We start from the raw sequence: 53,174 nt of genomic DNA, 5'->3' as shown, positions 1-53,174 counted from the left end.
GCCGTGGCGCGCAGGCGAGAGCGGGGGGAGGTGCTCATGGGGTACTCTTGAAAAACGAACGTTCGTTCATGTAGCTTCGGACCTGCGGTTCGACACGCTTCCTACCTGAATCTGGGGTCCGAACATGCCGTTGCTCCAACTCGAGGAGCTCTCCCTCTACTTCGAGGAATCGGGTGAGGGCACCCCCGTGCTGCTACTTCACGGGCTTGGCTCCTCTGGCCGGGACTGGGAGTCCGTGGCACCCAGACTGACGGGCCGCCATCGCGTCATCGTTCCCGATGCGCGGGGGCATGGCCGCAGCGGAAAGCCGCCGGGCGCCTATGGCGTGCCGCGCTTCGCCCGGGACATCGCCGGGCTGTGTGACGCGCTGGGGCTCACCGGCGTCCACGTGGTGGGCCTGTCCATGGGTGGGATGATGGGGTTCCAGCTCGCGGTGGACCGGCCGGAACTGGTGCGCAGCCTGGTCATCGTCAACAGCGGGCCGGAGCTGGTGGCGCGCACGCTGCGCCGCAAGTTCGAGTTCGGCCTGCGCCTGACGTTGCTGAAGCTGCTGGGGCCCTCGGTGCTGGCGAAGGTCCTGGCGCCCAAGCTCTTTCCCAAGCCCGAGCAGGAGGCGCTTCGTCAGCGCGCGCTGGAGATATTCAGCGCCAACGACCCGGACGCGTACCTGCGCGCGACGAAGGGGTTGGTAGGGTGGAGCGTCATGCGGCACCTGGGCGGCATCACCTGCCCGGTGCTGGTGCTCGCGTCCGACAGGGATTACACGCCCGTGTCCACGAAGCAGGCCTATGTGGACCTGCTGCCGAACGCGCGGCTCCAGGTGTTGAGTGATTCCGGCCATGCGTCACCGCATGACCAGCCCGACAAGGTCGCCGAAGCCGTGGAGGCCTTCCTGGCCGGAGTCGAGGACGCCGCGGCGGATGCGCGGCAGCCGGGCTGAGCGCGGTTCCCCCACCCCGAAGGAGTCAGCCAATGAAGCGGAACGCTGTCACGTGCTCGCGCACGGGGTTGTTGCTGCTCGCCGTCCTCACGCTCACCGCCGCGGCCCCCGCGCGCGCCGGCACCTGGGTCCATGGCATCGAAGGGACCCGGGGCTTCCAGCTCTGGGTGCCCACGGGTTACCAGGCGGACACGCCGCTGCCCCTGGTGGTGGCGCTGCACGGCTGCTTCCAGAACCCGAGCCAGTTCGCCGGCCTCTCGCGCCTCAATGAGAAGGCGGACGCCGAGATGTTCCTGGTGCTGTACCCGAACCAGGCGACGTTCGCGAACCCCACGCAGTGCTGGAACTTCATGCTGGTGCTCAACCAGACGCGGGGCCACGGTGAGCCCGCGCTCGTTGTGGGCATGGTGGAGCAGGTGAAGCGGCACTACGCGGTGGATGCGCGCCGCATCTACGTGGGCGGCGTCAGCTCCGGCGCGGTGCTCACGGGCACGCTGCTGGCCTGCTACTCGGACGTGTTCGCCGCGGGGATGATTGGCGCGGGCGCCATGTACAAGGCGGCCACCACGATTTCGGGCACGGGCTTCGCGATGCTCTTCGGCAGCATCTACCACCCGGATGACCGGGGCCGGGATGCGTGGGTGTGCTCGGGCCGTCCGCGTCACACGGTGCCGGTGCTCGTCGTGCACGGGACGAAGGACAGCGTCGTCGACATCATCAACGGCCGGCAGGCGACGCGGCAGTTCCTCCAGACCAGCGACTACGGCGATGACGGCGTGGCCAACGACAGCATCCGTCCGGTGGCCACGCAGGTGTCGCGGGCCAGTGTGCCCGGCGGGCGCGCATACACCGTGGAGGACTACGTCTACGGCGGCTCGCTGGTGGCGCGGCACATCGAAATCCAGGGGATGGACCACGCCTGGCCCGGTGGGGATTCGCGCTATCCCTTCGCCGACCCGTCCGGGCCGGACGGCACTTCCATCATGTGGGACTTCTTCCGGCAGCACACCCGGAACTGAGGCCTCCGCGCGTCAGTGTTGGTGGCCCATGCGCACCTCGACCTCGGGGTGCGCATGGGCGAACGCGCGCAGCTTCTTGAAGCTCACCGTGGCCCGGTCCGCGTCGTTGTTGAACGAGCCGGGCTCCACGTCGTGCTCCCAGCCCCAGCGGGTGTGGCTGATGTCCCCCGCGAGCAGCACCGGGCCCTTCGTGGAGCGCACCAGGTACGCGGTGGTGCCGGGCGTGTGGCCGGGCAGCCAGAGCGCCCACACGGAGCCGTCCCCGAAGATGTCCACCGCGCCGTCGAACAGGCCGGCGTCCTCCTGCGCGTAGGTCCACTCCGACAGCGGCGGCTTGCCTGCCAGGGCCCGGTCGCTGTTGCCCTGGACGAAGAGGTTCACGAAGGCGCGGTCGGAGGCCTCACCCGGTCCGGTGTAGACGGGTGTCCCGGCGGGCACGTCCGCCATGCCGGTGATGTGGTCCGGATGCAGGTGCGTGAGGAACACGCCCGCCAGCGGCTGTTGCTGCTTCGCCAGCCACTCCCCCAGCGGTGCGTGCACCGTCATCTTCTCCATGTTCATGGCGCTGGCGACGAGCCCGCGCATGGCGGCCTTCTCCGGCGCGTCCCGCAGCGCCGTCTCCACGCCTGTGTCGATGATGAAGAGCCCTTTCTCCGGGTGGCGGAGGGCGTGGAAGAAGAGCTGGACCGGCTCATCCCCGTCCTCCAGGCCCGCGCGCTTCGCGGTGGGGTGGTCCAGGTTGATGAGGCCGCCGCGCTCCACGGCCCAGTCGCAGGAGACGACCGTCTCCAGCTCCACGGGCCCGGGCTGCGCGAGCATCGGCAACAGCTCCGATGAGGCGCGCGCCTTGCCGAGCGCGGAGGGTTGCACGCCGTGTGAGGTGACGGCGCAGCCCGTGAGGGCGGCGGTGGCGAGCACGGTGGCGAACGAGAGGGCGAGGGAACGGTTCCGCATGGTGGGGCTCCTGCACGTCGAGACAGGCGCAAGGTAGCGATGCGAGAATGGATGGAAAATGGCGATTCAGGCATGAGGTCATGCATTCATGGATATCTCCTGGGATGACGCACGGCTGTTCCTCGCGATCGCGGAGACGGGCAGCTTCAGTGGTGCGGCGCGGCGGCTCCGCATCGGTCAGCCCACAGTGAGCCGGCGGTTGGCGGCGCTGGAGTACGCGGTGGGCGCCTCCTTGTTCCGCCGAGGCGTGGACGGGGCGGTGCTGACGGCCGCGGGGGAGCGGCTGGTGCCTCCGGCCAAGAAGATGGCGGAGTGGGCCGGAGAGCTGCACCGCGCGGCGGAGTCGTCGGACACGTCGCCTCGGGGGCTGGTGCGGGTGACGGCGGCGCCGTACATGTGCTTCGACTTCCTCGCGCCCTTCTCGGGGGCGGTGGCGAAGAAGCACCCGGGGCTGCGGTTGGAGGTGCTCTCCGGGATTCAGTACCTGGACCTGGGGCGCGGCGAGGCGGACCTCGCGCTGCGGGCCCGGTGCCCGCCGAATGCGGACTTGAAGCGCGTGTATGGGGTGCAGATTCGCAACGCAGTCTTCGTGGCGAAGTCGCTCAAGGCGAAGCTGCCCAAGCGGCCCACGCTCCAGCAGATTCCGTGGGTGGCCTGGGCGCCGCCGTTCGATGCGACCCCGCCCAATCCCCAACTCGAGTCCATCATCCCCGGCTTCTCGCCCGTGTTCACCGCCGACAACTACCTGGTGATGCTGGCTGCGGCCGAGGCGGGCGTCGGGGCCATGGTGCTGGGCGACCTGCGGCACCGCTTCGTGCGGGAGCGGAGCCTCGTGCCGCTCGAGCTGGACCTGGGGCCCTATGCCACCAGCGAGCTCCACCTGGTCTGCGCGAAGTCCGCGCTCGACATACCGCGTGTGCGGAAGGTTTCGGAGCTGCTGGTCGAGGAGCTGGAGCAGGCGAAGAAGCGGTGACACGCCGCATTCGCCCCTCGGGTTGCGATGGCCTGCCGCGCGTGTTCACGGTAATCCAGGGGGCACCGGGCATCGTCCCCAGGAGGACCTTCACCATGACTGAACGCAACGCCATTGCCGCCGGTTTCCTCACGCACGAAGTCACGAACCAGCCTCCGCCGCTCGTGTACGACGCGTGGACGACGGACACCGTGCTCCGCGAGGTGGTTGCCCGCGAGGGCGGCGGCTGGGCGGAGGCCGACCTGGCGAAGTATGGCCCCGTGGTGGGTGGGGAGATGCAGCAGCTGGCGTTCCTCGCCAACGAGAACAAGCCCAAGTTCCGGCCCTTCGACCGCTATGGCAACCGCCGCGACGAGGTGGAGTTCCATCCCGCGTACCACCGGCTGATGGAGCTGGGCATGGCCCACGGCGTGTCGGGTTTCGCCTGGCGCAACGAGGACAAGCCCGGCGCCCACGTGGCGCGCATGGCCCTCTTCTATCTGCACAACCAGGCGGACCAGGGGACGAGCTGTCCGCTCACGATGACGTATGCGTCGGTGCCCGCGCTACGCCACCAGCCGGAGGTGGCGATGGAGTGGCTGCCGCGCGTGAGCTCGGCGTCCTACGACAGCCGCTTCATCCCCGCCGCGCAGAAGTCAGGCGCCACCATTGGCATGGGCATGACGGAGAAGCAGGGTGGCTCCGACGTGCGCACCAACAGCACCAAGGCGCACCGCTTGGGTGAAGGCCGCGGGCCCGGTCAGCCCTACGCGCTGGTGGGCCACAAGTGGTTCTTCTCCGCGCCCATGAGCGACGCCTTCCTGGTGCTGGCGCACGCGGAGGGTGGCCTGTCGTGCTTCCTGATGCCGCGCTTCACGCCGGACGGCGCGCTCAATGCCATCCGCGTCCAGCGGCTGAAGGACAAGCTGGGCGACTGGAGCAACGCCAGCTCGGAGGTGGAGCTGCACGGTGCCTACGCGGTGATGGTGGGCGCGGAGGGCCGAGGTGTCCCCACCATCCTGGAGATGGTCGCGCTGACGCGGCAGGACTGCATGATTGGCTCCAGCGGGCAGATGCGTCAGGCGCTGGTGCAGGCCATCCACCACACGCGCCACCGCGTGGCGTTCGGCAAGCGGCTCATCGACCAGCCGCTGATGCGCAACGTGCTGGCGGACCTGGCGCTGGAGTTGGAGGCCCATGTCGCGCTCACCGGGCGCGTCTCCCGCGCGGTGGACGCCACGCCTCGGGATGAGAAGGAGGCCGCGTTCTGCCGCATCGCCACGGCGGTGGGGAAGTACTGGGTGTGCAAGCGCACGCCATCCTTCGTCAACGAGGCGCAGGAGTGTCTGGGCGGCGCGGGCTACGTGGAGGAGACGAACCTGCCGCGCCTGTACCGGCAGGCCCCGCTCAACTCCATCTGGGAGGGCAGCGGCAACATCCAGTGCCTGGACGTGCTGCGCGCGGCGTCGCGCGAGCCGGCCAGCCGGGAAGCCCTCTTCGCCGAGCTCCTGGCCGCGCAGGGCGGGCACCCCGCCTACGACGATGCCACCGCGCGGCTGGGCAAGGAGCTGGCCAACACGGACTCGCTGGAGGCGCGCTCGCGCACCATCGTGGAGGGGCTGGCGCTGGCGCTCCAGGCGTCGCTGCTGATTCGCGCGGGCAACACCGCCGTGTCGGATGCCTTCTGCGAGTCCCGCCTGGGCGGAGCGCATGGACAGACGTTCGGCACGCTTCCGGCCCACGCGCCCATGCAGATGCTCATCGAGCGCGCCTTCTCGGAGGGCGCGAAGTGATGGAGCCCCTCGCCAAGGTGGCGCCGCGGAAGCCCTCCGCCCGTTCGTGATAGGAGAACACCCCATGTCCAATCTCCAGGGAAAGACGCTGTTCATCTCCGGTGCCAGCCGTGGCATCGGCAAGGCCATTGCCCTCCGCGCTGCCCGGGATGGCGCCAACATCATCATCGCCGCCAAGACGACGGAGCCGCACCCCAAGCTCCCCGGCACCATCTACACGGCGGCGGAGGAAATCGAGAAGGCGGGTGGCAAGGCGCTGCCCTGTGTCGTGGACATCCGCGACGAGCAGCAGATTGCCGCCGCCGTGGCCAAGGCGGTGGAGACCTTCGGCGGCATCGACATCCTGGTGAACAACGCCAGCGCCATCAGCCTCACGGGCACGCTCGAGACGCCGATGAAGCGCTTTGACCTGATGCACGGCATCAACACGCGTGGCACGTATGCGTGTTCGCAGGCGTGTATTCCGTACCTGAAGAAGGCCAGCAACCCGCACATCCTCAACAACTCGCCGCCGCTCAACATGGAGGCGCGCTGGTTCGCGCCCCACGTCGCGTACACCATGGCGAAGTTCGGCATGAGCATGTGCGTGCTGGGCATGGCGGAGGAGCTGCGCTCGGACGGCATCGCGGTGAACGCCATCTGGCCGCGCACCGTCATCGCCACCGCGGCGGTGCAGAACCTGCTGGGCGGGGATGAGACCATCCGCGGCTGCCGGACGCCGGAAATCATGGCGGACGCGGCCTACGCCATCCTCACCAAGCCGAGCCGCGAGTTCACCGGCAACTTCTGCATCGACGAGGAGGTCCTCCGCAGCGTGGGCGTGACGGACTTCGACAAGTATCAGTTGGTGCCCGGGGCGGAGCTGCTCCCCGACTACTTCATCTGAGTCTGCATCGCCCCAGCCCGTTCCCGCGCGCGCGGAGTCACTGGAGCCCGCGCGGGGGCGTGGCATGCTCACGGCCCTTGTCAGGGGCGCCGCGTGCGCCGAGGGGGCTGTCTTTCATGAACAGGAAGTGGTTGGGATTGGGTGGCCTGGTGCTGGGCTGCTGGGCGGGGTGTGCCACGCCTTCGGGCACGTCGTCCGCACGGGGCTCGCAGTCGGGACCCATTGAACTGGACCTGTCCGGTGAGCGCTCCGCGGCGGCCATCGTGGCGCCTTCGGGAAAGGCGTGTCCGGATGACATCGCGGACGAGCCCGCGCTGGAGGACAAGGCCTACGAGGGGCGCGAGGCGCGCACCTGGCATGCGAATGTGGACTTGCTGAGTCCGCGGTCCGAAAAGGACCCCATTCCACGGGACTTCCACAAGCAGTTCTCGCTCGCCAGTGGTCCCCTGGACCTGATGGTTCATCGACACACGACCGACGAGGGCAAGCCGAGTCCCTGGGTTCTGGTCACGCTGGCCCGCCCTTTCGAGGGTGGCCACTGCATCGTGAACTCCTGGTCCCTGGGCGGTCTGGAAGGGATGGCGTCGCTCGTGGACACGTGGGCGGCGCAGGACGGCAAGCACGCCATCTTCCTGATGAAGCTGGCGCCGACCGAGGACTCCCTGGCGAACAACGCTCGCTGGGTGGTGGTGGGCACGGATGGCCGGCGCGCGTGGGCGGCCCTGGGCACGCCTCCGCAGCACCACCTGATGGTGCCGTCGGTGAAGCTCTTCCCGAATGGGAAGGACCTCTACCTGGACATCCAGCAGCGCTACCTCACGCGGCTGCGCCTGGGCACGGACGGGCGCTTCGTCGTGCCCGCCCCGCCGAACTGAGCGGCGACGTCAGAGCGCTCCGAAGAGGGAGACCTCTCGGAGCGTGCTGATGCTCTGCTTGAAGGGAGGCGGCGTACCGTTCGCAAGCGGCTTCCCGAACCACACGCGCACCTCGCGGACCTCGGGCACGTCCACCGGCAGCTCCAGTCGTACATAGAGCTCCTGGCTGCCCGAGTCTGAGTTCGTCTCGTCCAGGTAGGGGCCGGAGGTCGGGTCGGGAAGCACGGGGCTCGTCCTCAGGAGCTGCCAGTCATTCCCGTCCACCGAGCCCTCCACGTGCAGCACCTGCCCAGGAGGGCCCACCACTCGTGCGCCCCGGATGACGACCTGCCGGGGCCGCATGGGCTGGGGCAGGATGAGCGTGAGCTCTGTGGCCAGTGCTTGAGGAGGCCCCGGGACGTTGACGGCTTCGAGCCGGCCATCCGTGAACGGGCATGGGCTCACGACGTTCCGGCCTCCGCGACAGTCCGCGCCACGGCTAATGGGCGCGTGTCCTTCGAAGGGCAGCCGGAAGGGCGGCGCGTCGTGAACGGCGAAGTAGTAGAGCGACGTGTGGACCCAGACGCGCGCGCCCGAGGAGAAGGCCTGGACGTGGGCGTGTCCATCCGTGAAGTCCTCGAGGATTTCCGGGCCCAGCCAGGGCGCTTCCTGCTCGCCGGTCCGGATGAGCCACGCGCGGCCCGTGGGGCCTCGCGCCTCCACGAAGTAGTGGGGCTCGGGGATGTCTGCCACCTGCGGCATGTCATCCCACGCCAGCATGACGCCGCCCGGGGCCTCGATCGCTCGCACGTTGCTGTTCCAGAGGCGCAGGGGCGGCGCGTCCGAGTCCCGGTTGAGTTCCATGGCAATCAGGTCCCTGCCACCGTCCGCGCGCGGTGGCAGCAGGAGCTGGAAGGCATTGGGGGCAGCCCAGGGGATGGGGCGCACAATCTCGTCCGCGCCGGTCTCCCTCGCGGTGAGGCGGTGGAGGAAGAGGCCGTCCGCGTCGGGTGTCACCTCGGCCCAGGGTTCGAAGCGCACGCGGGGCGGTGTGTTCGTCGGGACGGGAACGGGCCGCGGGCGGGTGAGGAGGAGCGGCCCTCCTCGCCAGGGCGAGCCATCCGCTTCCAGCGCGGTGCCGGAGAGGAACACGGGGTCATCCGGCTCCATCGCGCACGCCAGGAGCGACAGGCACAGGGGGAGCAGGGGCGCGAGGCGAAGCATGGTCAGAAGGTCCCCTTCGCGCCCAGGGTGGGCAGGATGACGGGCGCGCCGATGGTGCTGACGCGCAGCTTGTCGATGGCCCCCGTGGAGGACTCCTCGAAGCCGTATTGGCGGCTGATGACCTCACTGCGCGCGGTGACGTTGAAGACGTCCAGGTAGACGTCGAGCACGAAGTTGTTGAAGGCCCAGCTGTGGGAGGCGCGCACGTCCAGCCGGAAGAAGGGCGGCAGGCGCCCCACGGCGTCGCGGCTCACGGGCCGCCACTCCGGCGTGCCGTCCTCCGTGGTCCCCGGCTGCATGGTGCGGTAGCCGAACTGGCCGCTCTCCGGACGGCCGGTGTTGAAGTGCGCCACCGCGCCCACGGTGACGAAGGGGAAGCGATAGCTGAGCGCGGCCTTGAGCGTGTGGGCCTGCTCGAAGGCGTAGGGCAGGAAGCCTTCGGCCTGGCCCACTTCCTCGCCGTTGGGGCCCACGCGCGCGTAGCGTTCGAAGCGCTGGCTCTGGTTGAAGCCGTAGGTTGCCCAGCCGAACCAGTTGCGTCCCAGGGGCCGGCGCACCATCAGCTCCACGCCGTAGGTGCGGCCGCGGCCCTGGATGTCGTCCGCCTCCAGGCCCCGGCGACGCAGGTTGCTCAGGACGTCCTCGAAGTTGAATTCGAGCGTGCGCAGCAGCGGGTTGAAGTAGGCCTCCGCGAGGATTTCCAGCTCCGGGCTCGGGCGCCACTCCGCGCCCGCGGAGAACTGCATCGCGCGTTGCAGCCCTCGGTCCAGCGCGAGCATCTCTCCGGCGGGGACTGGCAGCAGCACGGTGGCGGGCTGGTGGTAGAGGCCCGCGCCCGTCTTGACGGTGATGGTGTCCGTGAGCGCATGGCGCACCGCGAGCCGGGGCTCCACCGCGAGCATCGTGGGGCTTCCGAAGCCGTGGTAGCTGTCCACCCGCACGCCGGGCACCAGCGTCCAGCGCGCGGACGGTTTCAGCGTGAGCTGCGCGCCCACGCCCGCGAAGGTGGCGAGGATGTCGGGCCGGTCATATGCGTCCGGGCCCTCCACGGGGCCGACGGGCCGGAAGATGCCGACGGCCACCACGTCCGCGCTGCGCCGTTCGAGCTGCCCGAAGACCTCCAGGCGCACGGCGTCCGACAGCTCGCGCGTGAAGCCCGCGCGCAGCGCCACGTTGCCCTGCCGCAGGATGTATTCGCCGTCGTACTTGCCGTCGTCGGCGAAGTCGATGCCCAGCTTGTCGTAGCCGAACGTCAGGCCCAGCTCGGCCTCGCCGCCCGCGAAGGGGTGACGGCCGCGCACGTCCAACCGGTGGAACAGTAGGCCCACGCCGCCAGAGTCCTGATTGGGCGCGCGCGCCGACAGGCCCACCGCGTCCGAGCTTCCCATCGCGAGCATCCGGAGCTGGCCCTGCCCCACGCGCTGGTCCACGCGGGCCTGGTAGTCCCAGTAGTCCGCGTACATCTTCGGGTCGCCGCCGCTGGTGTATTGCCCGCCGTCGGATGACGTGTACGAGGACGGCGCGGTGAGCGCGTTGGCCACGCGCGTGACGATGAGGCCCGTGTAGCTGATGCGCGCGGCGGCGGCGACCACCGTTCCCGTGTCCTTGAGCGGCACCTCGAGGAAGACGCCGCTGTGGATGAGATCCAGGTAGGCGCTGCCGTGGATGCCGTCCTCGCGAGGCCGGCTGATGTGCGCGTCCACCGCCCCGCCCAACAGGCTGCCGTAGCGCGCGGAGGGCACGCCGACCTGGAAGTCGAGCGTCTCGATGAGGTCCGGGTGCACCACCGCCCCGCCCACCATGAGGTGGTAGAGGAAGGGCACGCGCACGCCGTCCACGTAGAAGGCGCTGGCGGAGGGCTGCACGCCGCGCACCACGGGGTAGGAGAGGCCGGAGGCCAGCGTCGTCACGCCGGGCATCAACATCACCACGCGGAAGGGGTCGCCCATGGTGCCGGGGACCTCGCGCAGCTCCTGGTCATGCAGGGTGATGCGGGAGACCTCGGTGCGGGGCCGGTCGCCACGCACCACCGTCTCGTAGGGATTCAGCGCGAGCGGCTCCAGGGCGTAGACGACCTCCAGGCGCTGGTCGGCTTCCAGGGTCTCCTTCAAATAGAGCAGCCGGTGTCCGGGCGAGGTGATGTGCAGCGTGTGCTCGCCGGGAGGGAGGGACAGCTCGAAGTGGCCCTGCGGGTCGGCCTCCGTGACGTGTCCACCACTGCGCACGACGGCTCCGGCGAGCGGCTTGCGTGAGCCCTTCGCCCGGATGCGGCCGGTGAGCACGGCGGCGCGGATGGCGGGCTCGAAGTGGTAGGTGAAGGGCAGGCGCACCGCGACCGGGGTGTCCCCGGACATGGCCGGGTGAAAGCGCAGGCCCGTGGCCGCATGCCGCGCGGCGCGGACGAGCTCGGGCGGTGCGCCGTCTCGCGCGACGCGCACGTCCGTGACCTCGCCCGCTTCGTCGAGCGTGAGCTCCAGCTCTACGTCCACGGGGTGGGTGAGCGGGAAGCCTTCGGGCAGTTTCGCCGGAGAGTTCTCCATCAGCCTGGGCGGAACGGGTGGGGCGCTCGTGGCCGGCACTTCGCCGGAGGCAGCGGCAGGGGGCGTCTCGTCCGTGAGCGGGGACGCCTGGGATTGTGCTACCGGCGACAGCGCGAGCAATGCGGATGCTGCAAGGCCAATGCCTTGCAAGCGGCGGACGGGCCGTGGCCAGCCCATCCATGAGCGACGCGAAGACCGGGCTCCCACATGCGAGGCGTGCGCCGGCATTCCTCGACTGGGTGACCCACCCATCTGGCCTGCTCCCACTCACCGTGGCCGGGGTCGCGCTCCATGCGCGCCGCGGGTCTGTCTACACCCTGGGACACCGTGTCATACGCGCCGAGCTCCGCATCCGGGTTGTCCCGGGCCGCAAAGACGCTCGGTCGCGCGATTTTGATCAACATTTTGAGAGGGATATGGCCGTTTGTCAGGCTTGGGCGTGAAGGGTAGCCCCCCGCGGCCATGCCTGAAATTCGCCTCGCCGAGCTGCGCGCCGAGCTGTCTGGTACCTACCATGATGCTCGCGTCCGCCGGATGGTGGAGCTGGGGCGCCTGGCACTGAAGGACGCCGGTGTCCGCGAGATTTTGGGGGTGTTGTCCCGAGGTGATGCGTATGAGCGGCGCCTCGCCCTGTTCGCCCAGTTCACCTGGCGCGATGGGCGGCAGGTGCTGGCCGCGACGACCGATGCATCCGCCCGTGTCCGCTTCCTGTCCTTTCAATTGGTGGCCCTGGTCTGTGACGACTTGCAGGCGCTGGAGGCCCTGAAGATGGCGTATGCGATTCGCCGCGATGGGAACATTCTTCGGGCGCTCGCATGTCACGGGCGCCGGGCCGTCATTGATGTCTATCTCGATTGGCTCTCCACGCGCGAGAGCGTGCCTGAGTTCGCGGACATCGTTCCGTTGGCGACTCCTGCAGGTCTTCGCCGGCACCTCCCGCGTGCCCTGGCGCGGCCCAGTGCGTGCTTCTGGAGCAGGCTGGCGCGCCATGCACCCGAGGCCCTCGCGGAGGTTCTTGCCGACCACGTGAGGGCCGTGGAGGGGGCGCCAGACGCCGTGACGCGGCTGAACGTCCAGTCATACCTGCCGCTCATCACCGACCAGGTCCCCGACGCGGCCCTGATGCTGTTCGAACTGCTGCTGGCCCCACGCCCTGTCCCTGGTGCTGTCGCGCAAGAACGAGCAAGACCCCGTGCGCTCGATGATGCTGAGCGCATTGGCCGAATGGCCTCGCCGCGTGTGGCGCCGCGAGCACACTCCGGCGGTGGGGCGCATCCTGCGCGATGCGTTGGACGCGGCTGACCTGTCCGAACGCACATCGCGGTTCCTGGGGGCACTGGTGCTGCGCATCTTCGCCAGGGACCCCGCCTGGGGCGCGACGTGGCTGACGACGCTCCCCAATGCGCGGGGCCTCCTGAGCGAGCATCGCTTGGGGGAACACCTCACCGAGGACGAGGTGCGGGCCTCCGCGCCTTGGCTTCTGGAGGTCGCCCGGAACTGGGCGCGGTTCGAGCACGGCGGGCCGCTGTTCGACCTGGTGAAGAGCCTGGGCGCTCGTATGAGCCTGGTGCCGGGCCTGCCGGAGCTCGTCGCTGCCATGCGCGATGCGTCGCCCTTGCCCGCGCAGGCGCTGGCGATGACCCAGTGGCAGTCCAAGCACGACCGCGCGGGCTTCGAGTCCACCGTGGGTGCCACGGTCCTGCGCTTCCTGGACCAGGGTTGGTTCGCGGAGCTCATCACGTTGGCTCGCTCGGAGGGGAATGGGCGTCCGTTGCACACCGAACTCGTCTTCGGTCTGGAGCGGGTCGCCCGGCGCCTGGGTGAGGAGACGCTGGATGTGCTGGAGTTGCTCCGTCAACGCGCCTCGGCCAACTTCGCTGCGTTGCTGCCTGACCTGCTGGAGGCCGATGCCAGTGTTCTCTGCCTCTCGGTCGTGAACGAGTACCTGTACCGCTGCCGGCAGGACCTGCTGACGCCCTATCTGGACGCACCGGTCATCACAGGTCGCTTCGCGAAGGGGGAGACGGGTTGGTTGATGGCGTTCGTGGCCCATGGCTTCCATCGGTGGACGCCGGAGCAGAGCGCCCGCTATGCGCGCGCGGTGCGGCGCCTGATTGAGCAGCCGGACCTGAACACGTGGACGCTGCTCTGGTGCGTCACGACGCTCGCGGCGCTGGATTGGGCGCCGAAGGAGGCGCTGTTCGCGCTGGTGGATGACGCCCGGCCCGCGGTGCGGGAGAAGGCCATCCGGGTCCTGGCCCGGTGTGACCAGGGCGAGGGGCTCCCCACGTTGCTCCGCTGTCTGGAGGATGAGCGCGTCCGCATCGCCGTCTATTGTCTGCGCCGCGCCTGCAACCGGATGTTGCCCGAGCGCGTGCTGTCCCTGCTCTCGCGTGTGCCGCTCACGCGGGTCACGGTCGCCAAGGAGGTGGTGCGCCTGTTGGGCGAGCTGCGCTCCGACGCCGCCTACGATCGCCTCATCGCCTTGGACGGAACGCCGCTGCACCGGGACGTGCGCATCGCCCTGCTGCGCGCGCTCTGGGACCACCTGGAGCGCGAGCCCACCTGGGCCGTCTTCGCCCGCGCGGTGGAGGGCGAAGAGTGGGTCATGGCCGCGCGATTGGGCGACATCCCCGCCGACCGCCTCACGGAGGCTCAGGACCGCAGGTTGTCCGCGCTGCTGGCGCGGGTGCTGTCACGGCCCGAGCCGGAGGCTCGCATCTCCCTGCCCCAGAGCGCGCGCCTGCTTCGTTTGAGGGATGCGGAGGGCACCTTCCTCGCCGCCTGCGGCGCGCGGCTGGCCTCGCCTTACGATGACGAGGCGATCGCGGCCATGTGGGCGCTGCTCTTTCGCGGCACCGAGCGGGATTGCTGGTGCGGCTGGTGCGGTTCCGGCAAGACTCCTCACCTCTGGTTTCCGGCGCCGCGCTGGCCATCTTCCCGCCTCGGGAGGAGGTGGCCCGGGCCGCGAAGTCCTTCGTCCGAAGTCGCTGATGCCTGCCCGCTCGCCCATGCCGGCACGCGCAGTCCCCATTCGCGCACCGGAGCAGGTGCGATAGGTAGAGGAGCCACATGGACATGCGGCACCTCCGAATCCTCCTACTGTCGGCGCTGGGGCTCCTCGCCTCGGCCTGTCCGAGCCCCACCCGCGCTCCCGTCACCAAGCCCGAGGACGCACTCGTCGGCCTGTCCCGCAAGATGGAGCCCCGGGACGACGGTGACGTCGCGTCCCTGCGGACCGCCGTCGCCGAGAGCCTCGTGTGGCTGCGGAGCCGTCCGTCTGACCACCGCTTCATCTACGGCGCGCGGCAGGTCTCCATCGCCGAGCTGCGGACCGCCCTGGAGCGCCTGCACGCGCGGCTTCGCGAGGACCTCACGCCGGAGGCGCTGTGGGCCCTGGTCCTGGAGGACTTCGAGCCGCTGGAGGCCGCCGGAGGCGAGGACGGCCAGGTGCTCTTCACCGGCTACTACGAGCCCACCATCGAGGCGAGCCTGACGCGCACGGACGTGTACAACGTGCCCATCCACGGGCCTCCGTCCGACTTGATTGAGGTCCCGCTGGAGACCTTCGCGGAGCGCTTCAAGTCGGAGCGCGTCTTCGGCCGGCTCGATGGGCGGAAGGTGGTGCCGTACTGGTCGCGCGGGGACATCCGTGGGGGGCGGCTCAGCGGACGGAAGCTGGAGCTGGCATGGGCCAAGGACCCGGTGGCGCTCTTCTTTCTGGAGGTGCAGGGCAGCGGTTCGTTGCTCCTGCCGGATGGGAGCCGGCGCCGCATCGGCTACGCCGCGTCGAATGGGAAGCCGTACCGCAGCATCGGCTCGCTGCTCATCCAGGAGGGCGCCATCCCCAAGGAGGAGATGTCGATGCAGGCGCTGCGCGCGTGGCTGGCCGCGAATCCTCAGCAGTGCCACCGGGTGCTCGACCATAACGAGTCCTACGTGTTCTTCCGCTTCCTCAACACCGCGTCGGTGGGTTCGCTCGGGCGGCCGGTGACCGCGGGGCGCTCCATCGCGACGGACGCGCGGCTGTTCCCCAAGGGCGGCCTGGCCTTCATCCACACCGAGCGCCCGGTGCGCATGGCGGACGGCTCCGTGCAGTGGAAGCCGCTGTCGCGCTTCGTGCTCAACCAGGACACGGGCGGGGCCATCCGGGGCGCGGGCCGGGTGGATGTCTTCTGGGGCGCGGGCCCGCAGGCGGAGCTGGCGGCGGGGATGATGAAGCAGAAGGGGCGGCTGCTCTTCCTCGTCCCCCGGCCCGGCCGCGCCGCGCCCCTGGTGGCGCCGGTGCCCGTCACGCCCCCGAAGTAGCGGCCTTCAAGGTGAGGTGCACCGGCGTGGCGTTGGCGAGGTTGTCGCTCACCGGGCAGCGCGCCTCCACCTCGCGCTTGAGGAGGGCGAGTTGATCCGCGTTCGCGGGCGTGTGGACCTGGATGGTGACCTCCAGGGCCTGGTAGCCCGCGCGGGCGCCGCCGCGCTTGCCGGCGAACGTCGACGGGTCCAATGAGCCGCGCACGGTGATGTCCGTGCTCGTCACCGGGATGCCCAGCTCCCGGGCGATGTAGAAGGTCATGTCGTTCAGGCAGCCCGTCCATGAATATCTTGAAGGCGCCCGCGTCGGTGATGCTGCGCGCCATGCTCTCTCCGACGGTACGGACCTCTCCGGTATACAGCGGGCTTTCCATCACGGGGTTCTCCTTGTGAGAGGAAATACGACCCACCATGTGCATCCTGGTTGCCGCCGCGCGCGACTGCCCTGGGGGACGAGGGCGCGGGGCCTGGCACGGGAGCAGGGAGGGGAGCAGGGGTTTCCGCCCGCCACCGAGAGACGCAGGTGGCACGCATGCGCCCAAACCGGGCAGTATGGCGCCCGTCTCCCTTGTCACGGGTGGCCTGTGCACACCCTGCCCGGCGCGGATGCCGGTGTGGCACCGTGGGGAGAAGACACGAGGCACCTGGGATGAGCAGCGACGTGGCGGAAACGAAAGACGGAGTGGTTCTTCTCGACTATGCGCAGCTCGTGGAGGGCGCGGATCTGAGCGCCGCCATCGAGCGCGCCTACGGGCATGACGGCATTGGCCTGCTCGTCGTTCGGGGCATCCCCGGGCTGGCCGAGCTGCGCGACAACCTGCTGCCCCTGGGCTTCCGCTTCGCCGCGCTGCCCACCGAGGTGAAGGACCGCTACGTCCACGCGCGCAGCAGCTACTCGTTCGGCTGGAGCCACGGGAAGGAGCTGCTGCGCCCTGGCCAGTTCGACGAGTTCAAGGGCTCGTACTACAACAACCCGCAGTACGACGTGCCGCACACCGACGCGGAGCTCATCGAGAAGCACCCGGAGAACTACCACCCCAACGTGTGGCCGGACGCGGACTTCCCGGAGCTGCGGCCCGCCTTCATGACGCTGGGCCAGCGGATGGTGGACGTGGGCGTGCTGGTCGCCGAGCAGTGCGACAAGTACGTGCAGGCCAAACTGGGCAGCCGCCTGGCACCGGACGCGGCGCTGGCTCGGACGATTCGTGATTCGCGCGCATGCAAGGCGCGGCTGCTCTACTACTTCGCCATCAACGAGGACGCGACGCCGCGCACGCGCGACTCGTGGTGCGGCTGGCACAGCGACCACGGCTCGCTCACGGCGCTCTGCCCGGCCATGTACTTCGAGGCCGAGCCGGGCGCGACGGAGCCGGCGCGCAAGGACATCCCGGTGCCGGACCCGGAGGCGGGCCTGTACGTGCGCACGCGGTCCGGCGAGGAGCGCAAGGTCGTCATCCCGAAGGACAGCCTGGCCTTCCAGATTGGCGAAAGCTCCCAGATTGTCACCGGCGGGCTGCTGCGGTCCACGCCGCACGCGGTGCAGGCGCTGGCCCATCCGGCCAGCCGCAACATCTCCCGCTCCACCTTCGCGGTGTTCATGCAGCCGGACAATGACATGCACCTGCGTCCGCCGGAGGGCGTGGACCCCGCCGAGCAGAAGGTGGGCGCCTTCCAGCCTGGAATGACTTTCGGCGATTTCGCCAAGGCGACGTTCGCGAAGTTCTACAACCCCTACGCGTAGCGTGCTCCGCCCACACGGACATCCTGCGCCGTTGACCTGAATGGAGAGGAGACACCCCATGCGAGCTCTTGGATTGGCGGTCGTGCTTTCAATGGCCGGGGTGCCGGTGGCGGCGGAGGCGGCCTCGCTCCGCTGTGGCCAGGCGCTGGTGGCGGATGGGGCGCTCAAGACCGAGGTGCTCGCCAAGTGTGGGGAGCCGGCGGCGAAGAGCTTCCGCACGGTGACGGACTCGGCGGGCTCGGTGACGCCGGACAGGAACACGGGGGGCGTCACGACGGAGCGGCGGTCCGTCACCCGGGAGTACGAGGAGTGGACCTACAACTTCGGGCCGCGCCGCTTCATGCAGGTGGTGACGTTCGAGAACGGCCGCCTCATCGACGTGCAGAGCGCGGGCTACGGCAGCGAGTAGCCGGGCCGGGATGTGCCACCCGGACGGAGAGTGATAGCCTCCCGGTTCCACTGCTGGAACTGGGGCCGTTCAATGATGCACGGGTTTCGCTGGGGCATTGGGCTGAGTGCCATGGCGGCGGTGCTCGGAGGCCTGGGCATGTGGCGCGCGGAGCGGGCGGCGCAGCCGGTGCTCGTGGAGGTGCCCTTTCCGGAGTTCGCGCAGCTCCCCTCCCTGCCGCCGCTCCCCCTTCCGCCGCCGACGATGGATGGCGCGGCGGATTCGATTCGGGTCCGGGCTGTCTCCCAGAGCAGCGGTGCGCCGCTGGCGGGCGCTCGGGTATCCCTCCTCCGAGGGTTGTTCACGTCCGGCCTGGGACATCAGTTGCCCGACGAGACGGCGCTGACGGACGCGTCGGGCGCGGCGACCTTCATGGCGCCTGGCGCGGGCGTGATGACCGTCTGTGCACGGGGGGCCGGTCACTCCGAGCGCTGTGAGCGGGACGTGGGAGTGGTCGCCGGGGGCTCGCTCGTCGTGGAGCTGAAGTTGCCGCCAGGGGCCGTCGTGGAGGGGCAGGTCCTCCTGCATGACGGGACGCCGGCGGAGGGTGTCCGGCTGGTCGCGCACGGTGACCCGATGTTGCTGGAGATGACGCCTGTCTGGGCCACGACGGATGCACAGGGGCGCTACACGCTGGATGGCGTGACGCCGGGCTACCCCGTCAGCATGACGCCCTTCTCCCCTGTGGGAGAGGGGCTCAGCCGGTCCGTGGGCGCGGAGCTGACCGCCGGCGAGGTGCGGCAGTTCGACTTCCAGCTCGGCGCGTTCGTTCCGGTCACCGTCAAACCGGTGATGGGGCGCCGGCGTGGGGTGGAGTCGGTGGAGTCCGTCCACGTGAATGTCCAGCTCCAGCCCCAGCAGGACGGCACCTTCACGGGCATCACCGAGTCGGGGCGCCACTCCGTCTCCGTGTGGGGCCGCCGGAACGGGCGGGCGGTGTCGGCACGGAAGGATGTGACGCTGGCGCCCGGTGCTCCGGCGGTCATCGCGTTCCCCTTCTCCGCGCTCGAGGAGGGCGGGAGGGTGTGGCCGTGGTACTCCAGCGACCCTGGCGAGTTCGAGGTCTCCGGTCGCGTCTTCCTCCCGGACGGCACGCCCGTGAAGGGAGCCTGGATTGGGTCACAGAAGCCCGGTCCACGGGGGCGGGGGTGTGGCAACTCGCCCGAGGACCATGCGCAGGTCCGCTTCGATGGCCCCGAATTCGTGGTGACGCCCCGGGTGGGAGCGGGGCGAATCTTCGCGTGGCTGCCGGATGGCCGCGCGGGCAGCGCCGTCGTCCGAGGCGGGAAGGGGGAGCGTGTGTCCGTCGACATCCACCTGGAGGAGACGGGCGCCGTCGCCGGGATGATGGATTTCGGGGACGACCACCTCTTTGGCTCCCGCGAGGCAATCACCGTCAACCATGAGTGGGTCGGTGCGTCGCACTACACGCTGTTGGATGGCCGCATCTTCGTGCCGGGGTTGAAGCCGGGGAGACACGTGCTGCGCACCTCTCTTGGGACGGTGGAGTTCAACGTCAACGCCCGCGAGGTGACGAACGTGGGCGTGTTGAGACGGCCGCCGGAGCCGGAGGCCGCGGTCTCTGATTCAGAGGTCGCGGCCTCGGAGCCGTGAGCTGCTGCGCGACTACCGCGCCACCTTCCGCAGCTCGTCGTCGATGATGGCGCGGAAGTGCTCCACTGGCCGGGCGCCCGTCACCGGACGGCCGTTGATGAAGAACGTGGGCGTGCCCGTTGCGCCCACGCGCATGGCCTGGGCGACGTCCGCGGACACGTGCGCGTCATGCTTGCGCGAGTCCAGCGCCGCGTTGAAGCGGCCCACGTCCAGGCCCACCTGCCGCGCGTAGTTCTCCAGCGACGCCCGGTCCAGCTTGCGCTGATTGGCGAAGAGCACGTCGTGGAACTCCCAGAACCTGCCCTGCGCGTGCGCCTCCATGGCCGCCTCCGCCGCCACCTGTGCGTTCGCGTGCTGCGCCAGGGGCTGGTGCTTGAAGGCCACCCGCAGCTTGCCGGGGTACGCGGCCTCCAGCGCCTTCATTGTCGGCACCACGCGGGCGCAGAACGGGCACTCGAAATCCGAGAACGCCACCACCGTCACCGGCGCGTTGGCCGGGCCCCGGGTCGGCGCGGTGCCTACGTCCACCTGCTGGATGGCCGGCTCCTCGGGCATCATCTGCTCCGTGGGCGGGCTGTCCTTTCCGGCGGAGATGGTGCGCGCGTAGACCTCCGTCGGCCGCACGCCCGTTCGCACCAGGGCCTCCGCCTTGCTCAGTTCCTCGTCCACCACGCCCGTGAAGACCTCCAGCGGCTGGGCCCCGCTGATGAAGCGGCCATTCACGTAGAAGGCCGGCGTGCCGGTGGCGCCCAACTGCATCGCCAGCGCTTCGTCCTGGCGGATGCGCTCCGCCAGCCGCGGGTCCGCGCGGTCCTGGTTCCAGCGCGAGATGTTCAAGCCCACCTTCATGGCGTATCGCTCCAGGTCGGCCTCGCTCAGCGCCCGCGAGTTGGTGAAGAGCGCCTCATGCATCTCCCAGAACTTGCCCTGCTCACCCGCCGCCAGCGCCGCCAGCGCCGCCGGCCGCGCGCGCGGGTGGTTGGCCAGCGGGTGGTGCTTCATCACCACGCGCAGCTTGCGGCCATAGCGCTCCTGGAGTTGCTTCACCGTGCCGTTCGCACGTGAGCAGAACGGGCATTCGTAGTCGGAGAACTCCACCAACGTGACGAGCGCGTCCTCCGCTCCCGCCGTCGGCGAGTCATTGACCGGCACCTTGTAGACGGTGGGCGAAATCGGCGCACGCGGACGCGCGCCGGGGGCGGGGGCCTTCGCCGCGAGGTTGGCCGCGTGGGCCGTTCCCGTGGCCAGTTCGGTGGGACGCGCCAGGCGCCCTCCCGCGAAGCCCAACGCCAGACCGACACTCAGGCTCACCCAGACAGACGACTTGGACATGGTGTTCTCCAGGAAAAGACACACCCGTGGCGCCGCGGTCCGCCGCGTGACACCACCGGACCAGGCTTGCTCAGGCCCGGCGCCCAAGGAGTGACGCGAGGCGATTGGGAGTTTCAGCGCGGCCTCGAAGAATCTCCGCGCCGCTGGCGGTCCCCATGGGGGCAGGCGGTGGCCCGCCAGGTGGGCGGCTCTCCCAGCGCATCCCGGTTGGGCCCGTGGTTGTCCGTCACCCGGCAGGCCCCACCTTTGAAGCGGAAGGGAGGTCAGGGCCTCATGCTGCGCAAGGCAAGCTTGTGGGTGTTGGGTATCGTGGGGCTGTCGATGTTGCTCTGTGGCGGCGTGGCGACGGCGCAAGGCACACAGCAGGTGCCCGCGCGGACGGAGCAGGCGCCAACGGGACAGGCCCTGACTTCAACGGACGCCGCGGCGCTCCAGCGCGAGGTGGACCAACTGCGCGCCGAGCTGTTGCAGCTCCGCCAGGAGGTGACGCAGCTCCGGGGGCAAGTCACGGGCACGGGCGGCGCGGGCATTCCTCCAGGCGCGAGGGTGGTGAGCCCTCGGAGGGACACGGCTGCCCAGCAGGACACGGGCACGGGCGGAACGGGGGCCGCGGGCGTCGTCAATGACGTACCACCCGAGGGCTCGGACGTGCCGTCGCCTCCGGGGACGGCCGTGGTGGATGCCGTCTATACCGGCGTGGTGCGCTCCGTGGGCGACACGGAGGTGGCCATCGACGTCGGGGGCGGTCCGCCACTGCCGCTGCGCGTGGACCCTCGGACGCGGGTGTTCCGGGACGGGCGCAATATCGCCTTGCGGAAGCTCAAGCCCGGCGAGCAGGTCCGGGCGGTGGTGAACCTGCTGGATGAAGAGCGGACGATGGAGATTTCCGTGCTCCCCTCCACCCCGGCTGGGAAGTGAGGTGCCAGGCCCATCCACGCTTCGTCAGTCGCACGCCCGATGCTCGTCCCCGAGGGGGAGGTTCCCATCATGTCTGCTTACGACCGTTACCGTGCACTCCTGAACAAGCTGCGGCTCGTCCGCGCCCGGCACCCTGAAGGCGACTCACCCGAGGAGGACGGTCTGCTCGACGACATGGATGAAGTCTGGATGGAGATGAGCGAGGGCGAACGCTCCGCCATGGCCACCGAAAGGGCCCGGGTGCTGGGCCTTCCCGTAGCCCAACCCGCGGATTCGGCGGCGCAGCCCTGACGCCGCGGCCCTACTTGCGCACGGGCGGCAGGGAGGACCCCGAGGAGGTCGCGCCGCCGGACTCCGGCTTCATCCGCCGCGGTCCGGCGTCCCGCTCCCGGGCCTTCAGCACCGCGTGGGAGTAGTCCACCACCGACGCGAAGGACAGGACGCCGATGAGTGCCACCAGGGGCACCACCGCGGGGGGAAACAGCAGCACGCACAGCAGCGTCACCAACTGCAAGGAAGTGACGGCCTTGCCCAGCATCCGCGCTTTCAGTTCGACCGAGCGCAGCCTGGGCGCCAGTCGAGCGACGAAGAAGCCCACGGTGGTGCCGACGTCGCGCAGCACCAGCAGCAGCACCGCCACCCCGCTGATGAGCCCGTCGAGGTAGCAGACGAGGATGGCCGTCACCATGAAGGCGCGGTCAGCCACCGGGTCGATGAGCGCGCCCAGTCGCGTGGCGAGCCCCTTGTGCCGGGCAATCCACCCATCCAGGAAGTCCGTGAAGGCGGCCAACACCACGAGCCCCGCGCGAACCCAGGCATCCGGGACGAGGATGAAGGCCACCGCCAGGGGCAGCCGGGTCAGCGACAAGGTGTTGAGCAGCGCGAGGCTCGCCTGTCGGCGCATACGACTCAAGGTAGTGCTCGGTCCCAGCCGCGCATGTTTCGGGGGCGGCGAGCGTTCAGCGGTAGACCCACCCCCGGGAACGCGGGGCAGTCAGGGAGCGACCGGACTGGAGCGAGCGTGAGGGAACTCCAGGCCCGTGAGAAACCTCCAACCCGCGGCGCCACCTGTCGTGCCGCCCTGACTCCTGGAGATGGCTGCTTCGTGTCCGCGTTCGACTGCTCGCCGTGCTCGTCCACCCCGTCCTGGCCCGCCACCGAGGGCCGCTTTCGTCCGTGGGCCTGGACGCTCTTGTGGGCCTTGTGCCTGCTCCCTGCGTCCGGGTGGGCCGCGGAGGAGGGCCAGCCCCAGCCCGCGACGCGGGAGGAGCTGACGCGCTACGCATGGTTGCCGGCCCAGGCGATGGTGCGCCCCTTGGATGCCGCGGTGGCGCCGCCGGAGGGCTACACGCGGGTGCCGGTGGTGAAGGGCTCCTTCGGGGCCTGGCTGCGAGGCCTGCCGCTGCGGCCGGACGGCACGCCGGTGCTCAGTCACCAGGGCGGGCGGATTCTGGCGCCGGAGGACGCGCGGTTGGCGGCGGTGGCGGAGTTGGACGTGGGCACCGCCAACCTCCAGCAGTGCGCGGACTCCGTCATCCGCCTCCATGCGGAGTGGCTCTGGGCCAGCGGCAAGCGGGAGCGCCTGGCCTACCGCTTCACCAGCGGGCACCTGGCGGAGTGGCCTCGGTACGCGGAAGGGGACCGGGCGCGGGTATCGGGCTCGAAGGTGTCGTGGGTGCGCGGCGCGGCGCCGGATGCCTCACGCGCCAGCTTCCGCGCGTGGCTGGACATGGTCTTCACCTACGCGGGCACGCACTCACTGGAATCCCTCAAGGGGCGGCCCTCGCGCGAGGACGTGCGGCCCGGGGACTTCTTCGTGCTGGGTGGAAGTCCCGGGCACGCGGTGCTGGTGCTGGACGTGGCGGCCAACGCGGCGGGGAAGCGGGTGGCGCTGCTGGGGCAGGGGTTCATGCCCGCGCAGGACTTCCACGTGCTCTCCGCGGGAGGCGACACCGGACCCTGGTTTCCGCTGGAGGGCGAGGACGTGGTGACGCCCTTCTGGAAGCCCTTCCCCTGGTCCTCACTGCGGCGCTTCTGACCGCGGGCTCAAGCCTCGCCGGCCATCCTGGGTGGAGCCCCCCGGCTACACCTGGACGGCACGGGGCGAGGCCTGGCTCGCGGCGACCCTCACGAGTGGAGCGGCTGGCTCAGGCGCGACGGCTGGGACGCGGCGGCCGCGGCGGCGGAGGCCTCCGGCTCACGCGTGAGGTACTGGATGAGGCTGTTCTCCTTGCCCAGGTACGTGTCGAACTGGTTCACGCCGTTCTCCAGCAGGCCGGCCTTGTCGAGCTGCGCGTGCATGGCGGGCAGGTTGTAGAAGGGCACGGAGGGGAAGGCGTGGTGGGTGAGGTGCAGATTCACGTTGAGCGGCGCGATGAAGAAGTTCTCCAGCGCGGTGCCCAGCACGTCGCGCGTCTCGCGCGTCTCGTCACCGGACTTCGTCTCCTCGATGGGGTGCTCACCCAGGGCGCGCATCCGGAAGAAGGCCATCATCACCGTCGTCGTCGGCAGCACCCACAAGAGCAGCCAGTGCAGCCACGCGCCCGTCGTCACCAGCACCGTGACGAGCGTGGCCACGTACAGCCAGTAGCGCAGGTGCTCGCCCGCGGAGATGCGGGGCTGGGCGCGGCCCACCAGGCGGCCCCAGTACGTCCAGGGCAGCACCACCTTCAGGTGGTTGGGGGCGTACAGGCCCAGCGCATCCGCCAGGAAGACGGCCGTGGCGCGCATCGGCGTGCGGGGGAAGTGCCAGGAGGCGTCCACCAACTGGCCGGCCAGGTACGGGTCCTTCGGCGTATTCACGTAGCGGTGGTGCAGCATGTGCTCGTGCCGGTAGCCCGCCGTCGTCATGTTCAGCGGGAAGGCGCAGAGCAGATCGCTGACCACGTCCGACACCTTGCGGTTGGACAGGAAGTGGTAGTGCGCCGCCTCGTGCATCAGCGCCAGCAGCGCGTGCTGCCGGGTGGCGATGAGCACCGCCGCCAGCGGCCAGGCCCACCAGCGGTCCACGAATAGAACGAAGGCAAATGCCGCCACGATGACCAGCCACTGAGAGGCCATGGCCCACAGCGCACGACCATTGTTCACCTTCGACATCTCCCGGGTGATGGCCGCCAGCGCCTTGCGGTCCACTCGGTGCGCGTACTGAATGTCGGCCTCATCCACCACTTGAGCGTACATGTCGGGGGGCTCCTTCTGCTTTACTCGGAAGCAGGGTGTTCCTGGACTCTTTCGCGCGGAAATGGGTGGTGAGGCAAGAAAATTCTTTCTGGAATGCACGTGTTCCAGAGTGAGCGCGCCTATTCGGGTCATCCTGTACCCCATGGGGGTCTGATTTGTCCCGCCCATTCACTCGAAGTGGGGTGGGTTTCTACCCTTCTTTGTAGGAAATCGTCCGCTCGGCGCTGGAAACCGCGGGGCTCCGGACATGACAAGGGCCTGGAGACCGGTGTTGGTCGCCAGGCCCTCGTTCACTCCCGGGTGGGTGGGCTCAGGTGGGGGTCCACTCCACTTTCAGGTGCTTCATCTGCCGCAGCACCAGGCTCTGCCAGGTGCCGAAGTCCTGGCCGGGGACGAGCTTCGGGTCCGGCAGCCGGTCCAGGAGGATGTTGGTCGTGATTTCGAACTGGAGCCGGGCCAGGGGCGCGCCCAGGCAGAAGTGGGTGCCGCGGCCGTAGGTGAGGTGCTGCGGCACCTTCTCCCGGTCCACGTCCAGCTTGCTGGAATGGGGGCAGAGGGATTCGTCCCGGCTGCCGGCGGCGAAGAGGAGCAGCAGGCGCGAGCCCTGGGGAATCTTCACCCCGCTCAGCTCCACGTCCTCCTTCGCGGTGCGAATCATGGCGTGGGAGACGGAGTCGTAACGGCTGGACTCCTCGAGGAACTTCGGCACCAGGTCGCGGTTGTCGCGCAGCCGCTGCCACAGGCCATGCTGCAGGGCCAGCTTCCAGGCGTTGGCCATCAGCGCGGTGGTGGACTCATGGCCGGCCGACAGCATGGATGCGCCCACGGCCATGACCAGCTCGTGCATCGTCAGGGCCTCGCCGTCGCTCTCCACGGCCACCAGGTAGCTGGTGAGGTCCTCCTGCGGGTTCTTCTTCCGGTCCTCGATGAGGCGGATGCAGTACTGCTGGAACTCGATGACGCCCTTCGCCATCTCCACCTGGAGCTCGGGGGCCACGTACTCGAAGACGAGCTGCTGCCAGTCGGAGCTCCAGCGCTTGATCTTCCAGACGTCCTCTTGCGGTACGCCCATGACGCCGAGGATGACGTGGACGGGGAGCGGCCAGGCGAGCTGCTGCACCAGGTCCGCCTGGCCCTCCTGGGCGAAGCGGTCCACCAGGGTGGTGGCCATCTCCTGGATGAAGGGGCCCATGCCGGCGATGCGCTGCGCGGTGAAGCCCCGGTTCATCAGGCGGCGCAGGCGGGTGTGCTCGGGGGGGTCCATGCCCAGCAGCACGTGCGCGGTGGGGAAGCCCTGGTCCAGGACGGCCTTGGCCTCGTCCGTGAGGTGGGTGCCGCTCGCCAGCATGTCCCGGTTGGAGTACTGCGCCGGGCTCTTCAGCACCTGGGAGATGTCCTCGTAACGGCTGACCAGCCACATGTTCAGCATGGGGCTGAAGCTGACGGGCTCGTCCTTGCGCAGCTTCTCGAAGAAGGCGTGCGGGTCCTCCGCGTGGGGGCCCGTGAACGGGTTGTACTGGGCACCCAGGTGGGGACAACGGCCCGCGGACGCGTGGGCTGGAACTCCGGTCTCTTCCTGCTTCTGCACGGACACAGGCATGGCGTGGCTCGCCAGACGAGCGCGGCCCCCCGGCACGCGTTTCGTCTGCAACGGGTGAATGGCAATGGAGGGGCCAGGCCCCTACAGGCGGTGGGTCAGGGGTGTGGGGAGCCGGCGAGGAACGACCGGGCAGGGTGGGGCTCCCCTAATCCGCCTATACAACGAATCCTGGCTTTATTGCCAGTAAGGGCACACTTTTTCATCTTCACTGGTTTTTAGTGTTGACGTTTGATTCCAGTAAAAATGCGACCAGGGCCGGACAGTGTGCGGAGGTTCACTCAGAGCGCGCCATTCGGGCGGACTGAGGGCGCACCTGGAGCGTGCCCACCGGATGGCGGTGGTCAGGACTCCAGGGCATGAGGGGGGGGAATCGGGCGGAGGCTCAGCCCAGCTTCTTCTTGTTCTTCTGGCGGTGCTGGGCCACCCAGGCGCGCGCCTCTTCGTGGTCCTTCACGAAGGTCGTCTCGAAGCGCGCCTTGCCGGTGAAGAGCATGCCCAGCGCGATGACCTTGCCGAAGGTCTGCTGCACCACGTCCGCGCCGACGTACACGGTGCCCTTGAACCAGTCCGCCTTGCCGTTCTCCGACAGGTAGCGCCGGGGCTCCGCGCCCAACTGGGAGCGGCCGATGTCGGCGATCAGGTAGTAGGGCCCGTATTGCTGGGCAATCTCCCCGTACACGTCGACCGCGCGCTTGATTTCATCCAGGTCGATGGGACCGACGAAGGTCGCCTGCACGACGTCGGGCGCCTCGTAGCGCACCGAGTGGGAACCGAATTTCCATTCCAGTTGCTGCATGTCACTCCCTCCAGAAACCCTGGTGAGCATAACGCTCACCAGGGAATAGCGCGAGATGCATGCCTGTCAATTTGGGCGTGGAATTCCCGACCTGCTATCCTGCTTTGCTCTTGAGCCGGAGCCGGTGCTGGGCCACCCAGGCGCGGGCTTCGTCCTGCGTCTTCACGAACACCGTCTCGAAGGTCGACTTGCCGGTGAAGAGCAGCGCCAGGGCAATGGCCTTGACGAAGGTCTGCATGACGATGTCGGCGCCGACGTAGAGGATGGCGTGGTACCAGTCGGAGCTGGCCTTCTCCGACATGTACCGGCGGCCGGCTGCTTCGAGCTGCGAGCGGCCGATGTCCGCGATGAGGTAGTACTGACCGTGGTCGGTGGCCGTCTGCTGGTAGAGCGCCACCGTCTCCTTCACCTCTTCCAGGGTGATGAGTCCGTTGAACTCCGCGACCAGGGTGTCTGGCTCCTCGAAGTGGGCCCGGTGGGCTCCGCACTGCCAATCCCGAGGCTGCTGTTTCATCGCTTCCCCCTCCCAGTTGTTCCTGCCTGGATGAGAATACCGCTGAGACAGCGTCCAAGCGAATCGTGGCTCTCCCTTGGTTCATGATGACTCATCGGGCGTGATTGTTTTTGCGGGACGCGCATGGATGTCTGGAAGGTTTGTTTTCATTCAGTGCGCAAGACTTCCGGGATGTTGACGCGCGGACCGACCCCGGATTCCCGGGCTTGACGGGGGTGGGTGTGGCTGGAGTCATGCCCGCGCATGAGACGCGTCTCCTCCATCGTGCTCGCGCTGGGCCTCGTCGTGGGCCTGGGCGTCTGGGGCTGCCGGCGGCAGGACGCGGCGGGCGAGGCCGGGGGCCGCACGCGGCTGGTCTTCAAGTATCAGCCGCTGTGGGGGCCGCCGGAGCCGTTCCGCGAGCTGCTGGCGCGCTTCGAGCGGGAGAATCCAGGGGTGGAGCTCGTCACGGAGGCGCTGCCCAACGCGTCCGACCTGGCGCACCAGTTCTTCCTCACGTCGCTGGAGGGTGGGGCGAGGGATTTCGACGTGCTGGTGGCGGACGTCGTCTGGGTGCCCGAGTTCGCGCGCGCTGGGTGGATTGCGGACCTGTCCGCGGAGTTCCCGCCCGAGCGACTGCGCGAGGACTTCTTCCCCGGCCCCGTGGAGGCCGTGGTGGTGGAGGGGCGCACGTACGCGGTGCCCTGGTACCTGGACGTGGGGCTGCTCTACTACCGCACGGACCTGGTGCCGCGCGCGCCGCGCACCTACGCGGAGCTGGAGCGCTTCGCGCGCGAGGCGATGGCGAAGACGCCCGGGCTCCAGGGCTACGTGTGGCAGGGGAGGCAGTACGAAGGCCTGTCCTGCAATGTGTACGAGGCGCTGTGGGGGCACGGCGGCCGGGCGCTGTCGGAGGATGGGCGGGTGCTGCTGGATGACGTGCCCGCGCGCGAGGCGCTCGCGTATCTGCGAGGGCTGGTGGAGCGCGGGGTGTCACCCGCGACGGTGACGGGCTTCTCGGAGGAGGAGTCGCGGCGGGTGTTCCAGGAGGGGCGCGCGGTGTTCATGCGCAACTGGCCGTATGCGTGGAGCGAGGCGCAGAAGCCGGACTCGCCCATTCGCGGCAAGGTGGGCATCGCCCCGTTGCCGACGGTGAGCGGCGAGCCGGGTTCGGGGGCGCTGGGCGGGTGGCAGTTGGCTGTGAATGCCCATGTGTCGCCGGAGCGGCGGAAGCTGGCGGCGCGGCTGATTGCGCACCTCACGTCCCCGGAGGCCAACCGGGTGCTGGCGCTGAACTACGCGCGCAACCCGCCTCGGCCTGCCGTGTATCAGGATGCGCGGCTGCGCGAGGAGGCGCCGTTCATCGCCGGGCTGCTGCCCATGGTGGAGCGCGCGAAGCCGCGGCCGGTGACGCCGTACTACAATCTGATTTCGGATGTGCTCCAGAGCGAGTTCTCCGCCGCCGTGGCCGGCCTGCGCACGCCCGAGGCTGCGTTGAAGCGCGCGCAGCGGCAGGTGGACCATCTGACGGGGGAGGGGCCGTGAGCACGCACCGTTTCAGCGGAGGAGGGGAGCGGCGCGCTGGCTCGATGACGGCGGGTGGTCGCGCCTTGGATGCGTGCGGCTCGCGGGTGGGGGCGGCTCCGCCGTGGGAGGCTCGGCGATGAATCCAAGGGGCTCGCTGGCGCGGGAGCGGAGGCAGGCCTACCTGCTGGTGGCGCCGGCGGTGTTGGTGCTGGGGGGCGTGGCGCTGTACCCCATCCTCGCCGCGGTGTGGCTGAGCCTGCACCGCTTCATCCTCGTCTTTGGCGAGCGGCGCTTCACGGGGCTGGAGAACTACGCGTACCTGCTGGGGGACTCGCGCTTCTGGGCGGCGCTGGGAAACACGGCGTACTTCACGGCCGTGGCGGTGACGGTGGAGTTGTTGCTCGCGGTGCCGCTGGCGTTGCTGCTCCAAAAAGCGTTCCCTGGAAGGGGGCTGCTGCGCGCGTCGGTGCTGGTGCCGTGGGCGATTCCCACCGTGGTGAGCGCTCGGCTGTGGGCGTGGATGTTCAACCCCGAGTACGGCGTCATCAACCGGCTGTTGCCCGGGCAGGACATCAACTGGCTGGGGGCACCAGGGTATGCGTTGCACGCGGCCATCCTGGTGGACGTGTGGAAGACGACGCCCTTCGTGGCGCTGTTGGTACTCGCGGGCCTGCAGGGCATCTCCGAGGACCTGTACAAGGCGGCGCGGGTGGACGGGGCTTCGCCGTGGCGGACCTTTGTCTTGATAACGCTGCCGTTGCTCAAGCCGGCGCTGCTGTTGGCGTTGCTGTTCCGTTCGTTGGATGCGTTCCGGGTGTTCGACGCCATCTACGTGCTGACGGAGGGCGGGCCGGCGAACACGACGGAGACGCTGAGCATCTACGCGTACAAGACGCTGATGCGTTCGGGGGACTTCGGGTACGGGAGCACGCTGTCGGTGGCGACCTTCCTGTGCGTGGTGTTGCTGGCGGCGGTGTGGCTGCGGCTCTTGGGGCGCGAGGAGGCGGCGCGATGAAGCGGCCGGGGCTGGGCACCGCGCTGGCGGTGGTGGCGTTCCTGACCTTCTTCCTGGGGCCCTTCTGCTGGCAGGTGCTGACGAGCCTGTGGCCGGATGGCGAGCTGACCCGGCCATTGCCTTCGCACCTGACGCTGGAGAACTACGCGAGCGTCCTGTGGGGCCGGCCCTTCCTGCGCGTGGTGTTGAACTCGCTGGTGGTGGCGGCGCTGACCACGGGCTTCTGTCTCACGGTGGGCGCCGCGGCGGCGTTCGCCCTGGCGAAGCTGGAGTTCCGTGGCAAGGGATTGCTGCTGAGCGCGGCGCTGGCGGTGAGCATGTTCCCGCCGATTGCCACGGTGAGTCCGCTGTATCTGATTCTGCGCACGGTGGGGCTGCGAGACAGCCTGGTGGGACTGGCCTTGCCGTATGCGACGTTCGCTTTGCCGCTGACGCTGTGGGTGCTGACGTCGTTCTTCCGCGCGCTGCCCGACGAGCTCTACCGCGCGGCGCGCGTGGATGGCTGCACGCCGTTCCAGGCCTTCCGGCAGGTGCTGCTGCCCCTGGCCGCGCCGGGACTGGCGACGACGGCCATTCTCGTCTTCATCTTCGCGTGGAATGAATTCCTCTACGCGCTGACGTTCCTCTCCACGCCGGAGAAGCGCACCGTGCCCGTGGCCATCAGCCTGTTCGCCAGCGAGTACCGTGAGCCCTGGGGGGAGATTGCCGCGGCCTCCGTGGTGGCCACGCTGCCCCTGGTGGCGCTGACGGTGCTGTTCCAGCGGCGGATTGTGTCCGGGCTCACCGCGGGCGCGGTGAAGGAGTAGTGGGTGAGCTCGGTCAGTGCTTCGGCGCCGTGAGGACGGCGCGCAGCTCGGTGGCCGCGGTGTCTGGGTCGGTCACGGCCTGGGTGACGAGGGCTTTCAGTGACGATGCGCCGAGCTGGGAGAGGCGTTCCTCGGCGTCGGGCGGCTGGGGAATTCCGCGTGCATTGGCGAAGGTCAACAGCGTCTCGAGGCGCTCGCGCACCTCGACCCGTTTTCTCTCCTGTGCGCGTTGCTCTTCCCAGAACGGTGAATCCAGCATGATGTCCCTCAAGAATCTGCTGAGCGGCTTATCTCCGAAGCGGCGGGAAGCCAGGGTGCCAAGTACCACGAGCAAGTCTAAGCGTTCCTCCGACGAAAGGCTCGGCGCCCGACGGATGCGGGACTCCGCCCAGGCGATTCGTTCGGGACCCGCGCTCGATTCCAGGACAGACAGGGGAAGCAGGGCGGTGGCCGCTCGTAAGGCCGGCTGGAGGTAGTCTACTTCCCAAAGGCGGACCACCTGGAAGTCGAAGGTGAGGACGCGCATGTCCCCGCAGTCGAAGCCATAGGGAGGGGGCGTGCCCTCTGCCTATGGCATGAGGTAGATCGCCACGGGAAGCACGGGCAGTTTTTCCCGGCGGTGGATGCGGACTGTGTAGTCCAGAAGTCGCGCCGCGAAATGCGGGTCTGCCTGAGCCTGGATTTCAACGTCCACCGCGAAGCGCGCTCCATGGGCTTCCACGACCATGACCGTGTCCGCGCGCCGCTCGGACTGTGGAAGGCTGGAATCCGCCATCCTGATGAAGGCTGGGTGTTGGTCACCGAAGAGGAGCAGCAGCAGTTGCTCGGGATGGCCTTGCACCAGCCTGCGCAGGATGAGGTCGAAGACGGTGGTCATGAAGTGTGGCGACCCTAGAGGTAGGGGCTGACATGGGTTCCTTCGTCAGTACAGGCGGGGCGCGGAAGACCCTGGCTTGGTTTCCGAATTGAGCGCGAATCCAGAGGTGTCAAGGGCTGGACTGGGAATGCCCATGCGGCGCAGGCTCTCGTTGTCTTGACTCAGTCCATTCCAACTCAGATTGGGCCCTATCGCTTGCGGCACCTGCTCGGCAGTGGTGGCATGGGGCAGGTCTTCGCGGCTGACCATGAGCGCATGGGCGGCCAGGTGGCCTTGAAGGTGCTGTCCTCTTCCGCGGCGAAGGAGCCACAGCGCGTCGCGCGCTTTCTTCAAGAGGCACGAGCGCTGGCCCTGCTCAAGCACGCGGGGGTCGTTCGCATCCTCGATTGCGACCAGGTCGACGACACGGCCTATCTGGCCATGGAGTATCTGGAGGGCCAGTCGCTCCGGCAATGGATGCAAGCCCAGGCGCGCATTCCCTTGTCATCCGCCCTGGCCATCTGCGCGCAGATCGCCGCCACCATGGTGGACGTTCATGCCCAGGGCATCGTCCACCGGGACTTGAAGCCAGAGAATATCTTCCTGTGTCCGGCCCCCTCGCTGGCCGCTGACCATCGCGTGAAGCTCCTGGACTTCGGCATCGCCAAGGTCCCGGAGGGACAGGCGGACCTGCTGGCCACGCAGGTCCACACGCACGAGGCCACGCTCATCGGGACGTTTCGTTACATGGCCCCGGAGCAACTCCTGAGCGCCGCGAAGGTAGATGGGGCCGCGGATGTCTATGCATTGGGAGTGGTCCTCTTCGAGCTGCTCGCGGGCCGTCCTCCCTTTGACGCGAAGGAGTCGGTGCTGGTCATTTCCGCGCATCAGCGTGAGCCGCCGCCTCCCTTGAAGCAGTTCGCGCCGGCCGTGCCCTCCGCGCTTGCCTCGTTCATCGCGGACATGCTGGAGAAACAACCCGCGGCACGCCCCGACATGTCGCGTTGCCGCGCCGTGTTCGAGCGCGCCTGGGCGCTGGACGCGGACGAGTGTCCGGTCCCTGGCCTCGCGCCCTTCACGGAGGCGCACGCGGAGCTCTTCTTCGGCCGGCAGGTGGAGGCGCGCGGGCTGCTGGAGCGCCTGGAGGAGGCGCGTCTGAGCACCCGGCGCTGGGTGCAACTGGAGGGGCCGAGCGGGGTCGGGAAGTCCTCGCTCATTCAGGCCGCGCTGCTGCCGGGGGTGAAGGCGCTGCCCTCCGAGGAGGGGCCGCGGTGGCTCATCGCCACCATGCGGCCTTCCGACACGCCGCTGCGCCACCTCGCGGAGGCGCTCGTCGCCGCGTATGCGGCCGTTGGTGTCACCGAACGTCGCGACGCCCTTGAGGCCTCCCTTCGGCGCGGGCCGGTCGCGCTCCACGATTTCGTCACGGAGCATACACCCAGCGAGTTCCGCCTCCTCCTGGTCCTGGAGCCGATGGAGGAGTTGTTCACGTTGGGCAGCGCCGAACTGGTGACAGTGGATGCCTTGCTCTCGGCCGCGCTGGCCGCGCCCGAGACGCCGCTGCGGCTCTTCACGAGCCTGCGCAGCGACTTCATCCACCGGCTCGAGCAGATGCCTTCGCTCCCGCACCACCTCCACTCCGCGGCGCGCTTTCCGCTGCTGCCCATGGGGGACGAGGCCCTCTCGCAGGTCGTCCAGGGGATGGCGGGCCGCGCGAGGCTGCGGCTCAGCGAGGGGCTCGCCGAGCGGATGGTGCAGGATGTCCGGAGCGAGGGCGGGCGACTCCCTCTGCTGGGACATACCTTGCAACGCATGTGGATGCTCAGCGGCGGCGCTCCGCTGACGCACGAGCACTACGAGCGGCTGGGGGGCGTCGGTGGGGCGTTGGCCCTCGACGCGGAGGCGCTGCTGGAGCGCCTGGGGGAGGAGGGAAAGCAGCGCGCGAAGTGGCTCCTCCTGGAACTGGTGCAGGTGGGGCGTGGCACGGCGGATACCCGGCGGCCCCGTTCCCGGAAGGGCGTCCTCGCGGCGGCGGGCGACGACGCCTTGGCTGAGCAGGTGCTGCACCGATTGTCCGGAATCCCCTTGGGACAGTCCCCGGCGGAGCCGTCCGGGCTCCGGCTCGTCGTGCTCTCCGGAGAGCACGACCCGTCCCGCCAGCGCGTGGAGTTGGTGCATGAGACCTTGTTGCACCGGGTGCCATCGCTCGTGTCCTGGCTGGAGCAGGAGCGCGTCCTGTTGGAGCGGCAGTCGGACCTGGAGGGTGTCGCGAATGCGTGGGAGCAGGCGCACAGGCCGTTGGAGGGGCTCCCCACCGGGACGTTGCTGGAGCACTACCGGCGCGGGTTCGACTCGCCGGGCCGTTGGGACGCCCCCGCCCTCAGTCCTCGCGCGAAGGACTTCCTCCGTGCGGCGGAGTGGCTCTCACGCCGCCGCATCCGTGCCCGGTGGCTCCTCATGGGGCTGGCGGCGCTCGCGAGCCTGGCCATCCTCTTCTACGCGCTCAGAGCCGAGCAGGAGCGGCGACACGCGCAGGAGAACCTCCAGCACCTCGTCGAGGTGGCCGACCGCATCTCCGCGGATGCGGATTGGGACCTGAGCCGGCTCGCGCACACGCTGAACATCCGTCGGGCCATGCTCACGAAGTTGGACGAGTCCTTGACGGCGTTGTCGATGGACGAGCGGGCCCAGCGTCCAGTCCGGCTTGCGAGCGTCCGCGTCGCGCACCGGATGGGGGACGCGGCCTACTACTCCGGCTCTCTCGCCGCTGCGGAGCGGCAGTTCTCCGAGGCTCGCCGCATGATGGTGGAGGGGCTCGCCGATGACGACCTGCAATGGCAGCTCGCGCTCAATGACTCCAAGCTGGGTAAGGTCGCCATGGCGCGTGGGCAGTGGGAGCGGGCGGATGCGCACCTGCTGGCCTCGTTGCGGCACATGGAGGCTCAGCCCCAGGTCGGGGAGGAGGCCATCGACATCCGGCGCAGCCTCGCGGTGAGCCTGTCCGAACTCGCGGAACTCCGCTGGGCGGAGGGGCGCGTCCGCGAGGCCGCGGCGCTCCTGGACCGCGCCATCTCGTTGCACGCCCAGAACAGCGACCCCTATAACGAGGCGTTGCTCTCGGTGGTCCTGTCGCAGCGCGGTGAGCTGGCCGTCAAGGAAGGCGCGCTGGGGGAGGCCGAGGCGGTGGTGGCTCGCGCGTCACGGCTTTCGCGGAACGCGCGCGCAGCCCGGGGCGGTGAGGCGTTCTATCTCTGGCCGTTGGGGAGGGCCCTGGTCGCGGAGGGGCACCTCCTCGCGGCGGCGGGGCGCCTCCGGGAGGCCGAGGCTCGCTACGCGGAGGCGCAGCGGTGGGGACAGGCGTTGCTGGATGGCGAGCCCCCCAACAAGCGCTATGCCCTCATGGCCGCCAGCGCGCTTCAGGGGCGCGAGGAGGTGTCCGCCGCCCTGGGCCTGGACGCCCCGCGTGCGGAATCCCGTGAGGGACGGTGTACCCTGGTGAGGCGATTCCTGGCGCAGGACCCGGAGGATGTGCGCTTCCAGGCCCTCACCTGTGAAGACGCGAGTCCGTAGCGAGGGGGACGTGATGATTCCGCTTTCCACTGATGATGAGGCGTCGTTCGAGGACCTGCTCCAGCGGGCGCGGACCGGCGAGCACGCGGCGATGGACGCGTTGTTCCGGAGGAGTTGGAAGGCATTGGAGCGGCACTCGGCCAAGAGCCCCGCCTTGGGGCTCCAGGGGGCCACGCGCCCGTCGGACATCTTCCAACTGTCCGCCTTGCGTGCCTTCGAGAAGCTGTCGTCCTTTCGTGGCCAGACGGAGGGCGAATGGTTCGCCTGGCTCAAGAAAGTCGTCTTCACGCAGTCACAGGACGTCCTCCGCGCGGAGGCGCGGGATGCGCAGCACGTCCCCGGGGGGAGGGCCCCCGACGGAGAGGCGGTCGAGGCCATTGCCTCCGAGGAGCGGACGCCCAGCCAGTTCACCGCCCGTCGAGAAGAATGGCGGAGGCTGCTGTCGATGTTCGGGCTCCTGCCGCTGGAGCAGCGTGAGGCCTTCAGGCTCTGCTGGTTGCTTGAGCTCACCGTCGAGGAGGCCGCGCAGCGGATGACGAAGTCGCATGCCGCCGTGTCGTCGCTGCTTCAGCGGGGCATGAGCACGTTGCGGCGGCAGATGCGGGAAGACGGGAGCCCCCTCCAGGATGAGTCCGAGGTGAGCGCCGCGCTGGAGACCTATTTCCGCCGACGGGACGCGGCAGGAGCGCCGCTGGACCTGGAGGACTTCATCGCGGAGTACCCATCCTGCGCCGGTCAACTGCGCGAGGTCCTGGAGTTCGTGACGCGGCTGCGTGCGTACAAGCCCGCCACCAGTCCTTGAGTGGAGCACGCCAGCCATGTTGCCTCCAGGGACTCAAGCGGGGGGGTACCGCATCGAACGCCGGATCGCGGTGGGGGCGACGAGCGACGTCTACGAAGGCCGCGACACCCGGGGAGGGCCGGTCGCCATCAAGGTGCTCGCGGCCCGGTGGGGCGTTCACGCGGAGATGGTGGCGCGCTTCCTCCAGGAGGCGAAGTCGCTCCTCGCCTTGAGACACGCCCACCTGGTGCGCGCGCTGGCCTTCGGCCTCATTGATGAGCGGCACCCGTTCCTGGTCCTGGAGTGGCTGCCGCGAGACCTGGAGCAGGGGCTGGCTGCCGCGGGAGGCCGCTTCGCGGTCCCTGATTGCGCGCGGGTCGTCCATCAGCTCGCGGAGGCGCTGTCCCTGCTTCACGCCGAAGGATGGATTCACCGGGACCTGAAGCCGGCGAATGTGCTCCTCGCCTGTGACAGCCTCGGCGCGCTGGACGTCCGGCTCTCGGACCTCGGGCTCGCCAAGCGGGTCGGTGACACCGGGGACATCGACCCCGGTCTGCCGCTGTCGACGGCGGAGGAGGCCCTGCTGGGGAGCCGGCATTACATGGCGCCCGAGCAGTGGACGAGCCCCAAACGGGTGGGGCCCGAGGTGGACGTCTATGCCCTGGGCGTCCTCTGGTTCCAGATGCTGGCGGGTGCGCTCCCATTCCCTGGCGAGGCCGAGCACGAGCTGATGTTCCGCCACATGCTGGACCCTCCCCCCATTCACCGGCTGGAGGCCACCGCGCCTGGGGCCACCGTCGCGATGGTCGCGCGGATGCTCGACAAGGAGGCTGGGCGGCGTCCTCCCCTGGCGGAGGTGCTCGCGCTGACCGCTGGTCCGGCCTGAGCGCGCCGCGCCCACCTGGAAATCACGCCGGCAGCGATGCCTTTTCCGCGCCGGGAGCGTCCTCTGAGGAAGACGGAGCAGGAGGCGCGACCATGTGGAGCGTAGGTGAGGCATTGGAGCGGTTCATCAGCTCACTGGAGCTGACGGAGGGGCAGCGGAACGAGGTCAGCAGGCAGCACACCCTGGTGCGCGAGGAGCTGAGCCGGAGGCTCGCTGGCTGTGAGACCTCCTTTTTGTCGGGCTCCTACAGTCGGAGCACCGCCATCCGGCCGCTGCATGACATCGACATCTTCACGGTGGTGGGGCGGGCATCGTCCACATCGCCGGAGACGCCCGACGCGGCGCTCAAGCGGGTGCGTCAGGCGCTGCACGCCGCCTGGCCGAACAAGGAGCTCGCCATCCTCCAGCAGCACTCGGTGCACCTGGGGTTCACCGGGACCGGCATCGAGTTCGATGTGGTCCCCGCCTATCAGCACCCCTCCCAGGACCACTTCCTCATCCCCGAGCGGAACTCGGGGCAGTGGATTCGCACCAACCCGCGAATCCACAAGGAGCTGAGCACCGCGGCGAACGAGCGGGCGGGCAAGAAGCTCAAGCCGCTCATCAAGGCCGTGAAGCACTGGAAGCGCGAGCATGACCTCCGTCTCCTGGGGTCATTCCATCTGGAGGTGATGGGCTACGAGGCGTTCTCCCGGGCGCCCGTGGGCTACCTGGAGGGGCTCGAGACGCTTTTCGCCTTCCTGGCGAACCGCGTGGAGCAGCCGGTCCGTGACCCCGCCGGGTTCGGCAAGGACGTGGACGAGCGGATGACAGGTGGGCAGCGGACGGCCGCGCGCAATGCGCTCCAGGGCGCGGCCAGGACGGTGCGGCTCGCGCTGAGCGAGCGCGACACGCGCCCGGAGCAGGCCCACCAGCGGCTCCGGGAGCTCTTCGGCGAGGCGTACCGGTACCGCTGACGCCCGGGCGCCGCGCGTCATGGCGCGGTGGGTGCCCAGAAAGTGAACGGCGCCGCGATGGGCTCCAGCGCGTTTGGGCGTCTTCTTTTGTGAAGCCCCTTCCAGGAGCGGACATGCGGAGCGAGGACATCCCCATCACCCCGAGGTCGCGCGCGCTCATCGTGCGCTACGAGCAGGACCGGCCCGTCGTCGAGGCCACGGCACGGGACACCCTGATTCGGTACGGCCTGGAGGGGGACCGCGACGTGGCCTCCGTCGTCCTGCACCCGCACGACCCGGCCCGGGCCGCCCGGGGCCTCCCGGGGCAGGAGTGGGGCGAGGCCTTCAGCGAGCACGAGCGTTTCGCGGCGGCGCTCCTCAAGCGGGAGGCGGAGCTGCACCTGGACCACCTCCCCGTTCACATCTTCGGCTGCGCGCCCCTGGCGCTGATGCTCGAGCTGGCTTCGCGGCTGCCGCGCCGGCCCGTCTGCGTCTATCAGCAGGCGCAGGATGGCACCTGGTCGCTGGGGTATGACCGGATGACCGCGCCCGCGACGGACGACTTCTTCCAGGTGGAGGGGCTCCCCATCGGTCGTCAGGGTGGGCGGGGCCATGTCCTGCTGGTCGTCGAGGTGACGCGCGCCATCCGGGACAATGTCCGCTCAAAGGTGTCGGCGTGGCTGCCGGAGGCGTCCATCCTGACGACGCTCTGCCTCCGTCCCGTGGCGGGGCCGTCCCCCACTGCGGTCCAGAATCCGGGGCAGGTGGCTCGCGCGGCGGCGCAGTTCCGGGAGGTGCTCGACAAGCTGCATGAGCTGCTGGATGGCGCCGAGTCCGTGGTCCTGGCCATCGACGCGCCCATCAGCTTCGCGGCGGCGTTGGGGACGGTCGTCAATCCGACCACGCAGCATCCCTTGACGCTCCTCCACTTCAACGCGGACCGGCAGGTCTATGACAGGGTTCATGTCATCCGGGCTCGCCGCGAAGTGGCGCCACGGGTTCCCACGGCGGATGACAAGCTCAACGCCACGCGGGTGCTCCGGGAGGTTCAGCGGGTCCACACGGAGCTGGTCGCCTGGCTCAAGGAGCCCGAGCAGCAGCCCTTCGTCGAGCACCTCGACGGGCAGGCCTACCTGCGCAGTGAAATCGAGGACGAGCCCGCCTACGAGCGCACGCCGCTCTTCCGCCATGGGGCGGGGAAGTGGAAGCTCGGCTGGGAGCTGCTGCTGGGGCTCTCGGCGCTGCGTGGGCGGCTCCAGTCGCAAGAGGACTGGAAGGAGTGCCTGCGGCTGTTCCTCATCCACGAGGCCTACCACGTCCGCCAGGGCGGGCTGACGTCCTACAACTACGGGGGCATCGGCCAGGCCGGCATCGTGTTGGAGGCCGCTGACTATGACGCGGATGCGGTGGGCATCGAGGTAGCGCTGGCGTGGCGCAAGGCCAAGCAGGGCGGCACCGTGAAGGACGTGGGGCAGGTGAAGACGCTCGAGTCCATCGTCTGGAACTCGCTGGAGATTCTGCGCGTCTTCGAGCCCGAGCGCCCCGTACGGGAGCTCGCCGAGCGGAGGCTGCGCCGCTACCTCATCTGGCTCTTCCACGCGTGCCGGTTCTCGGTGCTCGCGCTGCGCTCTCCGGACGCCGAGGTGCGGGAGGAACTGGAGCGGGTGACGGTGGAGCTGGTAGGCCTGCCTGCCTTCCGCGACCCGCACGAGAGCTACTTCCAGCAGCGGGTCCGGTTGTCGCTGGAGGACTCGCGCGAGGAGGTGATGCTGGCGCTCTACTTCCGGCACCGGCTGGTGCGCATGGACAACGCGCGCGCCTGGGTGGAGGTCCTGCTCCAGGCGCTTCGTGATTGGGAGGCGCCTTCCCGCGAGGCGCTCCAGGACCGCGTGCGGCTGCTCTTCGAGCGCCTCTTCGACAGGCACCCGGAGTTGCTCGCCGCCCGGAGGACGGGCGCGCGGTAGCCGCGCGCCTGGAACGACACGGTGGGTCTGGTGCTCACCGTGTGTCCTCACCCACCTCGCTCACGATGTTGCTCCAACCCCTGACAAGGGAGCGCCATGTCCTCGTTGGACCTGCCTGAACCTCCTTCAACAGAAGCCAGCCACTTGCGCCGGCGCTCCGCCTCGGCGCCGAGGTTGGAGTCCTTCACGTTGGCGCTGAAGACTGTCACGCCCATCCTGGGGGGCGGGCCGGTGGCGCGGAGCCCTGAGCTTCCTTCCGTGGACATCATCCGCGTCCCCACCGTGCGCGGGCATCTGCGCTTCTGGTGGCGCGCGCTGTATGGCCATGCCTACGTCGCGCGGGGAACAGTGGGCGCGGAGGAGCTGGCGCTTCGGGAGCGCCAGCTCTGGGGTGGCATGGGGCGGGCGAGGAGCGCGGCTGATGACGCCGCCGCGCGTGCCTGGCGCTCCCAGGTGGAAGTCCGGGTGACGGAGGTCCAGCCCGCTGGCGCGGACACAGGGAAGATCGACCTCGGTGCCCCGCCCGCCTATGCGCTGTGGCCGGCTCGCAACGGGAAGGACGAGGCGGATGTCCCTCGCTGGAAGCCGGGGCTTCGATTCAACCTGGAGGTGACCGCGCCCGAAGGTGACGCCATGGCGCAGGTTCGCAACGCGGTCCGCGCCTGGATTCTGTTCGGGGGGTATGGTTCGCGAGGCCGGCGCGGCTGTGGCTCCGTATGTCTGGAGACCTCGGCCCCCGACATCGCCCAATGGTTGCCAGCTTCGGCGGACCGGGCTTCGTTGAGGCGCCTCTTCGGAGACGTGCCGCTCTTCGCTCCCGAGCTGGCGGAGCATCCCTGTGACATGCCCTTGCTCAGGGGCGCGCACCTCCTCCGGGGAGACGCGAACACGAGGCCGCGTGACGGCGAAAAGGCCTGGCTGGCCGCGCTGGGCTGGCTGCGTGACTTTCGCCAGGGCACGCAGCCTACGTCCTCCGGAAGCGCCGACCCGTTGGGCGTGGCGAGGAGCCCTGGCGAGGGAAAGCGCGCGGGCCGCTCCAACTGGCCCGAGGCCGACAAGATTCGCCGCTTCGCGAGGCCGTCCCGGCAATCCAGACGCGCGGGCAATGCCTATCCAGAGGTCCACGCCCCGCGCCCACAGCACTCGGCGACGCCGGCCTGGCCGCGCGCTGGCTTCGGGCTGCCCATTGTCTTCCATTTCCAGCAGAAGCGGCGCGAGGGAGGCGACTACCAACCCAAGGAGCCAGACGACGTCCATCTCCAGTGGGAGCGGCAAGTGGGGAATCGGTGGGAGCCGATGGACCGGCTCGCATCGCCGCTCATCGTCAAGGCCTTGCCGCTCTTGGATGGCCGCTTCGAGCCCATCGCCCTGTGGCTGGAGCGTGGAACGCCCAGTGGTGGCCAGGTCGTCATGACGCAGTTCAAGGAGGCCGACGCGCGCACCCGCGTGCCCTTCGCCCGCGCGTTTCGTGCCCAGGACGACCAGCCCCTCTTCAAGCCACTCCAGCGCGCCGACAACCTGCGCGACGCCTTCTTCATGTGGCTGAAGGAAACCCGCAAGGCCCAGGAAGCGTGAGCCCATGAAACACGTCCTCGTTCTCAAGGTGGGCCCGGTGCAGGGCTACATCGCGCAGGCTCGCCGCACGCGGGACCTCTGGTACGGCAGCCAGGTCTTGTCGAACCTGGCCCGGGCCATGGCCGACTCCCTGCTGGAGTCTGGAGCCACGCTCGTCTTCCCGCATCCGGACCAGGCGCGTGATCCGCGCGCAGGGGTGGCCAACAAGGTCGTCGCCCTGGTGGAGGACGCGCCGGAGCACGCGGCCCGGGGCGCCAGGGAGGCGGCGAAGTCCCGGCTGCGGGCCGAGTGGGAGCGCGTCTTCAACAGGTGTCAGTCCATGCTCATCCCGGGCGCGGAGGCGGTGGCCGCGGAGCAACTGGACACCTTCCTGGAGGTCCACGCCGCCTGGGCTCTGGTGGAGGACACGCCCATGGGCTACGCCGCCGCGCTGGCGGAGGCCGAGCGTGCCCTGGAGTCCCGGCGGGGCCTTCGCGAGTTCGCGCCGTGGAAGCAGCGGCCACCGGCGGGGACGCACAAGTCGAGCCTCGACGGTGCCCGTCCGTCCCTGCTGCGCCGCGAGCGCCAGACGGACCACCTCTGGCGTGACTTCCGCATTGGCCTTCGCGAGGAGCTGGATGCGCTCGGCGTGCTCAAGCGCGCGGGAGGCCAGCCGGGCCAGTTCGTGCCCGTGCCCTCCATCGGGCTGGCGGCCTGGCTCCAGGTAGCAGGGACGCGGCATCCGGAGCTGCTCGCCCGGCTCCGTGCCGCGTGCGGGGCGCGGGACTTTCAATCCGTGAGCGTGAAGCAGCGCCCCTGGGTGGAGTCCTTCCCCTTCGACGGCCAGTTGCTGCTCCCCGAGCGCTGGCAGCCGTACTTCGAGGAGTACGCCATCCCCGAACCCCGACAGGCCGCCGCCAGCTTCGGCCGCGAGTTCGTGGCGCCACTGCGGGACGCCATGGGCGCGGACGCGGAGCCGTTCCCCTACGTGGCGTGCCTGGTGGCGGACGGGGACCGGATGGGGCGCGCGCTGGAGTCGCTCGCGGCGCGGTCCGACGGACATCTGGCGCACCAGCGTGTCTCCCAGGCGCTCGCGGACTTCACCCGAAAGGCGCGGGCCATCGTCGAGGTGGAGCACCGGGGCGTGCTCGTCTACGCGGGTGGGGACGACGTGCTGGCCTTCGTCACGCCCATGGACGCGCCCGCATGCGCCCGGGCGCTGGCGGTCGCCTTCCGTGCGTCATTGGAGAGCGCGCTCGCGGGCACGGGCGCCGAGGTGCCCACGCTCTCGGTGGGGCTGGGCATCGGCCATGTCCTGGAGAGCTTGGGCGAGCTGCTGGCCCTGGGGCGCCGCGCGGAGACCGCCGCGAAGAGGGCGGGCCGCGACGCACTGGCCATCCTCGTGGCGAAGCACGCCGGCCGTGAGCGGCTGTGGACGGCGCCTTGGGGCACCGACCCCGTGGCGCGCTTGGAGGCGGACATGGCGCTGCTCACGCGGGACGCCTTGCCGCTCCCGTTGGGCAAGGTCCACGAGGTGGCGGCCCTCGCTCGCCGCTTCCCCCCAGGCGCCGCCTCGGCGCCCGAGCTGGCCGAGGTCTTGCGGGACGAGGCCGGACGCATCCTCGCCCGGGCCGAGGCGGGCCGCGCGCCCAAGCCGCTTACCCCGGCGGACGTGGGGCTCGAGCTGTCCTCGGCCACGGCGCCGCAGGACGCGCTGGATCGCTGGGCGTCACGGCTGCTGGTCGCCCACACCTTCGCGTGCGCGGGGCGCGGGCTTGCTTCAGCACAGGACAAGGAAGGTGCGAGATGAGTGACGCGTGCTTCGCGCTGCTGCCGCGCGACGGGCTGTCGGCCAAGGACGGGCGGGGCTGGTACACCTCGGAGGTGGGGCGTGGGTACTCGCTGCCGTGGCCCTTGCCCACCACCGTGAGAGGCGCTCTGCGCGCCGCCTGGGGCCATGAGCTCATGGCGGACCAGGGCATCACGTTGTCCCCGGAGACGTGGGAGCGTGACTCCGCGCGGGTGGAGCTCCGGCGCTTCATCGCGCTGCGCCGTGCGCTGGGCGAGCCGGCTTTCACTCGGGCCCACCGGATGTGGCCCGCTCCCGCCGACGCGGTGCGTGTCCTTGACGAGGCGGGCACGGAGCGGCTGGTGCGCTTGGAGCCCCACCCCGGCGGCGCCGCGACGCTGGGGCCGGACGAGGACGATGCCCGTGAGGCGCTGTGGCACCCTCGCCGGAGCGTGAGCGGCAAGCCCCTGGCGCCGCCCTTGTTCTGGCCGGAAGCCACGATGGTGGCGTGGCTGAGCGGCGCGTCGGATTCGCTCGCGCTGGAGCGGGAGGCGCCGCCGCCGCGCACGGACATCCACCTGGCCATCGACGTGGAGACGCAGGCGTCGCAGGACTCGATGCTCCACTCCCGCGAGGTCGTGGAGTGGCTGCGCGTCCAGTCGCGGGACGCGGGGCGCCTCACGCTGGAGGAGTGGGCGCTCGGCGTGTCCTGCGCGTGGCCGGACTCGGCGAAGGGGCTGCCTCACGGCCCGTTGGGGCTGGGCGGACGGCGCCGCCTGTCGGACGTGGAGCGGTTGGACTCGAACCTCTTCGCCATGCCGGCGGGGTTGGCCCGGGCGACGCGCGGCCTGCGCCTGGTGCTGGCCACGCCCGCGGAGTTCCAGCGCGGGTGGTTGCCTGACGGCTTCGAGCGCGTGGCCGGGATGCCGCCGCGCTATGTGGGCCGGCTGCCGTGCATCGACGCGCCCGTGGTGCTGCGCGCCGCGCTGGTGCCCCGGCCGCTGGAGGTGTCGGGCTGGGACATGGTGCGGCGCCAGCCCCGCGCCACGCGGCGGTGGGTGCCCGCGGGCGCCGTCTACTTCTTCGAGAAGCTCGGCGGCGAGGACTTCACCGCCGATGAGCTGTGCAAGCTGTGGCTGGCCTCCTGGGGCGGCGGCCACGCGGAGGCGCTGGGGCAGGTGCTGCCCGGCGTGTGGCAACCGCCCCGTCACGGACAAGGAGCCTGAGCATGGAGAGCCGACCCTATCTTCTTCACGCGCTGTCACCGCTGCATGTCGGCACTGGACAGAGCGTGGGTGTCATCGACCTGCCCCTGGCGCGGCTGAAGGCCACGGGCATCCCCTTCGTCCCGGGCTCGTCCCTCAAGGGCGTGCTGCGCGAGCTGCGGCGGCCTCGTGACAAGTCGAGCGACGCGTGTGGCCTGCACGACGCCGTCTTCGGGCCTCGGCGGGCGAAGGCGGGCCCGGAGGGCGACGAGCCCGGGGACTACGCGGGCGCGCTGGTGGTGGGGGACGCGCGGCTGCTCGCCCTGCCGGTGCGCAGCTTCGTGGGCACCTTCGCGTTGGTGACCTCGCCCCTGCTGCTCGCGCTCGCGCGGCGGGACCTGGGCGGGGAGGAGGGCGCCTGGCCGAAGGTGGAGCCCCTGACCCAGCGCCGCGCGCGCGTGGCCTCGGTGAAGGCCAGCGCCGTCGTGTACGGCGCCGGCACGGCGGAGCCTCGCGTGTACCTGGAGGACCTGGACCTGCCGGTGCTGCCGGAGGGTGACGCGGCCCTGGACACCTGGGCCCAGGGGCTGGCCGGGCTGCTGCCGGAGGCGGAGCGCGCGCTGCTGACGAAGCGGCTGGTGCTGGTAGACGACGAGACGATGTCCTTCCTCTGGGAGACGGCCACGCAGGTGGATACGCGCGTGAGCATCGACCCGGACACGGGAACCGCGGCCAAGGGGCAGCTCTGGACGGAGGAGAGCCTGCCCGCGGAGACGCTGCTCGTGGGGGTGATGGGGGCCACGGGCACCTTCAACTCGGCGCCGCGCAAGCTGGCGGCGGACGCGGTGCTGGATGCGGCGTTCGGCGGCGAGGGCACGGTGCTTCAACTGGGGGGCAAGGCCACCGTGGGGCGAGGGCGTTGCCGGCTGCTGGCGTGGCGTGCTCCGGACGCGCGAGGTGGGCGATGACGGGGCAGACACGGGAGCAGCAGCGCGCGCTCGATGCCTATGCGCGGGTGCGGAAGGTCGAGGGCCAGGCGCTGCGCGCGGACTACAAGCCCCGGGTGAATGGCCTGGGCGCCACGGTGCTGCGCGACGGGCTGGCGGCGGCGCTCGCCTTCCTGGAGCGGGAGGCCGGAAACACGGCCGCCGAGCGCTTGCTGAAGGACCTGGAGTGGTGCCTGGAGCGGGCGCGGCTCCCGGGGCTGTCCGCGGAGGCGCTGAAGAAGGGCTTGCCGGGCGCGGTGCGCGCGCTGGAGTTGGACGCGTACATGCTGGCCACGCGCGAGTCGCTCCGGCTGCTGGTGTGGTTCCGCCGCGCGGTGCAGGCCACCTTCACCGAGGAGGAGCACGGTCATGCGTGATGCCCTTCGCCGTGTGGTGGGCGCGGTTGCGAAGAGCGCGCACGCGGGGCTCGTGTACGAGCGCTATGCTCCGGAGAAGAGGCACGACGTCCGGCCCGACCCCTGGGAGCAATGGCTGTCCCGGCTGGAGGAACATCCCGAGCCGGACGACTACGCGGAGGCGTTCAAGCGCTGGGAGGACGCGCTCCGGCAGTCCTATACGGCGACCTTCACGGCGCGCGCGGTGAGCCGCCTGCTGGTGGGGCATGGCAATGCGTCACCTACCGGGGTGGGGCTGACGCTGCACCATACGTGGGGCGTGCCCGTGGTGCCGGGCTCGTCGCTGAAGGGCGTGCTCGCGGGCTACCTGCGCGCGGTGTACGGCGATGGCGCGGCGGAGGAGCGCCGGAGGCTCTTCGGCGTGGCAGGGGAGGACGGCGCGCCGGAGCAGGCCCACGCGGGCGAAGTTATCTTCCATGACGCGCAGTGGGTGCCGTGCTCGCGCGTCACGGGGCTGGACCGCGCGCAGTCGTTCCTGGCCCGGGACGTGCTCACGGTCCATCACCCCGGCTGGTATGGCGGCAAGGCCGCGTGGCCGAGCGATTACGAGCCGCCCAACCCCGTGGCCTTCTTGTCGGTGCGCCCTGGAGGCCGATTCCTCGTGGCGCTGAGCCTGGCGCCGGGCACGGAGGCGGACGCGCAGGCGGAGGACTTCCTGGCGTGGACCGCGCGGCGGCTGGACGAGGCGCTGCGGCACTGGGGCGTGGGCGGGAAGACGGCGGCGGGGTACGGCAGGCTCGTGCGGGAGGGGCCCTGCGCCATCCAGCCGCCGAGGCGTCCCGTTCGCGCCTCGCCGGCGCTGACGGAGTTCCTGGCGTGGGTGGAGGCCCGGCGCGCGGACAAACTGGAGCAGAAGCAGGTGTTGGCTGTTTTCGAGACGGATTGGCTTTCGCGGCTGGTCTCCCTGTCCCCCGAGGCTCGCGACGCTGGGGCCAGGGCGCTGCGGTCGCTCGTCAAGAGCCCCAAGCTCGAAGCGCGAAGGGATGCGCTGCTCGCCCGGATGGGGACGGACGTGGAGGGACGCTGAGGGACCTGCTCCCCCCCGTGTAGGGGCGCTGTATGATGAATGACATTCAAGCACCTCGCCGTGGCGGAGGCCCGCGCCCTCGAAATGGACGATTTCCCCTGTTGTTTCGTGGGGTTGAGGCTCTTTGACAGGTGAATAGGTGCATGATCGATGAAAAGCTGAGTGATTCCATGGGGTTCGGATTTCTGGGTAGGGTCCGGGAGGCACAACCCTGGCGAAAGCGGGGGAGGTGCTTGAAAAGGGGGGTGGTAAGTTGGCGGAACTGCTGGGAGATTCAGACGGGCAGTCCCGCTCGCCGTGATGCCGGAAGGCGTTGAGCACATGCCCTTGGAGACGGAGGTGGGCTGCGCGGTGCGTCCCGCTCGCCGTGATGCCGGAAGGCGTTGAGCACTAGGCACCCTGCAAGTGAGGCCATATGCTTTTGTAGTCCCGCTCGCCGTGATGCCGGAAGGCGTTGAGCACTGCCTAGCAGCTTCGAGCGCCCACGGAACTTGCGGTCCCGCTCGCCGTGATGCCGGAAGGCGTTGAGCACCTCACGGTCATGAACACGGGAACCCTGGATGACCTGCGGTCCCGCTCGCCGTGATGCCGGAAGGCGTTGAGCACTCGTAATAGGGCCGCAGGACGCCAGTTTGATGCGGTCCCGCTCGCCGTGATGCCGGAAGGCGTTGAGCACGTCGAGGCAACCGCCGTGGAGAGGGGATTGGCCTTGTCCCGCTCGCCGTGATGCCGGAAGGCGTTGAGCACTAATAGCCCATCGCTGCGCTGACCATCAGCGTGTAGGTCCCGCTCGCCGTGATGCCGGAAGGCGTTGAGCACCGCTTCACGTGGTAGATGCGCAGCTCGCCGCCGAGGTCCCGCTCGCCGTGATGCCGGAAGGCGTTGAGCACCTTCTTCATGGTGCTCTCTGGCGGCTGCGAGGTGAGATGGTCCCGCTCGCCGTGATGCCGGAAGGCGTTGAGCACTGTTGGCCTCTGCCCTCTCTGACCTCTCATGGTCGTCCCGCTCGCCGTGATGCCGGAAGGCGTTGAGCACGTGTACGGCGCGGGCGTCGATGCGCCGAGGAGCACGGTCCCGCTCGCCGTGATGCCGGAAGGCGTTGAGCACCGGCCGGATTCGTCCCGCTCCAGCTCGCCGGGCGTCCCGCTCGCCGTGATGCCGGAAGGCGTTGAGCACACGTGCAAAACGTCCTGAGGCTGATGCGCAACTTGCATGTCCCGCTCGCCGTGATGCCGGAAGGCGTTGAGCACAAGCAGAAGGCCGCGGCCGCGCGCGCTGGCCAAGGTCGTCCCGCTCGCCGTGATGCCGGAAGGCGTTGAGCACCCTAAGTAGATGCCCATCTCCGGGTGCACCAGCAGGTGTCCCGCTCGCCGTGATGCCGGAAGGCGTTGAGCACCACTACATGGCCGCCAAGGAGGCGCTCTTCGAGGTCCCGCTCGCCGTGATGCCGGAAGGCGTTGAGCACATGGGCTGTCGCTGGGTGTCGTCGCGTATGACGGTGTCCCGCTCGCCGTGATGCCGGAAGGCGTTGAGCACACAGCCTTCCTTGGTCGTGGTGCGCTGGCGGTGTCTCTTCCAGTCCCGCTCGCCGTGATGCCGGAAGGCGTTGAGCACTCAATGATTTCTCATACCCCCGCCATCTCTCTGTCTAGTCCCGCTCGCCGTGATGCCGGAAGGCGTTGAGCACTAGCGCCTGCTCTCCCCTGCACGGTGCGCCGCCGCCTCGGCGTCCCGCTCGCCGTGATGCCGGAAGGCGTTGAGCACAGGTCCTTGGTGCCGTTGGGAAACGGCACGAGGGTATTGAGGTCCCGCTCGCCGTGATGCCGGAAGGCGTTGAGCACGTAAATGAGGCTGTAGCTGCGGGCCTGGGTGTCATTGAGGTCCCGCTCGCCGTGATGCCGGAAGGCGTTGAGCACGAGTCCAGGACGCTGTAAACGGGCTCAACGTAGGTCCCGCTCGTCGTGATGCCGGAAGGCGTTGAGCACCCGCCGTAGGGCTTCGGGCCGACGACCCAGAGGGAGTGTCCCGCTCGCCGTGATGCCGGAAGGCGTTGAGCACCCTCCCTTAGCGAGTTTCCACCTCTCAAAATCCAAGGTCCCGCTCGCCGTGATGCCGGAAGGCGTTGAGCACAGCCAAGGGCTCTTCACGCTCCAGCCGGGGCGCTTCAGTCCCGCTCGCCGTGATGCCGGAAGGCGTTGAGCACGTGCGTGTGGCCATCGCGATCCCCGAGGACGGGAAGTCCCGCTCGCCGTGATGCCGGAAGGCGTTGAGCACTTGCAGTTGGCGCAGTACTCCGACGTCAGGCTGTCGTCCCGCTCGCCGTGATGCCGGAAGGCGTTGAGCACTGACGGAGTACGTAATGTAAGGGATTGCCTTGTACCGTCCCGCTCGCCGTGATGCCGGAAGTCGTTGAGCACCGGTTGGCGCTTGGGCCATGGGTAGCTTCTGGTTCCAGTCCCGCTCGCCGTGATGCCGGAAGGCGTTGAGCACCGGTAGTCCGCGGGGAAGTCCATCGCGCGCTGGAGCTGTCCCGCTCGCCGTGATGCCGGAAGGCGTTGAGCACACGTCCTCACCGGTCATCAGCCTGTTCCGCGCGATGGTCCCGCTCGCCGTGATGCCGGAAGGCGTTGAGCACGCCCGAAGCAGCGGCAGCTTAGGGTCATTGGCGAGTCCCGCTCGCCGTGATGCCGGAAGGCGTTGAGCACTGTATTGTTCAGCGTCGCCATACGCATCAAGCGGAGTCCCGCTCGCCGTGATGCCGGAAGGCGTTGAGCACTCGAGCGGCGACGTCGTCGGCAACTGCTCCGCCGCGTCCCGCTCGCCGTGATGCCGGAAGGCGTTGAGCACTTCCCTGATTTCAACATGGGCACCTATGAGGAGTGCGCTGTCCCGCTCGCCGTGATGCCGGAAGGCGTTGAGCACCGTTCACCCCCGAGGTGAAAGCCCCGCTGAGTTGATGTCCCGCTCGCCGTGATGCCGGAAGGCGTTGAGCACATACGTCTCCTCTGTTGCTGTGGATGTGGCCTAGGACGGTCCCGCTCGCCGTGATGCCGGAAGGCGTTGAGCACAAGGAGCACATGAAATTCACGGGCAACGACAAGGGTCCCGCTCGCCGTGATGCCGGAAGGCGTTGAGCACCCCTTGACGGTGGTGCTGTTTACGGCAACACTGAAGGGTCCCGCTCGCCGTGATGCCGGAAGGCGTTGAGCACCACTGCTTTTGTCTTTCTGTCAGGACCTCGTAGTTGTCCCGCTCGCCGTGATGCCGGAAGGCGTTGAGCACGATACGCTCCAGGCCACCCCGCATCGCAGCCACCTCGTCCCGCTCGCCGTGATGCCGGAAGGCGTTGAGCACACAGACTCCACGTCGGACGGGAGGGGCAGCTCGTTGAAAGTCCCGCTCGCCGTGATGCCGGAAGGCGTTGAGCACGAAGAGGAGCTGCGCGCCGCGCGGGAGATTATCGTCCCGCTCGCCGTGATGCCGGAAGGCGTTGAGCACCCATGGCCAGCAGGCATCGGGAGGCGCGGGCGTGAAGTCCCGCTCGCCGTGATGCCGGAAGGCGTTGAGCACCGTTCAACCGCGAGGAACGCGCCGTCAGGCAACGGTCCCGCTCGCCGTGATGCCGGAAGGCGTTGAGCACTAGTTGGCGCGGTCCTGCGCAGTCGGAGTGGTGCTGGGTCCCGCTCGCCGTGATGCCGGAAGGCGTTGAGCACCGTCCTTCCAAGTCATCCACGACGCGCTCTGCCGTTGTCCCGCTCGCCGTGATGCCGGAAGGCGTTGAGCACGTGAAATCACGGAGTCGGGAAGCAGCATCCGCCAGCGGTCCCGCTCGCCGTGATGCCGGAATGCGTTGAGCACCCAGGGGCGGGAGTCGAACCCGTACCCGGGAGGAGCGAAACCCCAGCAGGATCGCGCCCTTTCCTCTCAACCTCCTGGACTGCGTTGGATTCGACCTCCCGCCACATCCCCTGCCGTCCCGCCCTGTTCCAGCGCGCTCCGCAGGGGCATGCGACACACGTGCAACATGGCGGGGCCTGAAAGAGATGGGCTTCAACCCGCCTAGAGAGAGGCCGAGTTGCGGATGGCTCGGCCCCTCTTGTTCCTACGATTGGTGCTGGAGCGGCTCCAGTAGCCCCGCGCCGTCCAGCACTTCACGCACGCGGTCAGCAAGTGCCACGTGTTCTGGGTTGCTGACCGTGAAGCGCTCGGGAGTGAGGACGATGAGGGTCCCTTTGTCTCCCACGGGTTCGATGTGGACCGGAGCGGGGAGGGGAGGAATTGTCCCCCGGTGCTGGGCCAGGTACGTCACCCACCCGACGTATGGCGATTTCGGGACGCGCCGAGCCTCAGCAATATCGCGGTGAGCGTGCGAGATGGCCACTCCCCAGTCAGGCTCCCAGGCGATAGCAGTAGCTCGCAGGATGTCGGCTAGTACAGGCGAAGTGAGAACGCGATCCGCGTGTGCTCCACGGATAGGCAGCCCGAATACACAGACGTTGCTCACCGCATCGGTGTAGCCACCGCAGAGGATGTCGAAGTCAACCGCATCCCGATCTTCATCTGCACCATTCCAACCACGGATGCGAAATCCGAGGTCCTCAAACACTCGATCTCGACCACGTCGAACGAGCTTCTCAAGCTCTGCGTGACTCAACGCAAACGGTCGTTTCAGCGCGTCCTTGCGTGATTTCCCAAGTTGGAACCATCGCGTGAATGCTGGATCGGTAGCGCGGAGCTCTTCTAGGAAGTTCTCTAAGCGCTTGGCGCACTCACCCTCATTTTCCCTGCGAGATCCCCAATAAACACCAGCGTAGTAGGTCTCCTCCACGTTCGTAGGCTCCTCACATTACCGGGGGCGTAAACACCACCTCGATGCCAGATGCGTCGTAGGAGGCAAGCAGCTTCCGAATCGCACTGGCGGCGGATTCCTCTGCGACGTGCCACCGGATTGGAGTGTGAGTGGCGCGAGCGGCGCGAAGCTGGCGTTGGGCTTGTTCGACAAGCGCCGTGGCGCCCGAATTCTTGAACCAGCGTCTTGGATCGAGTCCCTCGAAGAACTGGGCATAGCCCGCCCCCTTGGCTTCCAGCAGAACGCCCATCTCGAAGCCATCGAACTTCACTCCTCCGTCTTTCGCACTGGTGCCACCCACCCAGTATGCCTCGTCTGCGGAGTGTCCCGTGATTTGTTCCTGGTATCGCCGCGCTCGCGGTGACATGGACTCGTTTGACGGTGCCCACTGTCCAGGCCCCTTGGCGGGCCCCGTCTGACTCTCCGCTGTGCCAGCCCGCTGAAGGATGATGGCGGCTCCCGGACCTCCCCCAAGTACCGACGCCGCGCGCCCCACGGGTGCCGCTACCCGCTCGACGGTCAGCGCTCCCTGCGCGGACAAGGACAACACAGGCACCGTGGCCTCAACACCCGCCAGAGCCCCTGTCACCGTGCGCGTCGTGGCAGCAGCAGTGCCGGTTGTGAGAACGAGGTTCGTGGCCAATTCGGATACGGCCTGAATCTGCTCGCCCCGCGTCATGTAACGGAAGCGCTCGAAGTATTCCGGCGACGACTCGATGAGCGCCGCCACACCAGCGGGCAGATTCTTGAGGGCCGCAAAGCTGTCCAGCGGGTAGGTGAGGAAGTGGCCTACGGAGAGCGCCAGCTTCACGAATGCCGCTTCGGCCCCGTCCAGGGTACGCCCCACAAAATCCGCGTCGTCGTGGACGTCCGTCAACGGTTGCCCATCCGCCTCTCGCAGAGCGTTGTCCAGCAGCCGGTAGACGCCCGTGCGTCCGTCGTAGAAACGGCCCAGCTCGAAGCCGTGGGCACGGAAGCCACCATCTTGCCATTCGACAGGAGCCACGCGCTGCTGTGTCTTCCCGCTGCGCACCCACGCAAGGCAGCCGTCAGGCCGAAGCACCGCCACGCTGGAGAAGCGCTCAATCTGGCTCAGCAGTTCGGCGCGCGAGAGCTCGCCCTCCTCCAGCGCCTTGCGCAGCAGGTGGCCCACCGCGAGGCGTGAGGGGAACTGAGCCAGCGTCGCCGGCTTCCCCAACAGCGCTTCCATCAGCCGCGCTGCCTGGGCTGGGGCCAGCGAGCCTCCTGAAATCGGGCGCGCGTCTCGCTCCTCAATCCCCGCGCGCGAGGTAAGCGTCCGGCCAACGACGTGCTGAGGGGCGTTGAGTGGTGAGTCGCCGCCATGGTCCCTGGCGCGTATGTCGAAGCCGTTGGAGAAGCAGGAGTGGTTCCGGGTCGCCGAAGCATTCGAGGCGA

Annotated in this window: 42 protein-coding genes and 1 CRISPR repeat array; of the genes, 28 read left to right on the top strand and 14 right to left on the bottom strand. The window is 69.2% G+C overall.

Annotated elements, in window-relative coordinates:
• Positions 1-124: 124 nt before the first annotated feature.
• Both F8M74_RS26850 and F8M74_RS26845 read left to right on the top strand, forming a co-directional pair.
• Positions 125-940, top strand: a complete 816-nt coding sequence (locus F8M74_RS26850; RefSeq protein WP_141255140.1) for an alpha/beta fold hydrolase — start codon at positions 125-127, stop codon at positions 938-940.
• A gap of 32 nt (positions 941-972) precedes the next feature.
• Positions 973-1,959: a PHB depolymerase family esterase gene (locus F8M74_RS26845; protein WP_141255141.1), complete on the top strand. Its 987-nt coding sequence runs from the start codon at positions 973-975 to the stop codon at positions 1,957-1,959.
• A gap of 12 nt (positions 1,960-1,971) precedes the next feature.
• On the opposite strand, the gene F8M74_RS26840 is transcribed toward F8M74_RS26845, so the two are convergent.
• On the bottom strand, positions 1,972-2,913 hold the full coding sequence (locus tag F8M74_RS26840; RefSeq protein ID WP_141255142.1) for an MBL fold metallo-hydrolase: 942 nt from the start codon (positions 2,911-2,913) through the stop codon (positions 1,972-1,974).
• Positions 2,914-3,001: 88 nt separating this feature from the next.
• Here F8M74_RS26840 and F8M74_RS26835 point away from each other — a divergent pair, with 88 nt between their 5' ends.
• The 4 genes from F8M74_RS26835 to F8M74_RS26820 all read left to right on the top strand — a co-directional run bounded on the left by F8M74_RS26835 (position 3,002) and on the right by F8M74_RS26820 (position 7,419).
• Positions 3,002-3,886 (top strand): LysR family transcriptional regulator, encoded by an 885-nt coding sequence (locus tag F8M74_RS26835; protein ID WP_141255143.1) that lies wholly within the window; start codon positions 3,002-3,004, stop codon positions 3,884-3,886.
• 95 nt (positions 3,887-3,981) lie between these two features.
• Positions 3,982-5,658 (top strand): isovaleryl-CoA dehydrogenase, encoded by a 1,677-nt coding sequence (locus tag F8M74_RS26830; protein ID WP_141255144.1) that lies wholly within the window; start codon positions 3,982-3,984, stop codon positions 5,656-5,658.
• A 64-nt stretch (positions 5,659-5,722) separates the two neighbouring features.
• Entirely contained in the window at positions 5,723-6,544 is an 822-nt protein-coding gene (locus F8M74_RS26825) for an NAD(P)-dependent oxidoreductase (protein ID WP_141255145.1), read from the top strand.
• A 116-nt stretch (positions 6,545-6,660) separates the two neighbouring features.
• Positions 6,661-7,419 carry a hypothetical protein gene (locus F8M74_RS26820; RefSeq protein ID WP_141255146.1) on the top strand — a complete coding sequence of 253 codons (759 nt, stop codon included), beginning with the start codon at positions 6,661-6,663 and terminating at the stop codon, positions 7,417-7,419.
• A gap of 9 nt (positions 7,420-7,428) precedes the next feature.
• Here F8M74_RS26820 and F8M74_RS26815 read toward each other — a convergent pair whose 3' ends face one another.
• Positions 7,429-8,622: a hypothetical protein gene (locus F8M74_RS26815; RefSeq protein WP_141255147.1), complete on the bottom strand. Its 1,194-nt coding sequence runs from the start codon at positions 8,620-8,622 to the stop codon at positions 7,429-7,431.
• Positions 8,623-8,624: 2 nt separating this feature from the next.
• Positions 8,625-11,282 (bottom strand): TonB-dependent receptor, encoded by a 2,658-nt coding sequence (locus F8M74_RS26810; protein WP_162295053.1) that lies wholly within the window; start codon positions 11,280-11,282, stop codon positions 8,625-8,627.
• 342 nt (positions 11,283-11,624) lie between these two features.
• Between F8M74_RS26810 and F8M74_RS26805 the strand changes: the two genes are divergently transcribed.
• Together F8M74_RS26805 and F8M74_RS26800 are read left to right on the top strand one after the other, a co-directional pair.
• The gene (locus F8M74_RS26805) at positions 11,625-12,464 is read left to right on the top strand and encodes a hypothetical protein (protein ID WP_141255149.1); all 840 of its coding nucleotides are present in this window, start codon (positions 11,625-11,627) and stop codon (positions 12,462-12,464) included.
• Between the two features lie 1,770 nt (positions 12,465-14,234).
• A complete protein-coding gene (locus tag F8M74_RS26800; protein ID WP_141255150.1) occupies positions 14,235-15,470 on the top strand; it encodes a murein transglycosylase A in 1,236 nt (411 codons plus the stop codon).
• On the opposite strand, the gene F8M74_RS26795 is transcribed toward F8M74_RS26800, so the two are convergent.
• The gene (locus F8M74_RS26795; RefSeq protein ID WP_239004957.1) at positions 15,454-15,732 is read right to left on the bottom strand and encodes an OsmC family protein; all 279 of its coding nucleotides are present in this window, start codon (positions 15,730-15,732) and stop codon (positions 15,454-15,456) included. The genes F8M74_RS26800 and F8M74_RS26795 overlap by 17 nt on opposite strands.
• Before the next feature lie 387 nt (positions 15,733-16,119).
• Between F8M74_RS26795 and F8M74_RS26790 the strand changes: the two genes are divergently transcribed.
• The 3 genes from F8M74_RS26790 to F8M74_RS26780 all read left to right on the top strand — a co-directional run bounded on the left by F8M74_RS26790 (position 16,120) and on the right by F8M74_RS26780 (position 19,273).
• Entirely contained in the window at positions 16,120-17,211 is a 1,092-nt protein-coding gene (locus tag F8M74_RS26790; protein WP_141255151.1) for a 2-oxoglutarate and iron-dependent oxygenase domain-containing protein, read from the top strand.
• A gap of 58 nt (positions 17,212-17,269) precedes the next feature.
• The gene (locus F8M74_RS26785; protein ID WP_228560359.1) at positions 17,270-17,620 is read left to right on the top strand and encodes a DUF2845 domain-containing protein; all 351 of its coding nucleotides are present in this window, start codon (positions 17,270-17,272) and stop codon (positions 17,618-17,620) included.
• A 72-nt stretch (positions 17,621-17,692) separates the two neighbouring features.
• Positions 17,693-19,273 (top strand): carboxypeptidase-like regulatory domain-containing protein, encoded by a 1,581-nt coding sequence (locus F8M74_RS26780; protein WP_141255153.1) that lies wholly within the window; start codon positions 17,693-17,695, stop codon positions 19,271-19,273.
• A 12-nt stretch (positions 19,274-19,285) separates the two neighbouring features.
• Here the strand turns inward: F8M74_RS26780 and F8M74_RS26775 are convergent, their stop codons facing one another.
• Positions 19,286-20,605, bottom strand: coding sequence for a thioredoxin domain-containing protein (locus F8M74_RS26775; protein ID WP_141255154.1), 1,320 nt, complete (start codon positions 20,603-20,605; stop codon positions 19,286-19,288).
• A gap of 273 nt (positions 20,606-20,878) precedes the next feature.
• Here F8M74_RS26775 and F8M74_RS26770 point away from each other — a divergent pair, with 273 nt between their 5' ends.
• Positions 20,879-21,523 carry a hypothetical protein gene (locus F8M74_RS26770; protein WP_163884576.1) on the top strand — a complete coding sequence of 215 codons (645 nt, stop codon included), beginning with the start codon at positions 20,879-20,881 and terminating at the stop codon, positions 21,521-21,523.
• 69 nt (positions 21,524-21,592) lie between these two features.
• Positions 21,593-21,814 (top strand): hypothetical protein, encoded by a 222-nt coding sequence (locus tag F8M74_RS26765; RefSeq protein WP_228560361.1) that lies wholly within the window; start codon positions 21,593-21,595, stop codon positions 21,812-21,814.
• Positions 21,815-21,824: 10 nt separating this feature from the next.
• On the opposite strand, the gene F8M74_RS26760 is transcribed toward F8M74_RS26765, so the two are convergent.
• Positions 21,825-22,427, bottom strand: coding sequence for a CDP-alcohol phosphatidyltransferase family protein (locus F8M74_RS26760; RefSeq protein ID WP_090495622.1), 603 nt, complete (start codon positions 22,425-22,427; stop codon positions 21,825-21,827).
• Positions 22,428-22,544: 117 nt separating this feature from the next.
• On the opposite strand from F8M74_RS26760, the gene F8M74_RS26755 reads away from it, so the two are divergent.
• Positions 22,545-23,561: a DUF4846 domain-containing protein gene (locus F8M74_RS26755; RefSeq protein ID WP_141255156.1), complete on the top strand. Its 1,017-nt coding sequence runs from the start codon at positions 22,545-22,547 to the stop codon at positions 23,559-23,561.
• 89 nt (positions 23,562-23,650) lie between these two features.
• Here F8M74_RS26755 and F8M74_RS26750 read toward each other — a convergent pair whose 3' ends face one another.
• From F8M74_RS26750 to F8M74_RS26735, 4 genes are all read right to left on the bottom strand, one after another.
• Positions 23,651-24,703 (bottom strand): fatty acid desaturase family protein, encoded by a 1,053-nt coding sequence (locus tag F8M74_RS26750; protein ID WP_141255157.1) that lies wholly within the window; start codon positions 24,701-24,703, stop codon positions 23,651-23,653.
• Positions 24,704-25,013: 310 nt separating this feature from the next.
• Entirely contained in the window at positions 25,014-26,303 is a 1,290-nt protein-coding gene (locus tag F8M74_RS26745; RefSeq protein ID WP_141255158.1) for a cytochrome P450, read from the bottom strand.
• Positions 26,304-26,685: 382 nt separating this feature from the next.
• Positions 26,686-27,099 (bottom strand): STAS/SEC14 domain-containing protein, encoded by a 414-nt coding sequence (locus F8M74_RS26740; RefSeq protein ID WP_171410306.1) that lies wholly within the window; start codon positions 27,097-27,099, stop codon positions 26,686-26,688.
• 94 nt (positions 27,100-27,193) lie between these two features.
• Positions 27,194-27,613 (bottom strand): STAS/SEC14 domain-containing protein, encoded by a 420-nt coding sequence (locus tag F8M74_RS26735; protein ID WP_140857975.1) that lies wholly within the window; start codon positions 27,611-27,613, stop codon positions 27,194-27,196.
• 243 nt (positions 27,614-27,856) lie between these two features.
• Between F8M74_RS26735 and F8M74_RS26730 the strand changes: the two genes are divergently transcribed.
• The 3 genes from F8M74_RS26730 (at position 27,857) to F8M74_RS26720 (ending at position 30,940) form a co-directional block, all read left to right on the top strand.
• A complete protein-coding gene (locus F8M74_RS26730; RefSeq protein ID WP_141255160.1) occupies positions 27,857-29,137 on the top strand; it encodes an ABC transporter substrate-binding protein in 1,281 nt (426 codons plus the stop codon).
• Positions 29,138-29,255: 118 nt separating this feature from the next.
• Positions 29,256-30,134, top strand: coding sequence for a carbohydrate ABC transporter permease (locus tag F8M74_RS26725; protein ID WP_141255161.1), 879 nt, complete (start codon positions 29,256-29,258; stop codon positions 30,132-30,134).
• Positions 30,131-30,940, top strand: coding sequence for a carbohydrate ABC transporter permease (locus F8M74_RS26720; RefSeq protein WP_141255162.1), 810 nt, complete (start codon positions 30,131-30,133; stop codon positions 30,938-30,940). Before F8M74_RS26725 ends, F8M74_RS26720 begins: the two co-directional genes overlap by 4 nt.
• 13 nt (positions 30,941-30,953) lie before the next feature.
• On the opposite strand, the gene F8M74_RS38105 is transcribed toward F8M74_RS26720, so the two are convergent.
• Together F8M74_RS38105 and F8M74_RS38100 are read right to left on the bottom strand one after the other, a co-directional pair.
• A complete protein-coding gene (locus F8M74_RS38105) occupies positions 30,954-31,466 on the bottom strand; it encodes a hypothetical protein (protein ID WP_228560363.1) in 513 nt (170 codons plus the stop codon).
• A gap of 42 nt (positions 31,467-31,508) precedes the next feature.
• Positions 31,509-31,817 (bottom strand): hypothetical protein, encoded by a 309-nt coding sequence (locus tag F8M74_RS38100; protein ID WP_228560365.1) that lies wholly within the window; start codon positions 31,815-31,817, stop codon positions 31,509-31,511.
• A gap of 195 nt (positions 31,818-32,012) precedes the next feature.
• Here F8M74_RS38100 and F8M74_RS26710 point away from each other — a divergent pair, with 195 nt between their 5' ends.
• The 11 genes from F8M74_RS26710 (at position 32,013) to cmr6 (ending at position 46,909) form a co-directional block, all read left to right on the top strand.
• Positions 32,013-35,366, top strand: coding sequence for a protein kinase (locus tag F8M74_RS26710; RefSeq protein WP_141255163.1), 3,354 nt, complete (start codon positions 32,013-32,015; stop codon positions 35,364-35,366).
• A gap of 13 nt (positions 35,367-35,379) precedes the next feature.
• Complete coding sequence (locus F8M74_RS26705; RefSeq protein ID WP_141255164.1) at positions 35,380-36,168, top strand: RNA polymerase sigma factor; 789 nt, start codon at positions 35,380-35,382, stop codon at positions 36,166-36,168.
• A gap of 16 nt (positions 36,169-36,184) precedes the next feature.
• Positions 36,185-37,033, top strand: a complete 849-nt coding sequence (locus tag F8M74_RS26700) for a serine/threonine-protein kinase (protein ID WP_163884574.1) — start codon at positions 36,185-36,187, stop codon at positions 37,031-37,033.
• A 92-nt stretch (positions 37,034-37,125) separates the two neighbouring features.
• On the top strand, positions 37,126-37,989 hold the full coding sequence (locus tag F8M74_RS26695; protein WP_141255165.1) for a CBASS oligonucleotide cyclase: 864 nt from the start codon (positions 37,126-37,128) through the stop codon (positions 37,987-37,989).
• Positions 37,990-38,102: 113 nt separating this feature from the next.
• Complete coding sequence (locus tag F8M74_RS26690; protein ID WP_141255166.1) at positions 38,103-39,932, top strand: SAVED domain-containing protein; 1,830 nt, start codon at positions 38,103-38,105, stop codon at positions 39,930-39,932.
• 189 nt (positions 39,933-40,121) lie between these two features.
• A complete protein-coding gene (locus F8M74_RS26685; RefSeq protein WP_228560367.1) occupies positions 40,122-41,507 on the top strand; it encodes an RAMP superfamily CRISPR-associated protein in 1,386 nt (461 codons plus the stop codon).
• A 4-nt stretch (positions 41,508-41,511) separates the two neighbouring features.
• Complete coding sequence (gene cas10, locus F8M74_RS26680; protein WP_141255168.1) at positions 41,512-43,296, top strand: type III-B CRISPR-associated protein Cas10/Cmr2; 1,785 nt, start codon at positions 41,512-41,514, stop codon at positions 43,294-43,296.
• Complete coding sequence (locus tag F8M74_RS26675) at positions 43,293-44,501, top strand: type III-B CRISPR module-associated Cmr3 family protein (RefSeq protein ID WP_141255169.1); 1,209 nt, start codon at positions 43,293-43,295, stop codon at positions 44,499-44,501. The genes cas10 and F8M74_RS26675 overlap by 4 nt, the downstream gene beginning before the upstream one ends.
• A 2-nt stretch (positions 44,502-44,503) precedes the next feature.
• The gene (gene cmr4 / locus F8M74_RS26670; RefSeq protein WP_141255170.1) at positions 44,504-45,448 is read left to right on the top strand and encodes a type III-B CRISPR module RAMP protein Cmr4; all 945 of its coding nucleotides are present in this window, start codon (positions 44,504-44,506) and stop codon (positions 45,446-45,448) included.
• Positions 45,445-45,843, top strand: a complete 399-nt coding sequence (cmr5, locus tag F8M74_RS26665) for a type III-B CRISPR module-associated protein Cmr5 (RefSeq protein WP_141255171.1) — start codon at positions 45,445-45,447, stop codon at positions 45,841-45,843. The genes cmr4 and cmr5 overlap by 4 nt, the downstream gene beginning before the upstream one ends.
• Positions 45,836-46,909: a type III-B CRISPR module RAMP protein Cmr6 gene (gene cmr6 / locus F8M74_RS26660; RefSeq protein ID WP_141255172.1), complete on the top strand. Its 1,074-nt coding sequence runs from the start codon at positions 45,836-45,838 to the stop codon at positions 46,907-46,909. Before cmr5 ends, cmr6 begins: the two co-directional genes overlap by 8 nt.
• A 285-nt stretch (positions 46,910-47,194) precedes the next feature.
• A CRISPR array of direct repeats spans positions 47,195-50,767; the repeat unit is 36 nt; unit sequence GTCCCGCTCGCCGTGATGCCGGAAGGCGTTGAGCAC.
• 244 nt (positions 50,768-51,011) lie between these two features.
• On the opposite strand, the gene F8M74_RS26655 is transcribed toward cmr6, so the two are convergent.
• Together F8M74_RS26655 and F8M74_RS38565 are read right to left on the bottom strand one after the other, a co-directional pair.
• Entirely contained in the window at positions 51,012-51,737 is a 726-nt protein-coding gene (locus F8M74_RS26655; RefSeq protein WP_141255173.1) for an immunity 52 family protein, read from the bottom strand.
• A 13-nt stretch (positions 51,738-51,750) separates the two neighbouring features.
• Positions 51,751-53,174, bottom strand: a 1,424-nt coding sequence (locus tag F8M74_RS38565) for a Tox-REase-5 domain-containing protein (RefSeq protein WP_301340604.1), incomplete at its 5' end; no start/stop codon positions are given.

The organism is Myxococcus sp. CA023 (assembly GCF_010998615.1).
GTDB lineage: Bacteria > Myxococcota > Myxococcia > Myxococcales > Myxococcaceae > Myxococcus.
This window is presented reverse-complemented; position numbering and strand designations above follow the sequence as displayed.

What these genes read in the sequence shown, in the direction of transcription:
- F8M74_RS26850 (WP_141255140.1), top strand. Translation starts at nt 125, where the DNA reads ATGCCGTTGCTCCAACTCGAGGAGCTCTCCCTCTACTTCGAGGAATCG.
- F8M74_RS26845 (WP_141255141.1), top strand. Translation starts at nt 973, where the DNA reads ATGAAGCGGAACGCTGTCACGTGCTCGCGCACGGGGTTGTTGCTGCTC.
- F8M74_RS26840 (WP_141255142.1), bottom strand. Translation starts at nt 2,913, where the DNA reads ATGCGGAACCGTTCCCTCGCCCTCTCGTTCGCCACCGTGCTCGCCACC.
- F8M74_RS26835 (WP_141255143.1), top strand. Translation starts at nt 3,002, where the DNA reads ATGGATATCTCCTGGGATGACGCACGGCTGTTCCTCGCGATCGCGGAG.
- F8M74_RS26830 (WP_141255144.1), top strand. Translation starts at nt 3,982, where the DNA reads ATGACTGAACGCAACGCCATTGCCGCCGGTTTCCTCACGCACGAAGTC.
- F8M74_RS26825 (WP_141255145.1), top strand. Translation starts at nt 5,723, where the DNA reads ATGTCCAATCTCCAGGGAAAGACGCTGTTCATCTCCGGTGCCAGCCGT.
- F8M74_RS26820 (WP_141255146.1), top strand. Translation starts at nt 6,661, where the DNA reads ATGAACAGGAAGTGGTTGGGATTGGGTGGCCTGGTGCTGGGCTGCTGG.
- F8M74_RS26815 (WP_141255147.1), bottom strand. Translation starts at nt 8,622, where the DNA reads ATGCTTCGCCTCGCGCCCCTGCTCCCCCTGTGCCTGTCGCTCCTGGCG.
- F8M74_RS26805 (WP_141255149.1), top strand. Translation starts at nt 11,625, where the DNA reads ATGCCTGAAATTCGCCTCGCCGAGCTGCGCGCCGAGCTGTCTGGTACC.
- F8M74_RS26800 (WP_141255150.1), top strand. Translation starts at nt 14,235, where the DNA reads ATGGACATGCGGCACCTCCGAATCCTCCTACTGTCGGCGCTGGGGCTC.
- F8M74_RS26795 (WP_239004957.1), bottom strand. Translation starts at nt 15,732, where the DNA reads ATGACCTTCTACATCGCCCGGGAGCTGGGCATCCCGGTGACGAGCACG.
- F8M74_RS26790 (WP_141255151.1), top strand. Translation starts at nt 16,120, where the DNA reads ATGAGCAGCGACGTGGCGGAAACGAAAGACGGAGTGGTTCTTCTCGAC.
- F8M74_RS26785 (WP_228560359.1), top strand. Translation starts at nt 17,270, where the DNA reads ATGCGAGCTCTTGGATTGGCGGTCGTGCTTTCAATGGCCGGGGTGCCG.
- F8M74_RS26780 (WP_141255153.1), top strand. Translation starts at nt 17,693, where the DNA reads ATGATGCACGGGTTTCGCTGGGGCATTGGGCTGAGTGCCATGGCGGCG.
- F8M74_RS26775 (WP_141255154.1), bottom strand. Translation starts at nt 20,605, where the DNA reads ATGTCCAAGTCGTCTGTCTGGGTGAGCCTGAGTGTCGGTCTGGCGTTG.
- F8M74_RS26770 (WP_163884576.1), top strand. Translation starts at nt 20,879, where the DNA reads ATGCTGCGCAAGGCAAGCTTGTGGGTGTTGGGTATCGTGGGGCTGTCG.
- F8M74_RS26765 (WP_228560361.1), top strand. Translation starts at nt 21,593, where the DNA reads ATGTCTGCTTACGACCGTTACCGTGCACTCCTGAACAAGCTGCGGCTC.
- F8M74_RS26760 (WP_090495622.1), bottom strand. Translation starts at nt 22,427, where the DNA reads ATGCGCCGACAGGCGAGCCTCGCGCTGCTCAACACCTTGTCGCTGACC.
- F8M74_RS26750 (WP_141255157.1), bottom strand. Translation starts at nt 24,703, where the DNA reads ATGTACGCTCAAGTGGTGGATGAGGCCGACATTCAGTACGCGCACCGA.
- F8M74_RS26745 (WP_141255158.1), bottom strand. Translation starts at nt 26,303, where the DNA reads ATGCCTGTGTCCGTGCAGAAGCAGGAAGAGACCGGAGTTCCAGCCCAC.
- F8M74_RS26740 (WP_171410306.1), bottom strand. Translation starts at nt 27,099, where the DNA reads ATGCAGCAACTGGAATGGAAATTCGGTTCCCACTCGGTGCGCTACGAG.
- F8M74_RS26735 (WP_140857975.1), bottom strand. Translation starts at nt 27,613, where the DNA reads ATGAAACAGCAGCCTCGGGATTGGCAGTGCGGAGCCCACCGGGCCCAC.
- F8M74_RS26730 (WP_141255160.1), top strand. Translation starts at nt 27,857, where the DNA reads ATGAGACGCGTCTCCTCCATCGTGCTCGCGCTGGGCCTCGTCGTGGGC.
- F8M74_RS26725 (WP_141255161.1), top strand. Translation starts at nt 29,256, where the DNA reads ATGAATCCAAGGGGCTCGCTGGCGCGGGAGCGGAGGCAGGCCTACCTG.
- F8M74_RS26720 (WP_141255162.1), top strand. Translation starts at nt 30,131, where the DNA reads ATGAAGCGGCCGGGGCTGGGCACCGCGCTGGCGGTGGTGGCGTTCCTG.
- F8M74_RS38105 (WP_228560363.1), bottom strand. Translation starts at nt 31,466, where the DNA reads ATGCGCGTCCTCACCTTCGACTTCCAGGTGGTCCGCCTTTGGGAAGTA.
- F8M74_RS38100 (WP_228560365.1), bottom strand. Translation starts at nt 31,817, where the DNA reads ATGACCACCGTCTTCGACCTCATCCTGCGCAGGCTGGTGCAAGGCCAT.
- F8M74_RS26705 (WP_141255164.1), top strand. Translation starts at nt 35,380, where the DNA reads ATGATTCCGCTTTCCACTGATGATGAGGCGTCGTTCGAGGACCTGCTC.
- F8M74_RS26700 (WP_163884574.1), top strand. Translation starts at nt 36,185, where the DNA reads ATGTTGCCTCCAGGGACTCAAGCGGGGGGGTACCGCATCGAACGCCGG.
- F8M74_RS26695 (WP_141255165.1), top strand. Translation starts at nt 37,126, where the DNA reads ATGTGGAGCGTAGGTGAGGCATTGGAGCGGTTCATCAGCTCACTGGAG.
- F8M74_RS26690 (WP_141255166.1), top strand. Translation starts at nt 38,103, where the DNA reads ATGCGGAGCGAGGACATCCCCATCACCCCGAGGTCGCGCGCGCTCATC.
- cas10 (WP_141255168.1), top strand. Translation starts at nt 41,512, where the DNA reads ATGAAACACGTCCTCGTTCTCAAGGTGGGCCCGGTGCAGGGCTACATC.
- F8M74_RS26675 (WP_141255169.1), top strand. Translation starts at nt 43,293, where the DNA reads ATGAGTGACGCGTGCTTCGCGCTGCTGCCGCGCGACGGGCTGTCGGCC.
- cmr4 (WP_141255170.1), top strand. Translation starts at nt 44,504, where the DNA reads ATGGAGAGCCGACCCTATCTTCTTCACGCGCTGTCACCGCTGCATGTC.
- cmr5 (WP_141255171.1), top strand. Translation starts at nt 45,445, where the DNA reads ATGACGGGGCAGACACGGGAGCAGCAGCGCGCGCTCGATGCCTATGCG.
- cmr6 (WP_141255172.1), top strand. Translation starts at nt 45,836, where the DNA reads ATGCGTGATGCCCTTCGCCGTGTGGTGGGCGCGGTTGCGAAGAGCGCG.